Below are 57175 nucleotides of genomic sequence, written 5' to 3'. Positions count from 1 at the left end.
CCAATACCCCCGGCTTCTCCACCCGTCGCTCGCAGAGCCAGATGATCGGCGTGGTGTCGCGTGCGCTGTCGAAAAGCGGTGGCGTCGGCGTGGTCGAAGCGCCCACCGGCGTCGGCAAGAGCCTGGGCTACCTCACCGCAGGCGTACCGATCGCGCTGGCCAGCAAGAAGAAGCTGGTGATCAGCACCGGTACCGTGGCGCTGCAGTCGCAGCTGGTCGAGCGCGATATCCCGAACTTCCTCAAGGCCACAGGCCTGGAAGCGACCGTGGCGCTGGCCAAGGGCCGTACCCGTTACCTGTGCACGCGCAATGCCGCCGAGGCGCAGGGCGAGGGCTCGCAGGGCGGCATGTTCGAGGATGACGCGCCCTTGTTCGACCGGCCGCTGGCGCCGATCGAGATGGACATCGCCAAACGCCTGACCGACGCCTTCACCGGCGGCAGCTGGGATGGCGACATCGACAACGCACCGGAGACCATCAGCCCCGGCCTGCGCAGCCGCATCACCACGCCGGCTTCGGGCTGCGCGGGGCGTCGTTGTGCCTATTCGGCGCAGTGTGCGGTGCTGCGTTCGCGCAACACCGTGCGTGATGCGCAGATCGTGGTCACCAATCACGCGCTGCTTCTGTCGGCGCTGTCGATCGGCGACAGCGACAACGGCCAGCCGTTGATCGCACCGCCGTCGGATATGCTGCTGGTGCTGGACGAAGGCCATCACATCGGCAACGTGGCGATCGACCAGGGCGCGGCCAGCCTGGCGCTGGACGAGATGGCCAAGCGCACCGGCCGCCTGCAGATCCTGATCGCCGGCGCCTACCGCGCGGTCGACAAGGACCGCCTTGGCAACCTGTTGCCGAACGAGGCGATCGAGGTGGCCAGCAACGTGGCCAAGCAGCTGCGCGCGTTCCGCGACCACGTCGAGCGGGTGTGGATGCCGGCACCGGCCGACGAAGAGCCGATGTGGCGCGCGGCCAATGGCCGCCTGCCCGAGGCCTGGCGCGAGCCGATTGAAGCGCTGGCCGACGACACCCGCAGCCTCTACAACTGGGCGCATGCCGCCACCGCGCAGGTGGCCAAGGGCAAGCCGGACGATGCCGCGCGCGAGCGCCTGCAGCGCAACCTGGGCATGGCGCTGGAGATGATCGAGCAGCAGTACAACCTGTGGCAGGCCTGGCGCCGCGAGGACAAGGACGGCGCGCCGCCGATGGCGCGCTGGGTCACCGCCACCCGCGACGGCGACCTGGTGCTGCATGGCTCACCGGTGTCGGCCGCGCACGTGCTGCGCAAGCTGCTGTGGGATGAAGTGGATTCGGTGGTGATGACCTCGGCGACGCTGACCGGCGGTGGCGACTTCCAGTCGCTGGCGATCGACAACGGCATTCCGGAAGAGGCCGAGATGGTCTCGCTATCGTCGCCGTTCGACCTGCCCAACCAGGCCGAGCTGATCGTGCCGAAGTTCCCGGTCACCCCGGACGACCGCGAAGGGCACCCGCGCGAAGTGGCGCGCTACCTGGACACCGAACTGGACTGGGCCAAGGGCTCGATGGTGCTGTTCACCTCGCGCTGGAAGATGGAGAAGGTAGCCGGGCTGATGTCGGCCGCGCGCCGAAAGCAGGTGCTGGTGCAGGGCGAGATGTCCAAGACCCGGCTGATCGACGAGCATCTGCGGCGCGTGGCGGCAGGCGAAGGCTCGGTGCTGTTCGGGCTGAATTCGTTCGGCGAAGGCCTCGACCTGCCCGGTGAGGCCTGCACCACGGTGGTGATCACCCAGGTGCCGTTCGCGGTGCCGACCGATCCGCAGACCGCCACGCTCAGTGAGTGGTTCGAGGGGCGTGGCCTCAATGCCTTCAACCTGATCGCGATTCCGCACGCGCTGCGCACGCTGACCCAGTTCGCCGGCCGCCTGATCCGCACCTCCACCGACACCGGCCGCGTGGTGATCCTCGATTCGCGGCTGCTGACCCGCCGCTACGGCAAGCGCATCATCGACGCGCTGCCGCCGTTCAAGCGTGTGATCGGCTGAGACGGGGTCGGATCCCTTCCGCAGGAAGGGCTCTGACCCGACCACGCACTCTGTCGCTCAATCGCCCTCCGGATTCCGGCAGGCCTGGTTGCCCATCGCATTGTGGTAATCGCGATCAAAGCAGCGCAGGAAGCCATCGAGCACGTCCAGGTTGGGCGGCCACGGCACATCCACCTTCTGCCCGCCGGCGGTCGTGAAATGATAACGCCCATTCTTCAGCGCCTTGGCAATCTGCTCCGGCGCAGGAATCCCGATCAACCTTGCTCGCGCTTTCTCCAGCGCCCCACGATCACGCTGCAGGAAGGCGATCGTGCCGTCCACGTAGGCGTTCCAGTAACCGGGGTCGGTGGCGGTGGGCTTGTAGGTGCGCTGCATCAGCGCCACCGCCTGCGGGTACTGGCCCGCCTCCGCACGCATCTGGCCTTCATGCCAGAGAATCATGGTGTTGCCCGCAGCCTTGGGCAGCGCAGCATAGGCGGCGAGCAGATCAGCAGCTTCACGGTGGCAGCCACGGTCGGCCAGCGTGCGCCAGCCACCTGCCAGGTCCTGATCGAATCGGCCAGGTTCCATCGCCAGCATCGCGGCACGGTCGTAGCTGCAGTCGGGGGCTTTGGACGGTTCTGCTGACGTGCCCATGGCAGCGGCCAGCGCAAAGGAAAGCAACATCATCTCAACCTCCGTGTTGGTGACTTCCTGGACCACCATAACGGATCAGGAGCGGTAGCGCCGGCCGCTGGCCGGCAACCTCATTGATGTGGGGCGTCGCAGTGCAGATGCCGGCCAGCGGCCGGCACTACCGCACGGGGATCAATCGCCGAGCAGCGCGGTGTTGCGTACGGCGCCCTTGTCGGCACTGGTGGCCAGCAGCGCGTAAGCCTTCAGCGCGCTGGTGACCTTGCGCGGGCGGGGTGCGCGCGGCTTCCAGCCGCGGGCATCGGCGTCGGCGCGGCGCTGGGCCAGCGTGGCCTCATCCAGCAGCAGGTCGATGCGGCGGGCCGGGATGTCGATGCGGATGCGGTCGCCGTTTTCCACCAGGCCGATGACACCGCCGCTGGCGGCTTCCGGCGAGACGTGGCCGATCGACAGGCCCGAGGTTCCGCCGGAAAAGCGGCCATCGGTGAGCAGCGCACATTGCTTGCCCAGCCCCTTCGATTTCAGATAGCTGGTCGGGTACAGCATCTCCTGCATGCCGGGGCCGCCCTTCGGGCCTTCGTAGCGGATGACCACCACCTCGCCCGGCTGCACCTCGTCAGCGAGGATGCCGGCGACGGCGGCGTCCTGGCTTTCGTAGACGCGCGCGGGGCCTTCGAACACGTGGATCGACTCGTCCACGCCGGCGGTCTTCACCACGCAGCCATCGATGGCCAGGTTGCCGCGCAGCACGGCCAGCCCGCCTTCCAGCGAATACGCGTGCTGCAGCGAGCGGATGCAGCCCTCGGCGCGGTCCACGTCCAGCGTCGGCCAGCGCGTGGCCTGGCTGAAGGCTTCCTGGGTGGGGATGCCGGCCGGGCCAGCCTTGAAGAAGGTATGCAGGGTGTCGTTGTCACTGCGCACCACGTCCCAGCGTTCCAGTGCTTCGGCCAGGCTGGCGCTGTGCACGGTCGGCACCGTGGTTTCGAGCAGGCCGGCGCGGTCCAGTTCACCGAGGATGCCGAACACGCCGCCGGCGCGATGCACGTCCTCGATGTGGTACTTCGGCGTGTTCGGCGCCACCTTGCACAGCTGCGGTACGCGCCGCGACAGCGCGTCGATGTGGGTCAGGTCGAAGTCGACCTCCGCTTCCTGCGCGGCAGCCAGCAGATGCAGGATGGTGTTGGTGGAACCGCCCATGGCGATGTCCAGGGTCATCGCATTGGCGAACGCGGCCTGGGTGGCGATGCCACGCGGCAGCGCGCTCGGGTCTTCGCCGCCATACCAGCGGTGGCAGAGTTCGACGATCAGGCGGCCGGCGCGGCGGAACAGCGCCTCGCGGTCGGCGTGCGTGGCCAGCGTGGTGCCGTTGCCCGGCAGTGACAGGCCCAGTGCTTCGGTCAGGCAGTTCATCGAGTTGGCGGTGAACATGCCCGAGCAGGAGCCGCAGGTGGGGCAGGCGCTGCGCTCGAACGCCGCCACCTTCTCGTCGGAGGCGCTGTCATCGGCGGCCACCACCATCGCATCGACCAGGTCCAGCTTGTGCTCGGACAGCTTGGTCTTGCCCGCTTCCATCGGCCCGCCGGAAACGAACACCACCGGGATGTTGAGGCGCAGCGCGGCCATCAGCATGCCGGGGGTGATCTTGTCGCAGTTGCTGATGCACACCAGCGCGTCGGCGCAGTGCGCGTTGACCATGTACTCCACGGCGTCGGCGATGATCTCGCGGCTGGGCAGCGAATACAGCATGCCGTCGTGGCCCATCGCGATGCCGTCGTCCACGGCGATGGTGTTGAATTCCTTGGCGACGCCGCCGACCTGTTCGATCTCGCGCGCGACCAGCTGGCCGAGGTCCTTCAGGTGCACGTGGCCGGGCACGAACTGGGTGAAGGAGTTGGCGATGGCGATGATCGGCTTGTGGAAGTCGCCGTCCTTCATGCCGGTGGCACGCCACAGGGCGCGGGCGCCGGCCATGTTGCGGCCGGCAGTGGAGGTGCGGGAGCGGTATTCAGGCATGGCTGGCGGAACGGGCGGGCCGTACAACGTGGGGGTCGCCCGATCATGGCCAATTTTTTCGGTTGCTGCTGCAACCACCCGTTTTCGGTAGATGCCGACCTTGGTCGGCGCCGTGCCGTGTGTGCCAACCAAGGTTGGCACCTGCCAGAGCGGTGCGCCGCCCGGGGTCGGATCCCATCGCGGCGCGATGGGCTCTGACCCCAATGCCCGACGAAAATGAAAGTCCGTTCATCTTTCGGACTTTGCCGATTCCGGTTGCTGGTCCGGATTTGGCATCATTGGGGCATTGATCCGTCGACAGGGCATGAGGCCATGAAACGTTCCCGCACCACCGCGCTGCTGCTGATGAGCGCCGCACCGCTGCTGTTCACCGCCTGCCAGAAGGAGCCGGAGGTGAAGGTGCAGGAAGGCCTGTACACCTCGGTGGAGGCCTGCACCGAGGCCACCGGCGATCCCTCGTCGTGCCGCAATGCGTTCGCCGAAGCGCAGAAGCAGGCCGCCGATGCGGCGCCGAAGTACGCCAGCAAGGAAGCCTGCGAGAAGGACTACAAGCCGGAACAGTGCGTGCAGCAGCACACCTCGGCCGGTACCTCGTTCATCGGCCCGATGATGATGGGCTTCTTCATGTCGCAGATGCTGAGCAACCGCGGCGGCCTCGCGCCGCAGGCGCCGGCGGCGTCGCCGGCCTACCAGGACAAGAGCGCTGGTTGGGCGCGTCCGGCACCGGGCGGTACCGGTGGCCTGAACACCGCCAGCGGCATCGGCGCCGGCAAGGCGGGCCTGGCGCCGGTCACCAGCGAACCGAACCGTGCGGTCACCGCCAGCCGTGGTGGCTTCGGCAACACCAGCGCACGCCGCAGCACCAGCGGCAGCTACGGCGGCTGATCGACCCATGCAGCGTATCCGGATTGCCGAGCGTGCCCAGTGGCGGGCACGCGCGGAAGAGGCGGGTTTCCGCTTCCACACCATCGACGGCCAGCCGTACTGGGATGAAAGCGCGTATTACGCTTTCACCCTGCGCCAGATCGAGCAGGACATCGAAGATCCCAGCGCCGAGCTGCACCAGATGGCGCTGGACCTGGTCGGCGATGTCATCGGCAGCGAACGCCTGATGGACCAGCTGGCGATTCCGTCGCATTACCGCGACTGGATCGCCGACAGCTGGCGCCAGCGCCAGCCGCATCTGTACGGTCGCCTGGACCTGGCCTACGACGGTACCGGCCCGGCCAAGCTGTACGAACTGAACTACGACACGCCGACCTCGCTGTTCGAGGCCAGCTTCTTCCAGTGGCAGTGGCTGGAGGACCAGCGCAACGCCGGTCGGCTGCCGCAGCATGCCGACCAGTTCAACGCGATCCACGAAGCGCTGGTCGAACGCTTCGGCGAACTGGCCACGCAGCTGCCGCCGCCGCTGTATTTCAGCGCCGTGGGCAGTTCGGAAGAAGACCGCGGCACCGTCGACTACCTGCGCGACTGTGCGTCGCAGGTCGGCCTGCATGGCCAGGCGATCGCCGTCGAGGATATCGGTCTGTCCGAGGACGGCCGCTTCACCGCGCTGGATGATTCGGTGATCGGCACGCTGTTCAAGCTGTATCCGCTGGAAGACCTGATGGCCGAAGAGTTCGGCCGCGCGCTGCCCGGTTCGGGCGTGCAGCTGCTGGAGCCGGCGTGGAAGGCGGTGCTGAGCAACAAGGGCATCCTGCCGCTGCTGTGGCAGCGCAACGTGGGCCATCCGAACCTGCTGGAAGCGCATTTCGATGACGGCAGCACGCTGGCCTCGGGCTGGGTGCGCAAGCCGCTGTTCTCGCGCGAAGGCGCGAACATCGAGATGCACCTGGCCGATGGCAGCACCCAGCGCAGCGACGGTCCCTACGATGGCCCGGCGATCATCCAGCGCGCCCATCCGCTGACCCGCTTCGAGGGCGGCTATCCGCTGATCGGCAGCTGGGTGGTGGGCGACCATGCCTGCGGCATCGGCATCCGCGAGGACGACAGCGCGATCACCCGCGACAGTGCGCGCTTCGTGCCGCACGCAATCGTTGACGAGGCGCCGACGCGGATCTACGTCTGATGACAGTGCGGCGCCCACGGGCCGGCGTAGGCAACCATCGCCCGTCGTAGAACAACCGCTGTGGGTAGAGGCCGACCTTGGTCGGCGCCGTTGATTCCGTGCCAACCAAGGTTGGCATCTACCAGAGCGGTGCGTCGGTTGTTGCAGGGGTAGTGCCGGCCGCTGGCCGGCAACCGCCGTTGGTAGATGCCGACCCTGGTCGTCGCAGTGGGTTCGTGCCAACCAAGGTTGGCACCCACCAGAGCGATACGTTGGTTGTTGCAGGGGTAGTGCCGGCCGCTGGCCGGCAATCGCCGTTGGTAGATGCCGACCTTGGTTGGCGCTGTGGGTTCGTGCCAACCAAGGTTGGCACCCACCAGAGCGGTGCGTCGGTTGTTGCAGGGGTAATGCCGGCCGCTGGCCGGCAATCGCCGTTGGTAGATGCCGACCTTGGTCGGCGCTGTGGGTTTGTGCCAACCAAGGTTGGCACCTACCAGAGCGGTGCGTCGGTTGTTGCAGGGGTAGTGCCGGCCGCTGGCCGGCAACCGTTGTTGGCACCCACCAAAGCGATCGTTGGTATCAGAGCAGCCCTTCGCGCTTCACCGCCAGGTAGCGTTCCACCAGCGCACCGGGCAGGGCATCGGCGGTCACGTCCAGCACCATCACCTTCTCGCTGCGCAGCGCCTCATGCGCCTTGGCGCGCTGCTGCAGGTACAGCGCCGCGGCACCGGCCTGGGTGGCGTCTTCCAGTGTCTGCACTTCGCTGTCCAGCGCGCCGTCCAGCTCGCGTTCGCGCAGGCTGGCCACGCACACCAGGTGGCGCTGCTGCAGCAGGCGCACTGCCGCCAGCAGGTCTTCGATGTCCTCGTCGCGTACGTTGCTGACCAGCATCACCAGCGCGCGCCGACGCTGGCGCAGCGACACTTCGGTGGCGGCGGCCAGATAATCGGTGGCCACCGCACGTGGCTGCAGGTCGTAGCTGGCGCGCAGCAGGTGCTCGACGGTGCCCATGCCGCGCTGCGGCGCCACCCAGCGGCGTTCACCACCGGCAGAGAACAGGCCGGCGGCATCGCCCTGGCGCAACGCCAGGTAGGCCACCACCAGCGAGGCGTTCAAGGCATGGTCGAAGTGCGAGAGCCCGCCTTCGCTGGCCAGCATGCGCCGACCGCTGTCGAGCATCAGCAGCAGCTGCTGGTTCTTCTCGTCCTGGTATTCGCGCGAGATCAGCTTGCGCGCACGCGCGGTGGCCTTCCAGTCGAGCTGGCGCAGGCTGTCGCCGATGCGGTACTCGCGCATCTGGTGGAAGTCGGTGCCTTCGCCGCGGCGGCGCTTCACGTGTGCACCGACCAGCCGCGAGGCCTGGTCGGCACTGAACAATGCAAAGCGGGTGAGCGGCACGAAGTTCGGATAGACCCGCACGTCCAGTGCGGGCGGCAGCGTGCGTTGCTGCCACCACAGCCGCCACGGTGAACGCATGCGCAGGTGCACGCCTTCGAAGCGGAAATGCCCACGCTGCAACGGCTGCAGGTGGTAGTGCAACGTGGAGGCACTGCCGGCCTGCAGGCGCACGCGCTGCGGCAGCGCTTCCAGCGGCCAGCCACCGGGCACCAGGTCGAACACCTGCACCGTCATCGGTGCGTCCGCCTGCAGCCGCAGTGCAGCCTCGCGGCGCACGCCCAGTGCCAGCGCTTCGGGCAGTTCGCGCTGCACCTGCGGCGACGGACGCCGCCACTGGCGCCATAGATCCACCAGCGCCGGCACGGCAATCGCCAGCGCCGCCAGAGCCCAGCTCCAGCGCGGCAGCAGACCGCCCAGCGCCAGACCGCCCAGGGCAGCCCAGGCCAGCAGCACTGCCAGCAGCAGCGGGGCCGGCCTCATCGGCGCGGCGCTTCCACCTTGGCCAGCAGCGCGCCCAGCACGTCGTCGGCGTCCTGGCCTTCGATCTGCAGTTCCGGGGCCAGCGCGATGCGGTGGCGCAGCGCCGGGCGTGCGATGTCGCGCACATCATCCGGAGTGACGAAATCACGACCGGCCAGCACCGCCTGCGCGCGCGAGGCACGCACCAGCGCGATGCTGCCACGCGGGCCAGCGCCGACCGCGATACCCGGCCACTGCCTCGTGGCCGCCACAATCCGCACCGCGTAGTCGATCACTTCGTCGTCGACGGTGATCGCCGCAGTGGCGCGCTGCAGTTCCAGCAGCTCACCAGCACCGAGCACGCGTGGCACCTGGCTCAGGTCGAAATCGCTGGCGGCGCGGCCGCTGGTGATCGCGGTCACCATGCGCTTCTCGTCCTCCAGCTGCGGGTAGTCGATCAGCACCTTCAGCAGGAAGCGGTCCAGCTGTGCTTCCGGCAGCGGGTAGGTGCCTTCCTGCTCCAGCGGGTTCTGCGTGGCCAGCGCCATGAACGGCGGCGCCAGGGTGAAGGCCTTGCCTTCGATGGTCACCTGGCCTTCCTGCATCACTTCCAGCAGCGCCGACTGGGTCTTGGCGGGTGCACGGTTGATCTCGTCGGCCAGCAGCAGGTTGGTGAACACCGGGCCGCGGCGGATCTTGAAGCTCTCGCTCTTCGGGTCGTACACCGCGTGGCCGCTGACGTCGCTGGGCATCAGGTCGGGGGTGAACTGTACACGCCCGTAATCCAGCTCCAGGGCCTGTGCCAGTGCGCGCACCAGCAGGGTCTTGCCCAGCCCGGGCACGCCCTCGATCAGCACGTGACCACCGGCAAGCAGCGCCACCAGGATCTGGTCCAGCACATCGGCCTGGCCGATGAAGGCGTGGCCGACGGCATCGCGGATGGCATCGACGCGTTCGATCAGGCGGGCGTTGGCGGCCGCCGGCAGCTCGGGGACTTCGGTCATAGCAGGGATCTCATCTGGAGCAGCAAGCGGATGCGCTCGCGCAGGGCGGAGGAATCGTGCGGCGGTGGGGGCGTGAGCGCGCTGGCGACGCGGCCCTGCGGCCACTTCAGCAGCTCGGCGATGGCCTGATCGCGCGGCGCACCATCCAGTGCGGCGGCAATCGGTGCGCGCAGGCGCAGGCGGTGCAGGAACAGGGCGAGCACCGCCTCGTACAGGCGTATGCCGTGACCGAAGCGCAGCAGCAGTTCGCCACTGGCGCGCACGTGCTCCAGCAGTGAACGACGTTCCAGCACCGGCGACGGCAGCAGGCTACCGAAGCGCTGCGAGCGGCTCCAAAGCCAACCCAGCAGGGCCAGCAGCAACGGTGCCCACAACGGCCAGCCCTGATAGAACATGCGCGACCACAGCGACGGCGGGCGGCTGGCATAGACCAGCCAGACCGCACCCTTGCCATAGTTCGGATCGAGCAGGTAGCGGGTCAGGTCGCGATGCGACGCGTCGTGCAGGCCGTCGCTGGCCCCGCTACCTGCCGACGCCAGGCGCGCTGCCGGTGAGTCCACTTCGCTGCGCATGAACTCCATGTCGGCCAGCACGCTCACTCTGCCCTGGCCGTGGCGCAGGCGCGCGAACACCAGGTCGCGATCAGTGCCCCAGCGGCGTTCGGCCTGCGCACTGGCGGCAAAGCCCAGGGTGAAGCGGCGGCCACCACAGAATTCGACGTGGCCCGGATCGTCGTCGACATGGAAGGCCTGGCAGTCGCTGCGCTGGAACAGGCTGTCTACGCCCAGCCGGTCCAGCAGGGGGCCCTGTGTGCTGCCGGCATCGTCCTCGGCCGGCGGCGGCGTACGTACCAGCAGGTGGCCACCACCGTCGACCCAGTCCAGCAGTGCGCTGGCGACGGGCGGCGGCAGTTCGCTGCTGTCCTGCAGCAGCACCACCGTGTCGTGGCGCCCCAGCGTCATCTGCTGCAACTCCAGCCGCGGTCGCGAATGCACGTCGATGCCATCGGCGCGCAGGGCCTGACCCAGCACGTACAGCGGGTTGTAGGCGGCCTCGCCCTGTGGCGGCAGCCGGATCGTCTCGGTCACCCGTTCGTGCGTGCGCAGGTAGAGGATGGTCAGCGGCACACCGAGCAGCACCAGCAAGCCCAGCAGCAGCGACCAGAACAGGCGCGGACTCATGCCTGCCATCCGTACTGCTGGCGCAGGGTATCGGCCAATGCATCGAAATCGGCGCGGCTGGGCAGGCGGCCACCGTAGGCGGCGTACTGCCACATGCACACGATGCGCGCGAACAGGTCACGGTCGCTGGCCTGGGGCATGCGTCGCGATGCGCGCAGGCATTGCGCTTCGGTGGCACCGGGTGGAAGCGCGATACCGCTGCGCTCGCCCACCGTGCGCACGCTGGCGCGGTACAGCAGGGCCAGCGCCTGCCGCGGCCGGCCCTGGTCCCAGAGCAGGCCGGCCTGGGTGGCCACGTCCGGCGGCAGCACCACCGGTAACTCCACCTGCTCCTCCAGCACCTTCGGTGCAGCGTCGGCCTTGCGCCGGCCACTGCCACGCAGCCACGGCAGCCACAGCCGCGCGGTCAGCAGCAGCACCAGCAGCAGGATGCCGAGCAGGCCCCACAGGCCCCATTCGGCCAGCCGTGCCAGCCAGGCGATGCCGTCCTTGCGCGCCTTGCGTTCACCTTTGCTGTTGGTGTCACGCTGCAGCTGCTTGTCTTCCTTCTTTTTTTCCTCGGCCTGCTCGATCGGCTTCCAGCGGGTGACCTGGCGGGTCGGGCGCTGCAGCGGGTCTTCATAGGCGCGGTTCACTGCCTGACGAAAACCGGCGGTGTCCACCGGCGCTGTACCGAAGATCATTGCCGGCGTATTGGCGGGGTCGTTGGCCGCGGTGGCCGGTTCTTCCGCACTGTCTTCGTCCTCTTCGGCATCGCCGGCCTGCTCCGCGACCGTCTGCGCGTCCTGCGCATGCACCGGTGCGGACACCAGCGGCAGTGCCAGCCACAGCAGCAGCGCCAGCGTCGATGCTGCCGGCAGCAGCCGCTCGCGCAGGCGGCGCAGGGCGATTTCGACGTCCCAGGCTTCCATCTGCGTTCGACGGTTCAGGTACAGGCCAAAGCCCGCACCGACGAAGAACGGGCCGATCAGCACTGAGGCCAGCCAGCACGCCAGGTTGAAGCCCAGCCGTGCCCATGCCGGCGTGTCCTTGCCAATCATGTCCCACGCCGCACGCCACGATTCGGACATCAGCTCCAGTGGCATGAACATGAACACCGCACCGATCGCGCCGGATACCAACACGGCTTCGAACGCCAGGCAGGTCACCGTCAGTACCAGTGCCGCGCCCGCTGCGCCGGCTGCCACCGCACGACGGCGTGGGCCGCGCTGGCCCGGTGTGTTGCCTTCCAGCAGGTTCACCGGCAGGCACAGGCTGCGCAGCACGCTGAAGCGACGCCAGCCCAGGTAGCCCCAGAAACCGGTGTTGCCCCAGTGGCGCTGCGCGCGCAGCGCGGCCAGCGTGCCGACCGGCTCACCGAAAATGCCGCGCGACAGCACGTACAGCGGCGCGCGTTCGAACAGCGGCTTGCACCACCACATCGCCAGCCAGGCCCAGCCGAAGGCATCCAGCCACCAGCCGAGCGCGTTGAAGATCACGAACAGCGGTGCACTGGCCAGCAGCCAGCTGCCCCACAGCGCACGCGCGTGACGGCGGGACAGGGCGGTGCCCAGCTCCATCGCTTCCCAGCCACTGCGGGCGCGCAGCGCCACGTCCAGGCGGTCAATGCGCATGGCCGCCCCCACGTCCGCCGCGCCACAGCCACAGCAGCACGCCGGCCCACAACACACCGGCCACGCTGAACTTGCCCCACGCCGGTACTTCGGCAAGCGAGGACCAGAAGGCTTCGATGAAGGCGGCCACCAGCAGCATGAAGGCGACACCGAGGCACAGCCGTGCGCCGATGCGGCCGCCTTCGACCAGTGCATCCAGGCGGCTGCGCCGGCCCGGTGCCAGCAGCTTCATGCCCAGCTGCAGACCGGCACCGCCGGCGATCACGATCGCGGTCAGCTCGAAGGCACCGTGGCCGACCACGAAGCGCCAGAACGGGTCGCCATGGCCGATGTGCTGCAGGTGACCGGCCACCGAACCGATGATCACGCCGTTGAACAACAGCACCAGCAGCGTGCCCAGCCCAGCCAGCAGCCCGCTGGCGAAGGTGCGCAGGGCGATGCTGATGTTGTTCATGATGTAGTGGCCGAACATCATCCAGTCGGTGCCGCTGTCACGCCCCAGGCGCTCGGCGGCGGGATCGTACATGCGCTCCATCTCGGCGATCTGGCGGTTGTCCATCAGCATGTGGATCAGGTCCGGATAGACCTGCACCAGCACGAAGCAGGCCACCGCCGGCAGCGCGAACATCGCCAGCGCCACCCACATGCTGCGCGCCTGGCTGCGCACCAGCAGCGGGAAATCGGCCACCAGGAACTCCAGGGCACCCCGCCAGCGCGTCGGCGGCGTGCGGTACAGCACGCTGTGGCCCTGCTGCATGAGCTGCTGCAGGCGCTGCACCAGCTGCGGGCTGTAGCCGCGTTCGCGGGCCAGCGCCAGTTGCTGGCACAGCCGCCGGTAGCGCTGCGGGAAGGTGGTGTCGTCCAGTGCCAGGCCGCTGGCCTTGCGGCGCGTGCGGCGTGAGGCACCAGCACGCAGCAGCAGCCACTGCTCCAGGTCCTGCCATTCCTGCTGGTAGCGGGCGACGAACTGTTCCTGCTTCATCGCCGCCCCAGCAGCCAGTTGGCCATCGCATACAGGCGCAGCACCCCGACCTGGCCATGGGTGCCGGTCAGTGGCTCGGCAATACCGGCCAGCTCCTGCTGGCGCGCCGCCGACAACCGTGGCGCGCGCTCGGCGAAGGCCATCAACGCAGCCTGTTCCTCTGGTCGCAGCGGCTGCGGCGGGGCCAGCACGCTGTCGATGGTCGGCGGCGGTGGCAGGTACAGCGCGGGTGCGTGCACCACCACGGTGCCCGCCACCAGGTCGCCAAGGCGGCGGCCATGCGGATCGAACAGGCTGCTGATCAGGCCCAGCGCATAGCCGAACGGCAGCATGTCCACCGTGCGCAGCAGGTTGCGGGTGATCGCCGCCATCCAGCCTACCGGCGCGCCATCTCGGGACAGCACGCGCAGCCCCAGCGCACGCTTGCCCAGCGTGCGCCCCCACAACGCTTCGCAGACGATCGGGTAGGCCCAGTAGACCAGGAACATCAGCACCAGGTAGAGGCCGGAGCCGAACTTGTCCAGCAGCGCCAGCGGAATGGACACCAGCACCAGTGCCGCGATGCGCACGCCAAGATCGACCAGCCAGGCCATCGCCCGCGGTACCGGGCCGGCGGCAGGCAACTGCAGCGGCACACCCTCCGGCGTCACCACCTCGCGGTAGGTATCGAGCATCGGTGCGGCCATCAGCGCGATGGCCTTCGTTGTGGGCGCCGGAGTCCTCTCCGGCGGGCAGCCACAGGCATGGGGGTCTCGACAGGTCCTGGTCGGGCCAAGACTTTAGCAGAGCCGCATGGCAGCGTCGGGGGCTCAGCCCCGGTATTCGTCCTTCAGCCGCACGTAGTGGTCGGCCGAGTAATGCAGCGCCTCGATCTCCTTGTCACTGAGCGTGCGTGCCGGTCGTGCAGGGTTGCCGACCCACAGCTCGCCTTCGCCCACCACCTTGCCGGGACCGATCACCGCACCGGCGCCGACGAAGCCATGGCGCTCCACGCGGGCGCCATCGAGGATGCAGGCGCCCATGCCGATCAGGCTGTAATCGCCGATCGTGCAGGCATGGATGATGCAGCCGTGGCCGACGGTCACGCCTTCGCCGATCAGGGTCGGGTAGCCGGCCTTGTTGTACGGGCTGTGGTGGCTGACGTGGATGATGGTGCCGTCCTGCACGTTGGTGCGTGCACCGATACGCACATGGTTGACGTCGCCGCGGATGACCGTGCCCGGCCATACCGACACGTCATCGGCCAGCTCCACGTCGCCGATGATGGTGCAGGCCGGATCGATGTACACGCGTTCGCCGAGGACGGGCATCTTGTCGCGGAAGGGGCGCAGCGGGTTCATCGAAGTCTCCGGAAATCAGGGCGTTCACGACGATGATACCTGCGTGGTCTGCACGCCGCGCGCGCACCGCAGGGTAGTGCCGGCCGCTGGCCGGCAACCTCATGGGCGTGTCTGGAGTTCTGCGATTGCCGGCCAGCGGCCGGCACTACCCGCTACGGTTCGTAGCTGCAGCCGATGCTGTATGCGGAACAGCGGATCGCGCGCAGCATTGCAGTAGATCCACGCCATGCGTGGACGGCATCCACCGCGCTCGTGTTACGCCACGCGTCCCCGGCGTGCGCGCTCCAGGTGCACCAGCAGCAGCGAGATCGCTGCCGGGGTCATGCCCGGAATGCGCTGTGCCTGGCCGATGGTCTGCGGGCGTACGCGCTCCAGCTTCTGCAGCGCTTCGGCCGACAGCCCGCGCACCGTCGCGTAATCGAAGGCTTCAGCGATCGGCGTGGCTTCGTGCCGCTGCTGGCGCTCGATCTCCTCGCGCTGGCGGTCCAGGTAGCCGGCGTACTTCACGCCGATCTCCACCTGCTCGGCAACCTTGCCATCGGCCACCGCCGGGCCCAGCGAGGGCACCTGCATCAGCTTGGCGTAATCCAGCTCGGGGCGCTTGATCAGGTCCAGCACGTTGGTCTCGCGACTGACCGCCACGCCCAGCGTCTCGTTCACTTCGCGGCCCAGTGCATTGGCCGGGGTTGCCCACAGCGCACCCAGGCGTGCGCGCTCGGCAGCGACGGCGGCCTGCTTGGTCTCGAACGCGCTCCAGCGGCGATCATCCACCAGGCCCATTTCGCGGCCGGTCGGGGTCAGGCGCTGGTCGGCATTGTCCTCGCGCAGCTGCAGGCGGTACTCGGCGCGGCTGGTGAACATGCGGTACGGCTCGTTGGTGCCGTGGGTGATCAGGTCATCCACCAGCACGCCCAGGTAGGCCTCGTCGCGACGCGGGCACCAGCCGTCCAGCCCGCGCACCTGGCGCGCAGCGTTGAGGCCGGCCAGCAGGCCCTGCGCGGCGGCTTCTTCATAGCCGGTGGTGCCGTTGATCTGGCCGGCGAAGAACAGGCCGTTGACCAGCTTGGTCTCCAGCGAGGCCTTCAGCCCGCGCGGGTCGAAGAAGTCGTACTCGATCGCGTAGCCGGGGCGGGTGATGTGTGCGTTCTCGAAACCACGGATGCTGCGCACCATCTCCAGCTGCACGTCGAACGGCAGCGAGGTGGAGATGCCGTTGGGGTAGATCTCGACGATGCCCAGGCCTTCGGGTTCGACGAAGATCTGGTGGCTGGCCTTCTCGGCGAAGCGCACCACCTTGTCCTCGATGGATGGGCAGTAGCGCGGGCCGATGCCTTCGATCTGGCCGCTGTACAGCGGCGAGCGGTGCAGCGCGTCGCGGATGATCTGATGGGTCTGTTCGGTGGTGTGGGTGATCCAGCAGCTGACCTGCTGCGGATGCTCGTCCACCGAGCCGAGGAAGGACATCACCGGCCGCGGTGAATCACCGGGCTGCTCGTCCATCACGCTGTAGTCCAGCGAGCGGCCATCGATGCGCGGCGGCGTGCCGGTCTTCAGGCGGTCCACCTGGAACGGGCGCTCGCGCAGGCGCGCGGCCAGCGTGGTTGCCGGCGGGTCGCCCATGCGGCCGGCGGCGTACTGGGTCGGGCCGACATGGATCTTGCCGGCCAGGAAGGTGCCGGCGGTCAGCACCACGGCCTCGGCATCGAAGCGCAGCCCGGTCTGGGTGATGACCCCGCGCACGGCGTCGCCTTCGATGACCAGGTCGTCCACGGCGGCCTGGAACACGGTCAGGTTGGCCTGGCCTTCGACGATGGCGCGGATCGCCATGCGGTACAGGTTGCGGTCGGCCTGGCAGCGGGTGGCGCGCACGGCCGGGCCCTTGGAGGCATTGAGCGTGCGCCACTGGATGCCGGCGCGGTCGGCGGCATGCGCCATCGCACCGCCCAGCGCGTCGATCTCCTTGACCAGGTGGCCCTTGCCGATGCCGCCGATGGCCGGGTTGCAGCTCATCGCACCCACCGTTTCGATGTTGTGGGTCAGCAGCAGGGTGCGCACGCCGGTGCGGGCCGCAGCCAGCGCGGCTTCGGTGCCAGCGTGGCCACCGCCGATGACGATGACGTCGTAACGATGGAAGGACGGATTCATGGGGGCTGTTCAGCTGGGGGCGGGCGCGGCCGGAGGCGGCGCCGGGGTGGCGATTTTAGCGCCATTCGGGGCCGGGACGTCGCCGCCGGCCGGCCAGCGCCGAAATCAGCCCTAAAGTTGGCAGGATTTTTGCAGATAACCCAATAGCACCCACCGTGGCTGGCGCCGTAGGCGCCCGTGACCGGAATTGGAACAGGGGCCGGTACAGGCGCACGGTGGGGGAGCAGAGGGCCGGCAGTCGGGGGACTGTCCGGCCCTGTTTTTTTGCGGCTGTCGGGAAGGCGCCATCCACGCATGGCGTGGAGCTACTGACGCTGGGGCCCTCGCCGGTTGGCGACCCAACAAAACAAACGGCCCCGCATTGCGGGGCCGTCTGTTTTCAGAGGTGCCGACATCCGACAGGGCCGGAACAGGGGGGATCCAGATGTTCCTGTCGGATATCGACGTAGAGCTTTTTGCGGCGGCCCGTGTCGTTTTTGTCACTTTGTGACGCGGGCCGTCACTGTCCGCGTAGATTGCGGCTTAGACCGTGTGAAATGCAAGACAGTTCAGCGCTCAACTGTGCGCTGCGTCGCACGATCCATGTTGCGCCAGGGGGAACCGTTCATCCTCGGCGCACTCGGTGCCGGTGCCGGACGGGCCTGCGGCGGGGGCGCCGACGGCTGGGCGTTCGATTGCGGCGGGCGGCGCATGGAGTCCATGTTCCGCCACGGCGAACCCCCGTTGTACGACGGACGCGACGGCGGCGGCGGACGGTGCTCGCCGCCATTGCCCGGACGCGGCGGCGGGCGGTGGTTGTGCGGCGGACGGTAGATCGGGCGCGAGTAGTACGGGTTGCCGTAGCCGCCGTAGTAGCCGCCATAGCCACCGTAGTAGGGGCCGTAGTTGTAGGGATAGCCGGCCGGGTAGCGGTATTCCACCGACGGCGCACCGTGGTAGTAGCTGCCGCTGCGGCCGCCGCCGACATAGTCGTAGGTGGTGCAGCCGGTCAGGGCCAGCAACAGGCCACCGGCAAGCATCAGGCGCATTTTCATGGTGGGTCCCCCCAGAGGACGGGTGTGCAGTCAGCTTCGGGCGCCAGCGTTGAATCGGCCCTTAATTCCGCCGGCCAGGATGAATGGAGGCGTAGGGCTGCATGCTGGCATGACCTGTGTCCCGGTCGCCAGCGCGGGGGCATACGTTAATCTTGCGTCATGAGCGATTCACTGTTGCCCCGCGCCGACGACGTCCTGCTTGCTGCCGCGAGGATCGCCCCGCATGCCAGCGTGACCCCGGTGCTGCGCTCGCACACGCTCGATGCGCTGGCCGGGGCACAGCTGGCCTTCAAGGCCGAGCACCTGCAGCGTGGTGGTGCGTTCAAGTTCCGCGGTGCCTGCAACGCGGTGTGGTCGCTGGAGGCTGATTCCGCCAGTGCCGGCGTGGTCACCCACTCCTCCGGCAATCATGGCGCCGCGCTGGCGCTGGCCGCGCGCACCCGTGGCATTCCCTGCCATGTGGTGGTGCCGGAAGGCGCGGTGGCGGCCAAGCTGGCCAATATTGCCCGGCATGGCGCCACGCTCTGGCACTGCCCGCCGACCATCGCCGATCGTGAAGCCACCTGCGCCAAGGTGCAGGCTGATACCGGCGCGACCCTGGTCCATCCCTATACCGACCCGGCGGTGATGGCCGGGCAGGGCACCGCCGCCCTGGAACTGCTGCACAGCGACGGCCCGTTCGACGTGCTGGTGGTGCCGGTGGGCGGCGGCGGCCTCGCCAGCGGCACTGCGCTGGCCCTGCAGCACGCCAGCCCGCAGACCCGTCTGGTGCTGGCCGAACCGGCCGGTGCCGACGATACCGCGCGCTCGCTGGCCGCTGGCGAGCGCCAGGACGCGTTCACCCCGGACACGATCTGCGATGGCCTGCGTACCCTGATCGGCGCGCCCAATTTCGAACTGCTGCGCGCGGCCGGTGCCGAGGTGATCGTGGTCGATGACGCGGCGACGATGGCCGCGATGCGCCTGCTGTGGGAGGTGCTCAAGCAGATGGTCGAGCCGTCCTCGGCCACCGTGCTGGCTGCGGTGCTGGCGCAGCCGCAACGTTTCGCTGGACTGCGCGTGGGCCTGGTGCTGTCCGGCGGCAACGTCGACCTGCCAGCGCTGCGCTGGGGGGCGCCGTGAGCCGCGACCGGCAGCGGCCTCGCACCGGCCTGCTGGGCTGGCTGTGGCGGCTGTTTGTCCTGCTGGTGATCTGGCTGCTGGGCGTGACTGCCTGGATCGTCTGGGTCGGCGAGCGTGACCAGGCCGCCAAGGCCGACGCCATCATCGTGCTGGGTGCGGCCGCCTATGACGCCAAACCGTCACCGGTGTTCGAAGAGCGTATCCGGCATGGGCTGGACCTGTACGAGGCCCAGTACGCGCCGCTGCTGATCTTCACCGGCGGCTACGGTGGCACCGGTGCGCGTTTTTCCGAATCGCAGGTGGCGCGGCGTTATGCGCTGAAACATGGCGTGCCGGACGATGCGATCCTGATCGAAACCGCCTCGCGCAATACCGTGCAGAACCTGGTTGAAGCCAAGCGGCTGATGGACCAGCGCGACCTGCACCGGGTGATCATCGTCAGCGATCCGCTGCACATGGCGCGCGCGCTGCGCCTGAGCAAGGCGCTGGGCATCGATGCGCTGGCCTCGTCCACGCCCAGCACGCGCTTCCGCAGCTTCCACACCAGCTGGCGCTTCCTGGTGCAGGAAATCTATTTCTTCCACCGCGACCTGGTGCGCCCGCCGCTGAGTTCGCCGGCCAATACCTGAGGCGGAAGCCTGCATTTGGGTGGGTGCCGACCTTGGTCGGCACACTGCTGGCGGCACCGCGATCTGATGGGGTGTGCCAACCAAGGTTGGCACCTACCGGAGCGATTCGCGTGCGGTGTGGATTGCGGTAGTGCCGGCCGCTGGCCGGCAGATGCCCACCATGGAATCGCGAGGTTGCCAGCCAGTGGCTGGCACTACCGGACGATCAGGTCTGCTTGCGCCGGATCGGAATTGCCGACACCGGCACCGCGGCCACGTCATGCCCGCCTTCGCGGATCGGTGCGCCCGGGTCCGGTGCCCAGGCGTGCGCATAGATCACTTCCCAGCTGCTGGGCAGCTTGCCGTCGGCACGACGCATCGGTTCATACGCCGCTGCCGCAGCGGCGAAACGGCCACGCCCGGTCAGCGTGTGGCGACGGTCGACGCGGGCATTGGTCGCGCCCATCGCGCGCAGTTCGCGCATCAGTGACGGCAGGTCGTCGTAGGTCAGGGTGAACAGATCGCGGTCCAGCACCGGGTCGCGGAAGCCGGCCATCATCAGCGCGTCGCCGAACTGGGCGATCTGCGCGAAGCGGCTAACGTGCGGACGATCATCGGCGGCGGCGAACGCTTCGTTGAGTTCCACCAGGGTTTCCGGGCCGAAGGTCGAGCACAGCAGCAGGCCACCGGGCTTGAGCACGCGACGGAATCCGGCGAACACCGCCGGCAGGTCGTCCACCCACTGCAGGCACAGGTTGCTGAAGATCACATCCACGCTGTTGTCGGCCAGCGGCAGCGCGGCGGCATCGCCGCACAGGCGCTGGAACGGCTTCCACCAGCCGGCCTGGCGCTTGGCCTGGTCCAGCATCGGCAGCGCCACATCCAGCGCGATCACCTGCGCCTTCGGCCAGCGCTTCTTCATCAACGCGCTGGCATGGCCGGTACCCGCGCCGATGTCCAGCACCACCTCGGGCTTGCGTGCCTCCAGGTAGTCCAGCGATTCGATCAGCCGCGACTGCACCTCGCGCTGCAGGGCGGCGGCGGCGTCGTAGCTGCTGGCGGCACGCGCGAACGCGCGGCGGACGTGGCGGGCATCGAAGTGGGACGGCATTGCGAAACTCTCTTAGAACGTACCGGGGTAGGCGCCGCCGTCGATCAGCAGGTTCTGCCCGGTGAGGTAGCCGGCCTGTGCACTGCACAGGAAGGCGCAGGCGGCGCCGAACTCGTCCGGCGTGCCGAAGCGGCCGGCGGGAATCTGCTGGCGGCGGCGCTCGGCCACTTCCGCGGCGTCGCCGTCCTTGCCCGCACTGTGGGCGAAGTTGGCGCGCAGGCGGTCGGTGTCGAACTGGCCGGGCAGCAGGTTGTTGATCGTGACGTTGTGGGCCACCGTGCGGCGCGACAGGCCGGCGACGAAACCGGTCAGGCCGCTGCGCGCGCCGTTGGACAGCGCCAGGATGTCGATCGGTGCCTTCACCGCCGACGAGGTGATGTTGACGATGCGGCCGAAGCCGCGCTCGATCATCGCGTCCACGGTGGCGCGGATCAGCGCGATCGGCGCAAGCATGTTGGCATCCAGCGCGGCAATCCAATCCTCGCGCTCGAAGGTGCGGAAATCGCCCGGCGGCGGGCCACCGGCATTGTTGACCAGGATGTCCACCTGCGGGCATGCGGCCAGTGCCGCAGCACGGCCGGCCTCGGTGGTGACGTCGGCGACGACGGCGCGGACCTCAGCGGCACCGGGCAGTGCACGCAGTTCCTCGGCGGCGACCTGCAGTGCAGCCTCGCCACGCGCCACGATCACCACGTTCACGCCCTCGCGCACCAGTGCACGTGCGCAGCCCAGGCCGAGCCCCTTGCTGGCGCCGCAGACCAGTGCCCAGCGGCCGTTGATACCCAGATCCATGCGTCAGTCCTGCGGAATGTGGAAGGCGCTCATTGTCCGCCATCGGCCGGTGACAGGCCGGCAACGAAGTGTTGCAGCGCGGCGGCCACATCATCGGCATGGCCGAGGAAGGGCGCATGGCCGCCGTGGGCGATGGTCAGCGCCTGCGCGCCCGGGGTCAGCGCCGCAGCGGCCTGCATGGCGACCGGTGACACCAGGCGGTCGCGCTGGCCGGCGATCCACAGGCTTGGTTTGCCCAGCGTCGGCAGGGCACCGCGCAGGTCGGTGCTTTCGAGCAGGCGCAGGCCTTCCAGCAGGGCGCGTTCAGTGGGGGCACCGCGCTCGACCAGGCGCTGGCGCAGCGTGCGCAGCTCCTCGCGGGCGTGCGCCGAGCCCATCACGTCCAGCGCCAGGAAGCGCTCCAGGGTACCGCCGAAATCGTTGGCCAGCTCGCGCCCGAACTGCTCGAACACCTCCGGTTCCACCGCGTGCGGCCAATCCTCGCCACGCACGAAACGCGGCGTGGCAGCGATCATCGCCAGCCCGCGTACCTTCGGCAGCGTTGCCGCCGCGTGCAATGCGAACAGGCCGCCCAGCGACCAGCCGCACCACACCGCCGGCGGCGTGGCCGCAGCAATGGCACTGACCACGAACGGCAGGCGCAGCGGCGTGGTGTCCTCGCGACTGTGTCCATGGCCGGGCAGGTCGACAAGATGCAGGGTGAACTGGTCCGCAAGCCGCTGCACCAGCGGCGCGAACACGCCGCCCTGCAGGGCCCAACCGTGGATCAGCACCAGGTCCGGCCCACGGCCGGTGACGTCAATATGCATGGGCAACGACACGGAACTCAGGCAAAGACAGGCAGCGGCGGTGGCGCGGCTTCACGCACGGCCAGGGCCACGCGTTCACGCGCGCTGGCGATGGCCTCGACCAGACCCCGCACCTGTTCCGGTGCGTGCAGTGCGGACAGCGTGACGCGCAGGCGCGCCTTGCCTTCCGGCACCGTTGGCGGGCGGATCGCGCCGACCAGCCAGCCGGCCTGTTCCAGCGCCTTGGACATCGCCATGGCGCTGTGGTCATCGCCGCACAGCAGCGGCTGGATCGGTGTTTCCGAGGCCATCAGGTCCAGCCCGTGGCGGCGTGCTTCGCTGCGGAACAGCGCGATCAGGTCGGCCAGCTTGGAACGGCGCCAGTTGTCCCGGCGCGCCAGGCGTACCGCCTCGAGTGCAGCGGCGGCCATCGCCGGTGGCACGGCGGTGGTGTAGATGTACGGGCGCGCGGTCTCGGCCAGGTGCTCGACCAGATCGTCGCGGCCCAGCACCAGCGCACCGGAACCGCCCAAGGCCTTGCCCAGCGTCACCAGCTGCAGCGGCACATCGTCCACGCTCAGGCCGGCGGCAGCAACGGCGCCGCGGCCATCACCCACCACGCCGACGCCATGCGCGTCATCGACGTAGAACAGCGCCTGCTGCAGGCGTGCCACAAGCGACAATGCACGCAGCGGCGCGATGTCGCCATCCATGCTGAAGACACCGTCGGAGGCCAGCATCGCCGCGCCGTCGGGCGCGTGCTTGAGCTGGCGCATCGCGCCTTCCGCATCCAGATGCGGATAACGGCGCAGGCGTGCACCGGCCAACCGCGTGGCATCGAGCAGGCTGGCATGGTTGAGCTTGTCCTGCACGCAGACGTCGTTCTCTTCGCTCAGCAGCGCTTGCTGCACCGCCAGGTTGGCGGCGAAGCCACTGCCGAACAGCAGCGCACGCGGGTAGCCCAGCCACTCGGCCACCTCGCGTTCGAGGGCGTCGTGCATCGCGTGGTGGCCGCAGACCAGGTGCGAGGCACCGGCACCGGCACCTTCGCGCGCAGCGGCGTCCTGCAGCGCATTGACCACGCTGAACTGCTGCGCCAGGCCCAGATAATCGTTGCTGCAGAAGCCGGTCAGCCACTGGCCGTCCACCTCAAGGCGCACGCCGTCGCGACGGGTGACCGTACGTCGCGGGCGGCGACGGCCTTGGGCATCGCGCAGAGCGCGCTGGGCGTGGAGGCGGGCGGTCAGGTCGGGGCGGGCCATGGTGGCTGAATGCGTCGACGGGGCGGCTAGGGTAGCGCGTTGCCGCGGCGCCTGCTTGCGGCCTGTCTCAGGCCGCGTGAGCGCAGCCACAGCCGGGCGTATCGGCACTGATATCGGCGTGCACGGTGCCGCCGTGGTCATGGCCCTCGGCATCCACCTGCACCGCCATCGGCTGCAGCCCCAGCCGGGCGAACAAAGCCAGGTCGCGCTCGCTCTCCGGGTTGCCGGTGGTCAGCAGTTTGTCGCCGTAGAAGATCGAGTTGGCACCGGCCAGGAAACACAGTGCCTGCAGTTCGTCACTCATCGCCTCGCGCCCGGCCGACAGCCGCACCATCGAGCGCGGCATGGCGATGCGCGCCACTGCAATCATGCGCACGAACTCGAACGGGTCCAGCTCGGCACTGCCATGCAGCGGCGTGCCCGCCACCTGCACCAGCTTGTTGATCGGCACTGAATCGGGATGTGCCGGCAGCGAGGCCAGCGCCAGCAGCAGGCCGACGCGCTGCGCGCGCGTCTCGCCCATGCCGACGATGCCACCGCAGCAGGTCTTCAGACCGGCATCGCGCACGTGCTCCAACGTGTCCAGGCGGTCCTGGTACTGGCGCGTGTGGATGATCGAATCGTAGTAGTCCGGCGCGGTATCGAGGTTGTGGTTGTAGTAGTCCAGGCCGGCGTCCTTCAGCGCACGCGCCTGTTCGCCACTGAGCATGCCCAGCGTGGCACAGGTCTCCAGGCCCAGTGCCTTCACCCCGGCGATCATTGCCGCCACCTTCGGAATGTCGCGGTCCTTCGGCGAACGCCACGCGGCACCCATGCAGAAGCGCGACGCACCGGCGGCCTTGGCCTGGCGTGCCTTGGCCAGCACCGCATCGGTTTCCATCAGCTTCTGCGCGTTCACCCCGGTGCTGTAGCGCTGCGCCTGCGGGCAGTACGCGCAGTCTTCCGGGCAGCCGCCGGTCTTCACCGACAGCAGCGTGGAGACCTGCACCTGCGCTGGGTCGAAATGCTCGCGATGGACCGCTGCGGCGCGGAACAGCAGCTCGGGGAACGGCAGATCGAACAGCGCCTGCAGTTCGTCGTGTTGCCAGTCGTGGCGGATGGCAGCAGCCATGGCGGGACCTTGGGTACGAGTGGAGCGAGGGCGGCAGTGTGGGTGGGCGTGCGCAGGCTGTCAACAATATTAATGTTCACATGGTTTACAGTGTTTGCACTCCGGGCGATCCCGCCCGGAGCGCTGCTTCTGTCGTCGAGCGCGAAAAGTGATCGGCATCAAGGCGTGTGCGGTGTTTCGCTGATCAACGCGGTCACCTTGCCGAGGATGAAGGGACCGTCATCGAAGTAGCCGTGGCCCCAACCTTCGCGCTGGTCGGCATTGAGGTCATCAAGGGTCCACCAGCTCACCGCGCTTTCTCCTTTCCGGGCGAAGAACGCCTGGCAGGCCGAGATGTCTGCCCACGCCGCAGAGTTGCTATAGACGCTCTCCCGGGTGAAGAAGCGTTCCATGCCGAGCAGAGGCTCATCGGCGGCATCTTCGAAGATGTTGGACACGATGTAGAGCAGCGAACCGGGAAAGAACAGTGAACGCTCGCTGGCTTCGTCGGCATCCCTCATCGCCAATTGCCGGAACCTCCCGATGCGGTTCTCGTGCTTCGAGATGGCATGCGCGAACCGACGACACGTCACCGCAGGCGCTTCGAGAACAAGGTCGAACGTCAGATCCGGAAGGATCTGCGCTGCCTGGTCCAACAGCTCGCACAGGAAGATGCTGCCGGCGCTGTGGCCGACGAGCGTGATGCGGGGAACAGAGGCTTCGGACTGCAACTGCCTGTGCAGCTCGCGCAGGAATCTGACGCCACCCGATGCCGGGCCGTCGAATGAATCCTGTGCATCCTTCTTCATGGGATTCCACCAGCCGATGCGCCCCACGTCATCGAGATAGAACTCTCGCAGTACTTCTTCCACGATCACGGCGGAGACGGCACCTGGACGCCCCCGGCCATTGTGCTGGCGTTGCCATACGCGTATCACCAGTCTGGCCACCTTGATGGCCAGCGCGATCCAGTTCAATGCCATGGCCTTGTTGGGTGACGGAGTGCCAAACAGTTCCTTGGCCGTGCGCTCGTTGACGATGGCCGCGTGTTCGGCTGGCGGTTCGGGTGCCAGCATCTTGTTGGCGGGCGCCAGCGTCGCCTCCCTGTAATCCTCACGGGCCTCGGCAATGGCCTGGTTCACCTCGGGATCATCAGCGAATTCCTGCGCGAGATCTGCCGAAAGGCTCTCCTCGTCGGGTGGCGCGGCATTGAGGATCTTCATGCCGGGCGTGAGAACCTGCCCACCGCCTAGCTTTTCCAGGATCTTGTCGTGGACTTTCCTGAAGAGAAGTTTGGCGAGTACTGCACCCAGGATTTCGCCCAGGTTGTTCAACGGAGCTTCGATGTCACCCGTTTCCCAGACGAAGAACAAGGGGTAGGCCTGTGCCCGCACATAGGGGCCATGCAGGGCTTCTGCGATGCGCCGTCCTCGCTTCTGCGAAACGCGGCCGCCATGTACATGGATGACGATTCCGGAAGGTGACCTGGCCTGCAGCGCGCGACCGACAATCCGGCGAAGGTCTGATTCCTGCAGCGTGCCATCACGAAGATGGATGATGTGATCCAGCGGGTCGTAGGCATTCATCTCACACTCCATTGTCATTGAGGATGTCGAGAACGAAGCAATTCACGCAGATGTCGGCACGCAGGTGCTGGCAAGCGCTACCGCGATGACGAGCGGTGGCGGCCTTTCGTTGCCGGCGGAGCTGCACCCCTCCCCAGAGGGCAGCGGCTGCAATGCTACCTCCACGAGGCGCGTTGGACGAACCCGGCAGGAATCGGCCGGCCTTCACGCATGTGGGACGGCGTGCCATCGCTGCCAAAGCATGCGGTTCCCGGCGCGTGAGCGTATTCACCACATCCTGCAAGGCCTTCAGCCACAGTGGCCGCTGTCCGCCTTCCTCCGCAGCGTCCAGACTGCCCTGCATGACCGATCTCCATCGCCTCCGCGGCCGCATCACCGCGCTGGTTCTCAGCGAGGCCTGGCGCCGCCGTGCCGCGCTCTGGGGCGGCGCCGTGGCCGTGGCACTGGTGGCCATCCTGTTCGCCAAGGCCAGCGACGCGGCGTTTCACCTGTTCCAGCGCATCACCTCGCACTCGCCGTGGTGGGCCCTGCTGCTGACGCCGGGCATCTTCGCGCTGCTGGCCTGGCTGACCTCCGGCGTGCTGAAACCCACGCGGGGCAGTGGTATTCCGCAGGTCATCGCTGCGTTGGACAAGCCGGATGAGTCGTTCCGCAGGACCAATCTTTCGCCTGCGGTCTCGGCGGGCAAGCTGCTGCTGACCTCGTTGTCGCTGCTGGGCGGCGCGTCGGTCGGGCGCGAGGGCCCGACGGTGCATGTGGGTGCCAGCCTGATGTACCTGTTCGGCCGCTGGTTCGGCTTCAAGGACCCGCGCGAGCTCTCGCACTTCCTGCTGGCGGGCGGCGCGGCGGGCATCGCGGCGGCGTTCAACACGCCACTGGCCGGCATCGTCTTCGCCATCGAAGAGCTCAGCGGCCGCTTCGAACATCGTTTCTCAGGCACCTTGCTGACCGCGGTGATCGTCGGCGGCGTGGTATCGCTCGGACTGCTGGGCAATTACACCTACTTCGGCCATGTAAGCGCGCGGCTGCCGCTGGGCCAAGGCTGGCTGGCGATCCTGCTGTGCGGCGTGGTGGCGGGCTTGCTGGGAGGCCTGTTCGCGCGTGCGGTGCTGGCCAGTGCGGCGGGCCGCCCGCGCTGGCTGGGCCAGCTGCGCCAGCGGCATCCGGTTCTGTTGGCCGCAGGCTGCGGCCTGGTGGTGGTACTGCTCGCCCTGGTCTTCGGTGAAGGCGCGTTCGGCACCGGCTACGAGCAGGCGCGCAGTCTGGTGCAGGGGCAGGCGATGGTCGGTCACGAGTTCGGGTTGATGAAGCTGCTGGCGAATCTGGCGTCCTACGTGGCGGGCATCCCCGGTGGCCTGTTCTCGCCGGCGCTGGCCGTCGGTGCCGGCCTTGGGCACAACCTCGCGGTGCTGATGCCGGGTGTGGATCCGCGTGCGTTCGTGCTGTTGGGCATGTGCGCCTATCTGACCGGCGTCACCCAGGCACCACTGACTTCGGCGGTGATCTCGCTGGAGCTGACCGACAGTGGTGATCTGCTGCTGCCGATCCTGGCCACGGTGCTGATCGCGCGCGGCGTGTCCGGGTTGGTGTGCCGGGTGCCGATCTATCGTGGTCTGGCGGAGGTGTTGATGATGCCCGCCGTCGTGCCACACTCGCCTTCCAGCGGAAAGGATTTCACGAAGTGAGTTACACCATCGCCCCTGAACAGGTCATCGATTACCCGCCCGAGCGCTTGCGCGAGTTCCATGGCAGCGTGGTCGAGTACATCGACAACCGGGTGTTCATGCTGGATCCGGGGCAACTGGTCGGCGAACCTGCCGCGCAGGCCTACCGGGAGATCGCAGCCGGGATGTTCACCGCGCTGGGCTGGCAGGGAGATGGCCGCATCGAGCTGTTGTGGCTGCCCGCCTTCGTTTTCCCGCTGTCCGAGCACATGGCGGATGTCGGTGTTGGCGTCTGGCATGTCAAGCAGGACGAAGACGGCATCTCCTACCTGTTGTCGCCGGTGCCGATGCCGTTCGAGGCACTGCACAACACGCCACACTGGAAGGAGGTCCGCCAGGCGGCACACCGCAGGCGCGGTGCACTGGGCCGAGCGGTGGATGAAGTCCTGCACTATGTATGGGATCCAATAGGCATCCAGGCCAATCCGGACTGCCGTGGCGAGTACGCCGCCTACGCAGATCGCATCGAGTCCCAGCTGCTGCGCGGTGCAGGCGAACAGGAACTGTGTGCGGCCCTTGCCGGCATGGCGCGCAATGAGATGGGCGTCAATCCGGATGAGCGCAGGACCCAGCGCGCCGCCGCCGCCCTGGTGTCCTGGCGGGCATCCCTGCGTGACTGACCCGATGAGACGGCCGACAGCACTGCGTCCGCTTTCCTGACCGTCCGGTGTGGTTGCCGGTGATGGTTCCGGCATCGCTGCGCGGGCAGGTTGGGGTATGCCTCTTGCCTACCTCCCTCTACCGGCGGATTGGCCCGCAGTGCTGCTTCGCGTTCTGCTGCCACTGCGTTGCCTGGTCTGCAACGACCCGGGCCACGATGATCTTGACCTGTGCCGCGCCTGCCTTGCCGAGCTGCCGTGGGCCGGCCGCGCCTGCCTGCGCTGCGCATTGCCGCTGCCCGACAACGCCCTGATCGTCTGCGGCAGCTGCCGCGAGGAAGCGCCACCGCATGCCGCTACCCATGCCAGCCTGTTGTACCTGCCGCCGGTCGACCAGCTGCTGGTGCGCTACAAGTTCCATCAGGATCTCGCCGCCGGTCGCCTGCTGGCGCAGTTGATGCAGCGCGCACCGCCGCCGTGGTCATGCCTACCGCTGGTGCCGGTACCGCTGCACCGGCGCCGCCTGCGCCAGCGCGGCTACAACCAGGCCGCAGAACTGTGCCGCCTGCTGCCGATGCCGGTCTGGCAGGGGCTGTACCGGCGGCGGCATACCGCGCCGCAGTCTGAGCGTACGGCCGAACAGCGCAGGGAAAACCTGTTCGATGCGTTCGATGTACGTGGTCCGGTGCCGCCGCGACTGACAGTGGTGGACGATGTGATGACCACCGGCAGCACGGTGATGGAGGTTGCGGAGACGCTGCGGTGGGTGGGAGCGGACGAGGTGCGGGTATGGGTCTGCGCGCGGGCGCCGTGATCGCCCTCTTCATCACCAGGGGCTAGGATGAGCCCGGTTCCGGATCGAAGGAGTGGCCATGAATTCCCCCTTGTCTCCCCTGTTGTCGGCGGTTGGGCGCAGCTGGTGGATCCTGCTGCTGTATGGGCTGGTTGCGCTGGGTTTCGGCATCGTCGCCATCGGCTGGCCGCTCTCTGCAGCCATGGCATTGGCATGGACGCTGGGTGTGATGGCCATCGTTGAAGGTGTCATCAGCCTGTTCGCACTGGTCAGCGGCGGCAGCGGTGCCTCGCGTGGCTGGCTGGCGCTGTATGCCATCGCCTCGCTGGGTTTCGGCATCCTGGCGGTGATCAATCCGCTGGCCACCGCCAGCGTGCTGGTGCTGTTCCTGGCAGCGTGGCTGCTGGTGGCCGGCATCTATCGCATCGTGTTCGCGATCCGCGTGCGCAAGCAGATCCAGGGCGAGTGGCTGCTGATCCTCAGTGGCGTGCTGGCGGTGGTGCTGGGCGTGCTGTTCGCGGCCAACCCGTATGCGGGCGTTGCGGTGACCACGCTGTGGATCGGCATCGGCAGCCTGCTGTACGGGCTGTTGCAGGTGCTGGTGGCGTTCAAGCTGCGGAAGCTGAAGTGAGGGCTGCGCTTCCCCTGTTGCTGGGCATGGCGTTGACCCTGACCGGATGCATGCCGGGCGCTACGCCCGGTGCGTTGGCAGGCAAGGAGCATGCGCCACGCCCCGGCGTGGATGTGCGCCTGAGTGTGGTCGATGCGGCGGGCAAGGGTGCGCCGGCGCAGTGGCAGGGCGAGACCCTGGCCCTGCGCGAGCCGCCGATTGCCGGCAGTGCCGACATTGCCGATGTGCGCTATGTGCTGGATGAAGGCAAACAGCCGGGCCTGCAGATCCGCTATCGGCCGGAGGCACATCAACGCATCCACGATGGCACCGCGGCCCTGGTGGGCCAGCGCGCGGCGCTCAGCGTGGATGGCCGCGTGCTGATGGTGGCGACGTTGCAGGGGCCGTTCGGCGAATCAATGATGCTGAGCGGGTTGTCCAGCATTGCCGAAGCGCGGGAGCTGGCGAAGCACATCACTGGCGAATGACGGGCGCGCCATGAACCCGCGCTGCGCGCGGAGGTCGACCCAGGTCGACCGCTACCGGGCGAACCGTGCTTCGATCTCTTCCAGCGACTTGCCCTTGGTCTCCGGCAGCCAGAACGCGGCCACCAGGAAGAACACGAAGGTGCAGGCCGCCCAGAACACGAACATGCTGGCGTAGCCATAGTGGCCCACCGTGGGCAGGAAGATCGCGGCGATAGTGGTGGACACGAACTGGTTGATCAGCAGCGCGATGCTCATGCCGTTGGAGCGGATGCGGTTCGGCATCAGCTCGGACAGCGCGAGCCACACGCAGACGCCGGGCCCGACCGCGAAGAACGCGACGAACACCAAGATGCAGGCGGCCACTGCCCAGCCGTGTGCCGGTGGCGGCACCGGGCCGATGCGTGCCTGCTCGATGCGCAGCGGTGCCTGCGCGGCCTTGGCCGGGTCGGCGAACGGGTTCAGGTGCAGTTTGCGGAAGAACGCGCCGATCACGCTGTCCGGCTGCACGGTGCCGGCACGCTCGATGCGCAGCTCGCGGTCGGTCAGGTTGTCGCTGCGCAGGGCGCGCACATTGGTGAAGTCGCCGTAGGCATACGACACGGTCAGCTGCAGCGGCCGGCCTTCGCTGTCAATGCCAGCGCCGAGACGCTGCCATTGCGCGTCATCCAGCACCAGCTGCAGGCCATCGCCGCTGACCGCCGCCTGCAGCTGCGGCTGCACGTCGGTGCGACCGCGCTCAGCCTGGAAGAACAGCGTGGCCGCGGCCAGCAGGGCCACGCAGATGCCGCCACTGCCGAGCATCAGCAGGAACTTGCGGCCCTTGCGGTCGACCAGCAGCAGCGCGACCACGGTCATCACCGCATTGAGCAGCTTGATCGCCACGTCGGCGCCATTGGCCACCGAGCCGGACAGGCCAGCCTGGTTGAGGATGTTCACCGCGTAGGCCAGCACCGAGTTGATGCCGGTGGCCTGGGTGCAGGCCAGCACTACGCAGGCGAGCAGGAACGGCACCACGTAGCGGCGGCTGAGCAGCGGGTCGCGCTTGCCGCTGCCGCTGCTCGATTCCGGTGCCTGGATCTGTGCGAGCGTCGGCTCGACCTCCGAAGCCGGCAGCACGCGCTGCAGGCTGCGGCGCGCGTCATCGATGCGGCCGCGACGCACCAGCCAGCGCGGCGATTCGGACAGCCAGAAGATGCCAGCGCAGAACAGCAGGCCCGGCGCCAGGCAGGTCCAGAAGATGGTGCGCCAGGCGTGGTCCTTCACCGTGAACAGCTCCTGCGCCTGCTGCGCGACCGGCAGTGAGCGCACGGCTTCGGCGGCGGCATCCACGGCGTGGGCGTGGTACAGGCCGATCAGGGCAGCCAGCACCAGGCCAACGGTCAGCAGCAGCTGGAACATGGCCGCGCCGCGCCCGCGTCGCTCGGGGCTGAGCACTTCGGCCAGGTACAGCGGAATCACCACGCCGATCAGGCCGCCACTGATGCCCTGCAGCAGCCGGCCGAGCAGCAGGGGCGTGTAGCCGGATGCCAGTGCCATGATCGGGATCGAGGCAGTGAACAGCAGGCCGGCCAGCAGCATCGCACCGCGGCGGCCGATCAGGTCGGCGACCATGCCGGCGAACAGCGAGGACAGCACGCTGCCCAGCAGCACTGCCGCGACGACGAAGCCGAGCTGCTGGCTGCTGAGCTGCCAGGCGTGGCTGGCAGTCGCTTCAAGATAGGGCAGGGCGCCGGCGATGATGCCGATGTCGATGCCGTACAGCAGGCCACCCAGGCCGCCGATGAAGAGCAGGTAGCGTACGGGCCAGCGCGGAGCGGTGCTTGCAGTCATCGGCATATCCCAGGAGGCGTTTCGGTGCGGATTGCCTTCGTAGATACCGTGTCGCCCTCGCCTAGGCAAGGGCGACGTCAGGCTCAAAGGGTCGGTCACTTCTCAGTACGCCCCAAATCAGATGGATGAGCTTGCGCATCACTGCACACATGACGACCTTGAAGGGCTTGCCTTTCGCGCTGAGCCGGTCTGCAAAGGACTTCAGTGTGGGGTTGTGGGTCTTCCCGGTCAGCGCCGGCATGTACAGCTTTTTGCGGAAATTGGCGTCGCCGACGCGTGATATCCGGCATTTGCCTTCGTAGTTTCCTGATTGACGCTGGGCCGGATTCAGGCCCGCGTGGGCAACCACCTGGCGCACGTCGCTGTATTTGCTTAGATCCCCCAGAATGGCCAACAGCTGGGCACTGCTGGTGTTGCCTACACCGGGGATGCTGGTAAGCAGTTGATGACGCCGGCGCAGGTCCGGATCGTTATCGATATGGTCCTCAATCGCCTTCTGGACCTGCTTGATCTGCTCTTCCAACGTCCGGATCACATCCTTGATCCCTTGCTGGACCGAGATATCGGCAACGTCCAGGCGGTTGTGCTCCATCTGCAGCATTTCCTGGAGATCATCTCGACGCCGTACCAAGGCGCGCAGCTTCACCTCCGAGGGCGTCGGCGGAACGTAGGGATGCAGCTTTTCCGAGCGTTGTGCCTCAAAAAACCGGGCAATCAGCTTGGCGTCGCTGCGGTCAGTCTTGGTCCGCATCCCCTCCGCCTGCCCAAACGCCTTTACTCGGGCGGGATTGGCCACATGAACCACGACCCCCGCCTCCACCAGTGCTTGAGCCAAGGCCTCGTGATAGATGCCTGTAGCCTCCATACCTACCGCCGCGTTCGGCGCATGCTTGGCGCGCCAAGCCAGAAGCTCATCAAAACCCTTTGGCGTATTGGGGAGTTTGGCCTTGGTTCGATACTTGCCGTGAGATAGAGGCAGGGCGATGTCAAAAGTCGCCTTGGCTGCGTCGATGCCGATAAATTGCATGATTTCGCTCCAGCTTGAACTTACGATCGTGATCGGAAGCCGCCAGACTTGCCCTTGTGAGTACAGGCTCTCACCCGATGGCGGGCCTAAGATACCGTTCAAGTTCCATGGCGGTGTCAGGCCGCCGACGCGCTGAATCTACTTTGCAAGCTCGAAGGCTTAAGAGCCGAGGCAGCGTCATCGGAGCCTCCCGGGTCACCGGGGGATTGTGCCTGATCAGGGCACGATCCAAGACACAAGAGTCGAGCTTGCTCGACTGACCGCGCGGGGCGCGGCAGAGCAGTCGAGCAAGCTCGACTCTACAAAGGCGGTGCGTCAGGTATTTCCGGCGTTCAAATCGACCACGCGCCCACCAACCACCACCTGCTGCAGGCGCAGTTCGGCGTCCAGCACCACCAGGTCGGCGCGGGCGTCGGGCGCGATGCGGCCGCGATCGCCCAGGCCCAAGTAATCGGCCGGGAAGGTGGAAACACGTTGCGAGGCATCGGCCAGGTCCAGGCCCACACGCACCAGGTTGCGCAGCGCCTGGTCCATGGTCAGTGCACTACCTGCCAGCGAACCGGTAGCGAGGCGCACGCAGCCGCCACACTTGTGCACGCGCTGCTCGCCCAACGCGTACTCGCCGTCGGGCATGCCGGTGGCGGCAGTGGCGTCGGTCACCGCGTACAGGCGCGGAATCGCGCGCGCGGCCAGCCGGATCACGCCGGGGTGGATGTGCTGCAGGTCGGGAATGATCTCGGCGTACTGTGCATGTGCCAGCGCCGCTGCGGCGATGCCCGGGCGATAGTGATCGACGCCGGTCATGCCATTGAACAGGTGGGTGAAGCCGGAGGCGCCGGCCTGCAGCGCGGCCACGCCTTCCTCGTAGGTGCCGGCGCTGTGGCCAAGCTGCACGCGGATGCCCATCGCCGAAAGCGCAGGTATCAGCGCGGTGTGCTCGCCGATTTCCGGGGCCAGCGTCATCACCCGGATCGGAGCGAGTGCATGCAGCTGCTGCACCAATGCCAGCGTCGCCTCGATCGTGCGGTTCGGCTGCGCGCCCAGCCGTTGCGGGCTGATGAACGGGCCTTCCAGATGCACGCCGGCAATGCAGGCGGCGTCGGCATCGGGCGCCGCCATGGTAGCGGCCACACCCTGCAGCGCGCGCTCGATCTCGTCCAGCCCGGCGGTCATGGTGGTCGCCAGCAGCGTGGTGGTGCCGAAGCGCAGATGGGTGCGGGCGATGGTGCGTGCCACGTCGCCGCCCTGCATCAGGTCCACGCCGGCCGCGCCATGCACATGCAGGTCAATGAAGCCGGGCAGGATCACCGGCAACTGCAGGTCGTCGGCACCGCTGTGGTCATCCACCTGAAGCTGGCGCACCTGCGAATCGAAGTGGACGTGGCCACGCCGCCAACCCAGCGGGGTGAGGATGCGGCCATGCAGGGTGCGGGTGTCGGTCATGCGGTGGGCTCGGCGATGATCACTTCGATGCCCAGCCGCTGCAGCCCTTCGCGGGTTGCATCGTCGATGCCGGCGTCGGTGATGATGGCGTGGATCTGATCCAGCAGGGCGATGCGGTGCAGGCTGACGCGGCCGAACTTGGAGGCGTCGGTCAGCACCACGATGCGGCGCGCGCGCTCGACCATGCGGTGGTTGAGGCGGGCTTCGGCCTCGTCGTGGGTGGTCAGGCCGAACTGCAGGTCCAGGCCGTCCACGCCCAGGAACAGGGTGTCGAAGCTGTACGAATTGAGACTGGCCTCGGCCTGGCTGCCCTGCAGCGACAGCGACTGCTGGCGCAGCAGGCCGCCGGTCAGCAGCACGGTGATGCCTGCGGCATTGGCCAGTTCCCAGGCGATGTTCAGGCCGTTGGTCATCACCGTCACGTCGCGATGCGCGCGCAGGTGGCGGGCCAGGGTCATCGTGGTCGAGCCGGAGTCGATGATGATGTTATCGCCGGGTTGCACCAGGCGCGCGGCGCGCGCACCGATCGATTCCTTCAGCGGCAGGTTCAGTGCGTCCTTCTCGTGGATGTCCTGTTCCTGCGGCGGCGTGCGCACCAGGGTGGCACCGCCGTGGGTACGGGTGGCCAGGCCCTGCGACTCGAAGTGGGTCAGATCGGCACGGATGGTCACCGCCGACACGCCAAAGCGCTCGACCAGATCGGCCACCTGCACCGAGCCGTGCTCGATCAGCAGCTGCAGGATCTGTTGCCGGCGGGAGCGGGTGTTGCGCATGGCCATTCTCGGTTTCGCGGGAAAAGGTAGAGATTAGCTGTTCGCAGGAACGCCGGCAGCCGAACCTACGCTCTGCACGCGGGCTCCGGCCTCGTTGGCGCTGCAGGCGCGGGCGTATTCGCCAAGGCACAGGCCGATGCGGTGCTGCACCAGGGCGGTGGGGGTGTTGGCCAGGCTGCCCTCGCGCACGGCGCGGTACTGCTCCGGCAGGTACTGGCTGAGCAGTACCAGCGGCGGCGCGTGCTGCTCCAGGTTGGCGAACAGGGTCTGCACCGCCTGCACCAGCGCCGGCTCGCCCCAGTAGTAGCGGCAGCGGTCGCTGAAGGAATAGCTGCGCAGCAGGCGCAGCGCGGCCTCATCGCCCTGGTAGTAGGACTGCCAGTACTTCGGCTGCGCCACCATCACCTCGTCCAGCACCTGCGGCAGGCGCGAGCACTGCGCGGCCGGCAGCAGCTCGGCCTCGATCGAGGCCAGCGCGAACAGCGCCTCGCGATAGGCGAAGGTGGCGGCCGGGCCGACCTTGAGGATGGCGAAGTGATCGCGCACCAGTGCATGCAGGCCGCTTTCGCGCTGGTAGTCAGTGGAATGCGCTTCGAACACGATGCGCGGCTGCTGTTCGAGGAAGCCGGCCAGCGTGCTGGCGGCGGCCGCGTCGTACTCGTGCACGCTGCTGTGGTCGAAGTCCACGCCCGGCTGCACCACCATCGCGATCACGCGCTGCCACGCATCGCGCAGCTGCGGCGTGTCGAACGCCTGCTGGTGGATGGCCAGGGTCTGCGCGGCGGCGGCCGGCGTGGTCACCTGCAGGCCTTCGGCCAGCGAGGCTTCGCCACCGGGAATCGGCACTTCGGTACCGATCACGTAGACCGGCGGCGGCAGGCTGTGTTCGGCGGCGGTGCGTTCGGCGATCTCGGCCAGCTCGGCCGAACGCGCGGCGACGATGGCATCGGGCAGCGGCACCGGGTCATCGGCGCAGGACATGCTGCAGTCCAGGTGGATCTTGTGGAAGCCGGCGGCGACGTAGGCTTCGATCAGCACGCGCGCGTGGGTCATCGCTTCGGCGGCCGGGCGCTTCTGCCAGGCATTCGGGCCGAGGTGGTCACCGCCCAGGATCAGCCGTTCGCGCGGGAAGCCTTCCTCATCGGCCAGCGTGCCCACGTAATCGCGGTACTGCGGCGGGGTCATGCCGGTGTAGCCGCCGAACTGGTCGACCTGGTTGGAGGTGGCCTCGATCAGCAGCACGGTGCCGTGTGCCAGCGCCACGTGCATGGCCGCGCGCAGCACCTGCTCGTTGCTGCAGCAGACGCTGTACAGGCCGACGTTGGCACCGGCGCGGTGGGAGGCAAGCAGGGTCTGCAACGGGGACATGGTCAAGCTCCGGACATCAGGAAAACGAGGGTTGGCAGGCGAGCAGGGCAGCACCACGTGCGCCACCGGCATCGCCGAAGCGTGGCGGCACGATAGGCGGTACCTGCACGCCGTTGAACAGATGCGCGGCGATGGCCGCAGGCAACTGCTGGTACAGCGGCGCATACTGCGAAAGACCGCCGCCGAGCACGATCACGTGCGGGTCCAGCGCCAGCACCAGCGCGGCCAGGCTGTGGCCGAGCAGGTCGCGATGGATGTCCAGCGCCTTGCGTGCGCGGGCATCGCCGGCTTCGGCCAGCGCGATCACCGCGCTGGCGTCAGCGGCGCTGCCACCGAGATGGCGTTCGATCATCGCCACGCCACTGCCGGACACATAGCGCTCCACGCAGCCCTGCAGGCCACAGGCGCAGTCGATCAGCGGCAGGCCGTGGCGCTGCAGCAGATGACCGGGCACGCTCCAGTGGCCCCATTCGCCGGCCAGCCCGTTGAAACCGGACAGCAGGCGGCCGTGCAGGCAGAAACCACCGCCCGCGCCGGTGCCGAGGATGGCGCCGAACATGCTGGGATAGCCGTCGGCGGCACCGCCGTGTGCTTCCGACAGGGCAAAACACTGCAGGTCGTTACCGAAATGCAGCGGCCGCTGCAGGCGCGCCTGCAGGTCGGCCGCCACGCTGTGGCCGGTCAACGCCGGCACGTTCGCGCTGAGCTGGCGGCCGCTGCGGCGGTCGCGCACGCCGGGCAGGGCGATGCCGATCGCCGCATCACTGCGGCCCAGCGCGGTATCGGCCTCGGCGACCAGGGTCACCACCGCCTGCAGGAAACCGTCGTAGTCGCCCTGCGGCGTGGCCACGCGGCGGCGCCAGGTGACCTGCATCGCCGCATCGCACGCCACCAGCTCGATCTTGGTGCCGCCGATGTCGATGCCGTAGCAGGCGTGGGCGATCAGCTCAGCCATGGTGGATGGTGACGCCCTTGACCACGCGGTTGACGGTGCCATCCGGGAACGGATTGTCCGGGGTCAGGCCGAGTGCGGCCGAGCGCTGCAGCGCGAACAGCTGCGCAAAGCCCAGCCACACCGGTGCCAGCCACGGATCGTCCAGTGCCGGCACGATGAGGGTGTATTCGTCGTCGGCGCCAATGTCCGAATGCGGGCCAATCGCCAGCACCTGGCCGGCCACGCCATCGCGGCGCAGTTCTTCCAGCAGGTCCTGTTCGTAGCGGCGCGCCAGTGGCTGCACGCTGCGCAGCACCACCACCAGGGTGTTGCCGTCCAGCGTCGATTTCGGGCCATGGCGGAAGCCAAGCGGCGTGTTGGCCAGCGCCAGCACGCGGCCGGCGGTCAGTTCCAGCACCTTCAGCGCACACTCGCGTGCCAGCGCTTCCAGCGGGCCGCTGCCGAGGTAGATGATGCGGTTGAACGGGCGCTGTGCCAGCGCCGCCACCGGTGCATCCCACTGTGCCTGGCCTTCGCGGGCCAGCGCGGCGATCTGCTTCAGGCGCGCCACACGCGCATCCCACGGCGAACGATCGAACACGGTTAGCGCGGCCAGCAGCATGCAGGTCAGGCTGCTGGTCATGGCGAAGGCACGGTCGCAGCTGGCCGAGGGCATCAGCAGGGTGCAGGTATCGGCACGGCCGGCGCCACGTCGGGCCAGTTCGCCATCGGCATTGCAGGTGATGTCGAGGAAGCGCGCGTCGTCCACGTCGCTGCGCACGCGGTCGACTGCCGCCACGCTCTCCGGGCTGGAGCCGCTGCGGCCGAACGAGACCAGCAGGGTCGGGCGCTCGCGCTGCAGGTACAGCGCCGGGTGGGTCAGCAGGCTGGTGGTATGCACCACGCGCACCTCGGCCGGCCATTGCGCGTTGATGGCATCGGCCACCATTTCGGCGATGAAGCCGGAGCTGCCGGCGCCGGTGAACAGCACGCGCTGGTTGGGATCGTTGAGGCTGTCGCCGAGGAAGGCCTGCAGGCGGTCGCGGGCACGCGACAGGTCCTGCGCGAGAGCTTCCCACAGCGCAGGCTGCTGGGCGATTTCGGTAGCGGTATCGGCTCCGCCAAGGCGCTGCCAGGCGGACACATCGGAAAGCAGGGTGACGTCCATTCGGAGGTTCCAGTTGGGCCAGCGCACCATCTGTGTTTTCTTTCGAAATGTCAAATAGCGAAAGTAAAAAGAAAGAAAATGGCGTGGTGACTTTTCCCGCCGTGGAGTGCTCCGAAAAACGAAAGAACGAGCCGAATGCCGTATCGCACAATGCTTAACAGGCGCCTGCAAGCGCTTACACAAAGTATTGCGGCGCAACAACTTTCGTTTCAATGGAATATATCTTCCTTTTTCCTTTCAATTTGTTGACATCTTTCGAATCGCTGCCCTAGAGTCGGCCCAATCGCTTTCGAAACGCCCGGTGAACGGGTTGGGAGTCCGCGTGGAAATCTGCGTTCGTCGCTCGCCGCTGATGCTGGCCCTGTTGCCGGCATTGATGCTGGCGTCCATGCCGGCCCGGGCCGAGCCCGTCGGCAACCTGCGTTCGGTCAGCGCCAGCGCCAGCCGCGATGGCGTGCAGGGCTGGGATCTGCAGACCGACAAGGGCGCGCGCATCCGCATCGAACTGCCGGCTACCGACATCATCCGCGTGCAGGCCGGCCGCAACGGCACGCTGACCGGCGCCGGCGACAAGGCCGCACCGATCGTGTTGCCGCAGCCCAAGGCGAACGTACAGGCGCAGCTGGAAGAAGACGCGCAGGAAATCCGCGTGCGCACCGATGCACTGGTGCTGCATGTACAGCGGCAGCCGCTGCGCATGCGCCTGGAACGGCTGGACAACGGCCAGCCCACCGCGCTGTGGCAGGAACTGCAGCCGCTGGACCTGGATGCCACGCAGAGCGTGCAGGTGCTGTCCTCGCAGGCCGATGAAGGCTATTACGGTGGCGGCCAGCAGAACGGCCGTTACCAGTTCAAGGGCCGCGAGCTGGAAGTGTCCTACTCCGGCGGCTGGGAAGAGGGCGACCGCCCCAGCCCGGCACCGATGCTGCTGAGCAGCCGCGGCTGGGGCATGCTGCGCAATACCTGGAGCGATGGCAGCTACGACCTGCGCGAGGCTGACCAGGCCACGCTGCTGCACCGCGAAGACCGCTTCGATGCGTACTACTTCGTCGGCGCCGACCTGCCGAAACTGATCGAGCGCTACACCCAGCTGACCGGCCGCCCCAACATGGTCGCGCGCTGGGCGCTGTCCTACGGCGATGCCGATTGCTACAACGACGGCGACAACAGCAAGAAGCCCGGCACCGTGCCCGAAGGCTGGAGCGACGGCCCGACCGGCACCACCCCGGATGTGATCGACAGCGTGGCCAAGCAGTACCGCGCCCACGACATGCCCGGTGGCTGGATCCTGCCCAATGATGGTTACGGCTGCGGTTACAAGCAGTTGCCGGAAACGGTGAAGGGCTTGGCCAAGTACGGTTTCCGCACCGGTCTGTGGACCGAGAACGGCGTCGACAAGATCGCCTGGGAAGTGGGCAAGGCCGGCAGCCGCGTGCAGAAGCTGGATGTGGCCTGGACCGGCAAGGGCTACCAGTTCGCGATGGACGCCAATCGCCAGGCATTCAACGGCATCCTCGACAACTCCGATTCGCGCCCGTTCCTGTGGACGGTGATGGGCTGGGCCGGCATCCAGCGCTATGCGGTGGCATGGACCGGCGACCAGAGCAGCAGCTGGGATTACATCCGCTGGCACGTACCGACCCTGGTCGGTTCGGGCCTGTCCGGCATGGCCTACGCCAGCGGCGACGTCGATGCGATCTTCGGCGGCAGCGCCGAGACCTTCACCCGCGACCTGCAGTGGAAGGCGTTCACCCCGGTGCTGATGGGCATGAGCGGCTGGTCGTCGAATGCGCGCAAGCACCCGTGGTGGTACGACGAGCCCTACCGCAGCATCAACCGCGACTACCTGAAGTTGAAGATGCGCCTGACCCCGTACATGTACGGGCTGGTGCACGAGGCTGCGCAGACCGGCGCACCGCCGGTGCGTGGCCTGATGTGGGACAACCCGCGCGATCCGCATGCGCAGGATGAAACCTACAAGTACCAGTTCCTGCTCGGCCGCGACCTGCTGGTGGCACCGGTGTATCGCAGCCAGGCCGCAAGCCGTGGCTGGCGCCGCGACATCCACCTGCCTGCCGGCGGCTGGATCGACTACTGGGATGGCCGCCGCGTGCAGGCCGCCGCCGATGGCCGCCAGCTCGACCGCCAGGTGGACCTGGCCACGCTGCCGGTGTTCGTGCGTGCCGGTGCGATCCTGCCGATGTACCCGTCGATGCTGTTCGATGGCGAGAAGCCTCTGGATGAAGTGACGTTCGACCTGTACCCGCAGGGCGAGTCGCAGTACACGCTGTACGAGGACGACGGCAACACCCGCCGCTACCAGCATGGCGAATCGAGCACGCAGCAGATCCGCGTGCAGGCGCCGGCGCAGGGCAGCGGCCCGGTGCAGGTGCAGATTGATGCCGTGCAGGGCCAGTACAACGGCCAGCTGGCGCAGCGTCGTTATGGCCTGCGCGTGCTCAGCCGCCAGGCGCCGCGTGTGGTGCAGGCCGGTGGCCGCGCGCTGCCGGCGCTGGCCGATGCCGCTGCGTTCAACAACGCCAGTGAAGGCTGGTACTTCGATGCCAAGGAGCGTCGTGGCACCGTGCATGTGCGCACCGCCACACAGGACATCCGCCAGCCGCTGCAGCTGCAGCTGGACTTCGCAGTCGCTGCTGTCGTGGCCGACGATGCCTATCCGGCCGCGCCGGTGCTGGGCCGCGAACTGCCGGCCGACAGCCTGCTGGTGGTCAACCGCCCGGCCGAAGAACCTGGCCATGCGCTGGAAAATGCCTTCGACGACGATCCGGCCACCTGGTTCCGCAGTGTGCGCAACCAGGCCGTGCGCACCGGTGCGCATGAGTGGGTGATCGGCTTCGGCGAGCGCAGGATGATCGACGGCATCGACATCGCGCCGCGCAACGATAAGAACTGGAAGCACGGCCAGGTACGCGACTACGAGGTCTACCTCGGCGACAGCAATGGCGAGTGGGGCGAGCCGATTGCCCGCGGCCGCCTGCAGCTGAAGGAAGGCGTGCAGCGCATCGACTTCCCGGCCCATGCCGGGCGCCTGCTGCGCTTCCGCGTGCTGAGCGTGCAGAACCCCGAAGGCGACGGCGCCAGCAGCACCGACCCGATGGTCACCGCCGCACAGGGCAGCGCCCGCGCATTCGATGCACTGCAGCCACGCGACGTCGGCCCGATCGCCTTGTCCACCTTCCACATTCTTGAACACCAGGAACCGGAGCGACCGGCCCGGCAGCGCTATCTCTCCGAGCTGCCGGTGCCGGCCGCGCTGGCCAGCCAGGTGCGCACCGACCAGTCCTTCCGTGGCGACGCCGGCATGCGCATGAACGGCCTGCAGTTCCGCCGTGGCCTGGGCGTCGGCGCCAACAGCCGCATCGACCTGCGCCTGCAGGGCGGCTGGCACCTGCTGCGTGCCGACCTCGGCATCGACGACGCCTGCCGCACCGCCGGTGGCCTGCAGTTCCAGGTCTGGGGTGACAACCGCCTGTTGTATGACAGCGGCCTGGTGAAGGCACCCGGCGTGGTCAAGCCGGAGCTGGACATCCGAGGCCTTTCCACCCTGAGCCTGCGCACGCTGGGGGCGCAGGGCAGTCAACCCGCCCAGGTCTGCGCCAACTGGGCCAATGCCGTACTGATCGGCCAGGAGGGCGACTCCGCCAGCATCGTCGCCCCATGACCCCCTCGTAACACCGCTCCTCCCCCCGCCCATTCCGACTACGGCCCTCGTGGCTGTGGCCCGGGAGCGTTTTGCCCGCCGAACGCCCACGCGCTCACTTATTGCGCTGCACCCCTGCCAGGAGAGAACCCCGATGTTGCCCGCCCGCCACCACCGCCCCCCCTGTCGTTCGATCGCTCCGCTGTCGCTGGCCATCGCCGGCGTGCTGCTGTCGGTCGCCGTTCCTGCCTTCGCCCAGGAGAGCAAGGACAAGGCCACCGACCTGGCCCGCATCGAGGTCACCGGCTCCAACATCCGCCGCACCGACGTTGAAACCGCCTCGCCGGTGCAGGTGATCAGCAAGCAGGACATCCAGAACATGGGTGCACGCACGCTGCTGCAGGTGCTCGACAACCTGCCGGCCGCACGCCCGGCGCAGCAGGACGCGCGTTCGCTGTTCACCGGCTCCGACGGTGCCTCGCAGGCCAACCTGCGTGGCCTCGGTGCCCAGGGCACGCTGGTGCTGCTGAACGGTCGCCGCCTGTCGTACTACGGTGCGCCGGCCGGCTTCCAGACCCAGTTCGTCAACATCGATGCGATCCCGGCCGCGGCCATCGAGCGCATGGAAGTGCTGACCGACGGCGCCTCGGCGGTGTACGGCACCGATGCGGTGGCCGGTGTGATCAACGTGATCACCAAGCGCAACTTCCAAGGTGCCGAGGTCAGCTTCACCAACGACACCTCCTCGCGCATCGATTCCTACGGCGAGCGCCAGGCCAGCATCACCGCCGGCTTCGGTGACCTGACCGAGAACCGCTTCAACATCTACGGCGCGGTGAACATGTACCGCCGCGACGCGATCCCGCTGAGCGATTTCTACGACAAGCGGCCCGACCAGTACTACGTCAACAACCCGAACTACCTCAACAACCTGCGCCTGGGCGTGGGCAGCAAGCCGGGTGAATTCAATCCGGGCACTTACTTCGCCTTCGATCCAGTCACCGGCCGCCGTGTGCAGGAAGCTGCGCCGGGTTGCAGGAACGTGCTGACCAGTGAAGCGGCCGGTCCGCGTTGCGTCTGGGAAACCTGGATGAACAACGAGATCGATGCCGGCGCCAAGTCCGAGCGCAACACCGCCTATCTCAACGGCACCTTCCTGGTCGGTGACAGCACCGAGATCTTCGCCGAGGCGACCTACACCGACATCGACCTGCGCGCCAACGGCGGCACGCCGCGCACCTACGGCACCACCACCGGCAACCCGACCAGCTGGTTCTCGCGCAATACCGGCAACACCGTCAACCAGTTCCTGTACCCGTTCCTGGGCCCGAACAACGAATACAACCACGCCAGCCCGCAGATGAAGGCGATGATGGGCGGTGTGGTCGGCCTGAACTACCTGCTGCAGGATGCCGGCCCGAACTATTTCGGCCAGCGCAATACCGACAAGAGCTACCGCGTGCTGGCCGGTGCGCGTGGCAACCGGGGCGACTGGAACTGGGAAACCGCGTTCGCCAGCGCGGGTACCCACTCCACCACCTATCAGACGATCAACGTCAACACCAAGGGCTTCGAGAAGGCCTTCGGTCCGTACACGATCGATCCGGGTACCGGCCGCGTGATCATCTCCGACCACCCGGCGTACAAGTTCGGCGAGATCAGTGAAGCCAACGCTGCCTTGATCCGTGAAGCGTTCCCGACCTTCGACATCCAGTCGTGGACCCGCCTGCACACCCTGGACGGCAAGATCGAAGGCCCGTTGTTCCAGCTGCCGGCTGGTGAGATGCGTGCCGCGTTCGGCTTCAATGCCAGCCGTGAGACCTTCTATACCCCGGGCAACGCCGATGCGGCCAACGGCCTGATCACCCAGCAGGGCGGCTCCTGGTTCGACGGCAAGCGCAACACCTACGCGCTGTTCGCCGAGACCGTGGCGCCGATCACCGACAAGCTGGAACTGGACGCGGCGGTACGCGTGGACAAATACCCGAATTTCAGCGCCAACGTCGCGCCGAAGATCGGCTTCAAGTACCAGGCGTTCGACCAGCTGATGTTGCGCGGTACCTACTCCACCGGCTTCCGTGCACCGAGCCTGGCCGAGTCCGGCAACGGCGGCGTGTTCGCACAGCTGGGTGGCTTCCGTGACGAGCTGCGCTGCAATGAGACCAATGCCATCGCCAACCTGCTGCTGAAGTCGCAGCGCCCGGGTGACGTCGATCTCGGCAAGACCCTGCTGAACGTCGACTGCAGCCGCACCGTGGCACGCATGACCCAGCCGAACAAGGACCTGAAGCCGGAGAAGGCGAAGATCGCCACCCTCGGTTTCGTCTACGAGCCGGCGACCTGGCTGTCGGTGTCGGCCGACTACTGGTTCATCTACCGCGACAATGAAATCGTTGCGCCGGACTACCGCCGCATGGAAGACATCATCTCGATGTCGCGCTCGCCGATCACCGACAGCGACCGTGCCAACCTGGCCCAGCTGGCGGCGATGTGCGCCGACCCGGCCAGCGGCGTGAGCTGCCCGGCGAACCTGCCGGGCTACTCGGCCGGCAACGTCGCCAGCGTGGTGGGCCAGTACAAGAACCGCGGCAAGACGCTGATCGACGGCTTCGACATCGATGCGCGCAGCCGCTTCTCGATGGGCGACTGGGGCAACCTGAACATCGGCCTGGCCGCCACCATCGCCAACCGCAACCGCTTCTACATGGACGCGGAGAACGGCTGGTACTACGGCGACGTGGTCGGCTACTACAACAACCCGCGCCTGCGTGCCACGCTCAATGCCGACTGGACCTACAAGCAGGTGACCACCAGCATGTTCGTCAACTACGTGGGCGGCACCAAGTGGGCCACCGACCAGGTTGATGAGGTGAGCAACAACAAGGAAACCTGCACCGGCGGCTACCTGGCCCTGCAGAAGAGCAAGTGTGATGGTGCACCGTCGTGGTGGACCGCCAACATGAGCGTCACCTGGCGCCCGGATGATGCGTGGAACCTGAGCTTCACGGTCAAGAACCTGTTCAATCGCCTGCCGTTCTACGACCCGAACAGCTTCCTGGGTGACTCCAGTGACTACGCAACGATCTTCGGTCGTGGTTACAGTGTGACCATCGGCTACCGGTTCAAGTAATTCCGTTTGCGTGACCTGGCGTGCCGGCTTCGGTCGGCACGCTGCCAAGAGGAGAGATGTTTGCCATGAAGCGTAGGGAATTCATCGCGGCCAGCGCCGCTGTCGCCGCCAGCAGCCTGCTGCCGCAGACCCCGGTCTGGGCACGCGGGCGCAAGGTGCGCCTGGCCATGATCGGTACCGGCATGCGTGGCCTGGTGCTGCTGAAGGAACTGGTGCGCCGCGACGACGTCGAGGTGGTCGCCGTCTGCGATATCGAGCCGATCATGCTGGGCCGCGCCGTGGAGATGGTCAGCAAGGCCGGCAAGCCGGCCCCGAAGACCTACGGCCAGGACCGCGACACCAATGCCTGGAAGCGCCTGCTGGAACAGAAGGGCATCGATGGCGTGATCATCGCCACACCGTGGGAGTACCACGCGCCGATGGCGATTGCCGCGATGCAGGCCGGTGTGGCAGTGGGCTGTGAAGTAGTGGCCGGCATCACCCTGCAGGACCACTGGGACGTGTTGAAGACCCAGCTCAGCACCGGCACCCCGTACATGCTGCTGGAGAACGTCTGCTACCGCCGCGACGTGATGGCCGCGCTGCAGATGGTGCGCCAGGGCCTGTTCGGCGAACTGGTACACCTGCAGGCCGGCTACCAGCACGACCTGCGCGGCGTGAAGTTCAATTCCGGTGACCCGAACCAGCCCTACGACAGCGGCGTGGAGTTCGGTCCCAAGGGCTGGAGCGAAGCGCGCTGGCGCACCGAGCATTCGGTGGAGCGCAATGGTGAGCTCTACCCCAGCCACGGCATCGGCCCGTGCGCGATGTACACCGGCATCAACCGCGGTAATCGCTTCACCCACATCAACGCCTTTGCGACCAAGGCGCGCGGCCTGCACGAATACACCGTGGCCAAGAGTGGCGGCACCACCCATCCCAGCACCAAGGTGAAGTTCAAGCTGGGCGACATCGTGACCACCACGCTGGCCTGCGAGAACGGCGAGACCATCCTGCTGCAGCACGACACCTCGCTGCCGCGCCCGTACTCGATGGGCTTCCGCGTGCAGGGCACCAAGGGCCTGTGGATGGATGTGAACCATTCGATCCACATCGAAGGCCGCAGCCCGCCGCACCAGTGGGAAGAGTTCAAGAAGTACCAGGACGAGTACGAGCACCCGCTGTGGAAGCAGAATGCCGAGACTGCTGCCAGCGCTGGTCATGGTGGCATGGACTGGTTCGTCATCCATGCGTTCGTGGAAGCGCTGAAGGCCAAGGCACCGATGCCGATCGACATCTATGACGCAGTGACCTGGAGCGCGATCACCCCGCTGAGCGAGCAGTCGATCGCCAACAGCTTCCAGACGCTGGAGTTCCCGGACTTCACTGGCGGCGCGTGGAAGCAGCGCAAGCCGATCTTCGCGTTTGACGGCAAGTACTGATCTGCTTTTTGTGGAGTCGAGCCAGGCTCGACTGGTTTTGAACACAACGCCGGGCATCGCCCGGCGTTGCTGTTTGTGGCGCCCCCCTGCCACGCCCATGCTAGGCTCGGCTTCGTGCCCGGCAGTTGATGTCAATCGACAGAGAGGAGCTAGCCTGATGCGCCTGCTGACCTTCACCTGTCCACTTTGCGGCGCTGCCGGGCAGCGATTCCCGCTGCATTCCGCATCGAGACGGCAGGCGAAGACGGCATGCAGGGGATGTGGCGTGGTGCTGCGCTCGGATCCCCGTTTGGGCTGCATACGCTCTACCTGCTGTATACGCAGATCGTCGTGCTGCTCGCTGCATTGCCCATGATCTGGGCCTATGCCTCGGGTCGATGGTTCTGGTTGGCTGCGATCTGGGCCGTGGTGTTGGTGTTGTCCTGGTTCCCCGGCGTGATCAGGCACGCACGAAGTCCGATCGTGCGCGCCTGCCGGGATCCCGATTACAGCTACGCGCGCAGGCCGGGCGGACCATCCACCGGCGGCACCGCAGAACCGGCACCGTGCAGCCGCATTCCATGATGGCTATCGATGGATGTCCTACGGTGTTCGCGTCGGTCCCAGCTCAATCGGCAGGCCAACCCGCTGCCACCCGGTCCGCCAGCACCAGTTCGGTATCCATCTGCCGGCCATCGCGTAGATAGCGGACGCCAACGCGCGTTCCCACCGGACGCTCGCGCAGCAGCGCACGCCAGTCCCCCAGTATCCGTGCGGCAATCGGCTCTCCCGCAATCATGACGATGCAGTCATCCCTGCGCAGGCCGGCGCGTGCACCGGCGCTGGTCGGCGCTACATCGGCTACGCGCAGTGCACCTTCCTCGGCCTGCAGCCACAGTCCGCTGCGGTCGAAGGCATCGGACTGCGTGCTTTCAGCGTTGGGCACCAGATAAAGGCGCTTGGTGTCGTAGTCGATGCCCATGGAGAAGCGCCGCAGCACGCCGCCGCCCAGGATCGCGCCATAGTCGGCCAGGGCCAGCGCGCCCTTGTCGGTGCTGGACAGATCACCGACCAGACCAGTGACTTTGATGTCGCCCATGCGCAGCACACCGAGCCGGGCCGGTCGCGCGCGGCCGGGGCCACCGAGGCCCCATCCAAGTACTGCCTCCTCGCTGGCGTGGTACTTCTCCAACAAACGATGGGTGCGCACGAACGGGCTGCTCAGGCTCAGCGAGTTGCGTGAGCCGGTGTCCAGCCACAACCGCAGCGGGATGCCGTCCAGTTCGCCGTTCAATACCGGCGCGCGGTCGTCCTGCTCGAACGGCAGCACCACCGCGTTGGCGGGTGGCCGGTAGTGGCCCGGTCGGGTGAAGCTGAGCACGCGCGCGCCGTAGTCGAAGGTGGTGACGAAGCGCAGGAAGGTCTCGTAGCCAATGAAGCCATCGTGTGGCACGCCCATCGAGTTGATCTGCTGGCCGAGGTCGATGATGTGGAACACCGGGTTTGCAAGGTGCGCGTCACCGATGCGCAGGTGGCGGGCCTGCGCCAGGCCCAGGTCGCTGGCGTTGTCGCCGGCACCATGCACGCTCAGGCGGCCCGCTGTGGTCAGCCCCAGGCGCTTGGCGGCGATCGGTGTCAGCAGGTTGATGGCACCGGTATCCACCAGGAAGCGCGCTGGTTGGCCGTCCACTTGGGCCTCGATGTAGACATGGTTGTTGATCAGGTCGAACGGGACGCGGGTGGTGCCGCTGGCATCCTCGATGTAGCTGTCGTCGGCCATCGCTGGTGGTGCATACAGCCCATCCGGCACAGGGAGATCCACCCGGTAGCGCTGCACCTGCACGTGGCTGCGCAGTCGCGGATCGGCTCGGCCCTGGGAATCGAGCGTATCGGTGATGATGCGATGGGGCAGCAGCAGGCCATCGACCGCCCGGTAGTCCTCCAGCGTGGTGGCGGTGGGTGTGCGGGGGGAGGCGATGACCACCCGGCCGAGCAGGCCGCTGCGCGCGTCGAACCAGAGTTCGATCGGGTCCGCTTCCTCCGGCGTCGTCGACAGCACGTCATAGCGCTGCCCGTCGTGGACCTCGGTACGTGGGCCTGCAAAGCGCGAGGCCGGATAGGCGCTGGACCAGTAGGCGCGGGTGGCCAGCCACGCCTGCGTGCGGGCAGTGCGGCGTGGCACGGTGCCATCCAGCAGGCCTACTTCGCCGCCGTAGTCGCGGCGCCACGACAGCTTGCCGTCGAAACCCTGGGCAACAGTGAAGGCCCCCAGCTGCGCCTGTTCGGCATAGCGCCCGGCGCGCAGGTCCTGGTTGAGCTGCCAGCGGCCTTGCAAGCCACCGAGCGAGTGCTCGCCCTCAGCCTGCAGGCGCTGTACCGACAGCCACGGCTCGCCGCCACTGGCTGCACGGGCGCGGGCCAGCACACCCGCCGCATCCCCCACCGCAGCCTGCGCAGGAACCGCCAGCATCCACAGCAGGCCGAACATCATCCGTTGCCATCGCATTGCATCACCTTCTTCGTCGGGTCGAGCGCTGATGGCAACGCAGCGGCGGGCGCCGTTCGACCGGGCGTGAAGGATTGGACGTTCAGCCGGAGGTGGCGCGGCTGCGGCGGTATTCGCTGGGGGTCTGCCCGGTGGCGCGCTTGAACGCGCTGTTGAACGTGGACTTGCTGCCGAAGCCGGCGGCAAGGCCGATGTCCAGCACGCTGCGTGGGTCAGCCGGGTCGGAGAGGCAGGATTTCGCCGCCGTGATGCGGAAACCGGTCACGAACTCGGAGAAGCTCTGGCCCAGGCCCTGGTTGAGCGCCTGCGAGACCTGGTTGGGTGACCAACCGCTATGCTGGCTCAAGCCCTGGAGATCGAGTCCGGGGGCTTCATGCAGGCGTTGGTCCTGCATCAATGCGGTCAGCGCGCTGGCGATGGCCGCGCATTGCGCCGCGTCGATGCCCGAGCGCTGGTAGCGTGCGACGGCGACGTCCTCGGTGGGCGCGGGGACAAGGTTCCCCATGCCCGGTGCAGCGGCGCTCACAGGCGCGCGCAGCTGCTGCCGCACCACGCGGCAGGCCAGCAGGTACATGCCGGCGGTGGTCAGCAGGCTGAGCCCGATGCTGGCCAGCAGCGGAGCGGTGTCCGGCGGCCACCGGTTCATCGCGCTGGCAAGCCAGCAGCCCGCCATCACGATCGCCAGCCCGCGCAGTCCGCTGCGTTGGATGGCGGTTCCGCGCGAGGCCGAAGACGTGCGCAGCGAAAGCCACAGCGTGGCCAGCAGGTAGGGGGCGCCCTGCAGCAGCCAGCCATGGAAGCTGAGCGGGAACAGCACCTTGCCCAGCGGCAAGCCCTCGGAAGGCGCGAGTGCGTTCAACAGGGAAATGACGAATGCGAGGCCAGCCGGCAGCAGATGCGCGAGCGGCAGCAACGAAGTGTGGCCCGGTGCGGGCAACAGCAGCGCACGCGCATGGCCATACAGCAGCGGACCGAGCAGATAGACCAGCGGCACTTCGATGACCCGCAGCCAGCGCACCGCGTCGGCCGAGAGCCAGGCCTGGCCACCCAACAGCACCAGTCCGAACAGATTGGCGGCGGCGAAACAGGCGAAGAAGATGGTGAGCAGATGACTGCCACGCCGAGCGCGGCCGAAGCTCACTCCGGTGGACAAGGCGGCCAGGCCCAGAATCGCAGCGCCTGCCGCCAGCTGCAGCAGATCCGGTGGCGTCATGCGCGCAGTGTTGATGAAGCGCGCGGCAACGTCCAGCGCGGGCTGGCAGCGGGCAGGCAACACAGGGGGAGATGGCGCGCCCGGAGGGATTCGAACCCCCGACCAATGGCTTCGGAAGCCACTACTCTATCCGGCTGAGCTACGGGCGCGTTGTAGAACCGCCGCGCCACCGACCAGTGCCGGGGCGGGCATCGCAGCGCCATGAGGCGGTGCGGGACCGGCATTCTATCCAGTTTCGCCGAACAAATCTCCCCCCATGGGCAAAGCCCTGCCGGAGGGGCAGGAGTATCCTATCGCCATGGCTGATACCCCCCTCACTTCGCCGCAGTCGCCGGCGACGCCGCGTTGGCGGCATTACTGGAGTCTGATGCGCGCTGATCGCCCGATCGGCACGCTGCTGCTGCTGTGGCCCACCTGGTGGGCGCTGTGGCTGGCCGCCGGCGGCCTGCCGCCGCTTTGGACCCTGTTCGTGTTCACCGCCGGCGTGTGGCTGACCCGCTCGGCCGGTTGCGTCATCAACGACTATGCCGACCGCTGGCTCGATCCGCATGTGGAGCGTACCAAGGCGCGTCCGCTGGCCACCGGCGCAATCAGCGGCCGTGCCGCGCTGGCACTGTTCGCCGTGCTGATGCTGGTGGCGTTCGGCCTGGTGCTGACCCTGAACGGGCTGACCATCGGCCTGAGCTTCATCGGCGTGTTCCTGGCCGCCAGCTACCCGTACCTGAAGCGCTATACCCATCTGCCGCAGGTCTACCTGGGCATGTCGTTCGGCTGGGGCATCCCGATGGCGTTCGCCGCCGTGCAGGGCGAGGTGCCGCTGCTGGGCTGGCTGCTGTATGCCGGCAACATCCTGTGGTCCACCGCCTACGACACCTGGTACGCCATGGTCGACCGCGAGGACGACCTGAAGATGGGCTCGCACTCCACCGCGATCCTGTTTGGTGACCTCGACCTGGTCATCCAGGGCGTGTTGTACGCGCTGTTCCTGGCCACCATGGCGCTGGTCGGCGTGCGCGGCGGGCTGGGCGGCTATTACCTGGTGGGCGTGGCGGTGGCCGCTGCGCTGGTGGTGTACGAGTTCTGGATCTGCCGCAACCGCGAGCGCGGCCCGTGCTTCAAGGCGTTCCTGCACAACAACTGGGTGGGTGCCGCGCTGTTCGCCGGCATTGCCGTGGATCTGGCGCTGCGTTGACCCCAGGGTCTGGTAGAGCCGGCCGCTGGCCGGCTGCACCCGTATGCGGTCCCGAGGTTGCCGGCCAGCGGCCGGCACTACCGCCTTCCACCACCTGGGATGATGCTTGGATCTGGTAGAGCCGGCCGCTGGCCGGCTGCAGCCGTATGCGGTCCCGAGGTTGCCGGCCAGCGGCCGGCACTACCATCCTCCCACCTACGACCAATAGGTGGCTGACAGCCCGCACCCCACCGCCCAGAATCGGTCCATCGAACCTGGGAGGGTAGGCGATGGCCTCGACGGCAGCAGTACAGGACGGCTGGATGGCGCGCGCTGCGCTGCGCTCGGCCGCCTGGGCGGAAAAATGGTTCCCCGATGCGTACGTGTTCGCGGTGCTGGGCGTGGTCATCGTCGCGCTGGCCGCGATGGGCTTCGGCTCGACCCCGCAGGCCACCGCAAGCGCTTTCGGTGATGGCTTCTGGAGCCTGATTCCCTTCACCATGCAGATGGCCTTCGTGGTCATCGGTGGCTATGCCGTGGCCACTGCACCGGTGGTCGCACGCTTCATCGATTTCCTCGCCCGGGTGCCGCGCACCGGACGCGGTGCGGTGGTGTACGTGGGCCTGGTCAGCATGCTCGCCTCGCTGCTCAGCTGGGGCTTCTCGCTGGTGTTCGGCGGCCTGCTGGTGCGCGCGCTGGCGCGCCGTACCGAACTGCGCATGGACTACCGCGCGGCCGGTGCTTCGGCCTATCTCGGTCTGGGTGCGGTGTGGGCGATGGGATTGAGCTCGTCGGCCGCGCAGCTGCAGGCCAATCCGGCCAGCATGCCGCCGGGGCTGGTCGAGATCACCGGCGTTCTGCCGTTCACCGAAACCATCTTCCTGTGGCAGTCGATCGCGCTGACCTCGGTGCTGATCCTGGTTTCGCTGCTGATCGCCTGGCTGACCGCACCGGCTGCCGGCAGTGCGCGTACCGCTGAGGATTTCCCGGGCGCCGCGCAGGCCGAGCCGGAACCACTGCAGCGCCGCACGCGCCCGGGCGAGTGGCTGGAATACAGCCCGCTGCTGACCGTACTGCTCTCGTTGCTGGCGTTCGGCTGGCTGTTCAACGAGTTCGCCAACAAGCCGGTGGTCACCGCCATCGCCAACCTCAACACCTACAACTTCCTGTTCATTTCGCTGGGCCTGCTGCTGCACTGGCGGCCGCGCAGCTTCCTCAACGCGGTGGCCAAGGCGGTACCCAGCACCACCGGCGTGTTGATCCAGTTCCCGCTGTACGGTGGCATCGCGATGATCCTCACCCATGCTGCTGGCGGCGACGGGCAGACACTGGCGCACCGCCTGTCGAGCCTGTTCGTGCACGTGGCCAGCACCGATACCTTCGCGCTGGTGATGGGCGTCTATTCGGCGGTGCTGGGCTTCTTCGTGCCCTCCGGCGGTGGCAAGTGGATCATCGAGGCGCCGTACGTGATGCAGGCCGCCAACGAACTGAAGGCACACCTGGGCTGGGCGGTGCAGGTCTACAACGCGGCCGAAGCGCTGCCGAACCTGATCAATCCGTTCTGGATGCTGCCGCTGCTGGGCGTACTGGGCCTGAAGGCACGCGACATCGTGGGCTTCACCTTCATCCAGCTGCTGGTGCACATCCCTCTGGTGCTGGGCCTGCTGTGGCTGCTGGGCATGACCCTGGCCTATGTGCCGCCGGTGATGCCCTGAATGCTGGGCTGGCTTGCCTGCGTGAGTTGGGAAGCCAGCCTCCTTCCGCGCGTGTTTCCGGCTGAGAACGCCATGAATGCGCGCCATGCTGACCACTGCATGAGCACATGCCGAACCCGCATGAATTCTTCAGCCGCTTGTGCCACAAGGGCTTCTGCGCGTTCATTCACAGGCGTACACGCGGATGTAGCCGCGCACCCACGCGTGATTAACCATTCGCTGCAGACGATGGCCACGTCCACCGCATTCCGCGAGTGGCTTTGGAGATCGGACATGGCACAGCAGAACCAGAACCCGAACCAGAAGCAGCAGGGCCAGCAGAACCAGCAGGATCAGCAGCAGGGTCGTGGCCGCGACCAGCAGCAGCAACAGCAGCAGGAACAGCAGCAGCGCAACCAGCGCAACCAGCAGCAGGGTGGGCAGGACGAGGAAGAGTGACCTCGCCACCAGCTCCGGTGATGCGAAGCCCCGCCCCGTGCGGGGCTTTGCTTATTCCAGCACGCCGACACGCTGCAGCACCGGCGCCGCCGACATGTCGTTCGGATTGGTGCCGGGCTGATCCTGCGGTACGTCCATGCCCATGCCGCGGTACAGATCCACCCAGTGCTGGGCAATCTCCCCGGTCTGCGGGTTGCGGAAGTTCATCGGCTGCAATGCGAATACGTGGTGCGCACGGAAGGCGCGTTCGATGAAGTCCGAGCAGTAGTAGCTGTCCTCGTTCAACACATACGACGTGTTGTACGGCTTGCCCAGCATCGTGCGCGCGGTGGCGACCGCATCCTTGATGGCCGCCTGCTGCGGCGCGTGCAGGCGATAGACCACGATCTGCCGTTGCTTGGCGCGCGCCTCCTGGCGGAACTCGACCAGCGATTGCCGGCGCGATCCTTTCTCGTCCGCATGCAATACCTCCCAGCCCTTCGGCGTGGAAGCGACCAGGGCGACGTGATCGAAGCTGGGCGCGCCCTGCTTGCCGGTGGCATCGTCGATGGCTGCACTGAGACCGCTGCGGCCGGCGGTGACGAACAGCAGGTCGCCTTCGTGGACATCGACGGCCCTCGCCACCGCCGGCCACAGGGCGGGCAGCAGCAGGCCGATCAGGAGCAGGAGGCGATGCATGAGGACTCTCAGACAAGCGGAAAGCCTGAATTGTAGGGTGCGCGGTAGCATGGAGCGACCGGACCGGATTCAGGATGAGCCCATGTGTCGATACCGTTCTGCCGCAGTGCTGATGCTCGCCTGCGCCGTGGTGCTGGTTGCCTGCACGCCAGCGCCGCAGGCACCGCATACCGCGACCGAAGCCTCACCTACCGCAGCGGCGCCGGCGACCACCGTCGCCGAGCCCACAGCTGTGGCTGCACGCGGTGAATGCCTCTACCCGGACTTCGATACGTTCCTGAAGCATTTCGGCAACGAGATCGCGCTGCAGGAAAAGACCACCGCCGATCCGCTGCTGGACAGCTACATCGATGCAGAGGCCGAGCCGGAACCGCGCAAGGTGGAAAGCCGGCTGGCGCGGGCCGATGTCGAGTGGCCGGTGATGCCTGATCCCGCCGCACTGGCCGGGCAGGGCCGCGAAATGCAGGTCAGCCTCCTGGCCGATGGACAGCGGCAGGTGCAGATCCGCACGCCGGACAGCAGCGACCAGCAGACCTATACCTTCACGCAGGCGCCGTGCTGGACGCTGGTCAAGCGTGAGGATGAGTCGATCTGATGGCTGATCCGGCACAGGCGCGGCGGGCCAGCGGCTGCTAGGCTCGATCCCTGGTCCAGGCAGGGAGACGCCGATGCAGGCTTTCAGGAAGCGCACCACCACCGCCGCCATTGCCGCCGTATTGGCGATAGCCCCCTTCAGCGGCGCGCAGGCACAGTCGGTGCATGCCGATGACCGCACCTACTTCGCCAGCGCCGCGGCCGAACAGACCGCGCGTGATGCTCTGGGCAAGCGCGTCGAGGCCCTGCAGCACGCTTCCACCCTCGCACCGGCGGAACGATTCCAGCAGGCCGAGGCACTGGAGGCGCAGTGCCTGCGTCATCTCGGCTACCTGCATCTGCAGTCCGCCCGCAACGCGCGCGATCTTCGCCCGGCACAGGCGATGGAGCAGGCAGCGGGGCTGTGCAGCCGCATCGCTCGCAGCGGTCGCGCCGCACTGCGCGAGGCGCCCGCAGATGCGGCGTGGGCAGCACCGTATGGCTTCCTGCGCACTCGGGCGCTGAAGGAGGCTGCCACCCCGGCCAACGTCGCGCTGGATGAGGCCGTGGAGGCACTGGCCGATCCGGCGCTGGACAGCTTCGCGCGCCTGCGCGGGCAGATCCTGCGCAGCGCCGAGTATCCGCAGATCGAGCACGGCGGTCGTCACTGGGACACGGGCCGCGACAAGCAGCTGCTGGCCCAGCAGCCCGACCGCGCCCTGCGCGAGGCCGGCTGGAAGGGCTACTGGCAGGGGCTGCACTCGCGCCGTGAGCCGATGGCCTCGGTGCTGCTGGGGCTGGTGCAGGTGAATGACGCCGCCGCACGCCTGCAGGGTGACGGCTCGGCGCCGGCATATGGCTACCAGCGCATGGGCCTGGATACTGCCGCAGTGGATGCAACGCTGGTGGCGATCGAACAGCACGCCGGGGACCGCCGTGCCTACCAGGACATGCTGCTGCGCCACGCTGCGCGATCCGGCATCGACGCGCCGCAGATCTGGGATACCACCGTGCCCGATGCCGGCTATACGCCACCAGTGCTGACGTTGGCGCAGCTGCGTGACAACGCCGCCGATGCCATGCAGCACCTGGGACCGGCGTACGTCGCCGAACTGCGCGCGCTGCTCGATCCGGCCAACCAGCGCATGGATCTGGCCACCGAACGTGGTGACCGCAGCCAGGACGCGTTCCCGGTGAGCGCTCCCGGTGTGCCGGCAATGCTGTTCGTTGGCCTGCGCCGTGGTGACCTGGAAAGCGACGTCGAGATCGCCCATGAAGCCGCTCATGCCGTGCACGGCGAGTGGATGCAGCGCGGTCATGCGTCGCCGCTGCAGCGTAATGGCAGCCAGTGGCTGACCGAGGCGTTCGCGATCTACAACGAGCTGCGCTTCCGCGACCAGCTGTACCAGCAGGCAGAGGATCCGCGCGCCAAAGCCTATTACCTGAAATCGCTGCTGGACGACATGGTGCTGCAGCTGTTCACCTCTTCCGAGGAAGCGCAGCTGGAGCAGTCGATCTATCGGGGCGTGGCCGCCGGCACGCTGGGCACCGCCGATGACCTGGACGCGCTGACCGGGCAGGTGCTGGCGCGCTTCGGCCAGCAACCGGAGCGCTACCCGCAGCTGCGCAACACCTGGATCGGCAAGCGCCTGATGTATGAAGACCCGAACTATCTGGTGAACTACCTGTATGCGGGGCTGC

Annotated in this window: 47 protein-coding genes and 1 tRNA gene (2 of these 48 running past the window's edge); 19 read left to right on the top strand and 29 right to left on the bottom strand. The window is 67.6% G+C overall.

Annotated elements, in window-relative coordinates:
• Window positions 1-2021 carry the 3' portion of an ATP-dependent DNA helicase DinG gene (gene dinG, locus ACSYS9_RS23285; RefSeq protein ID WP_071228543.1) on the top strand. It extends 82 nt beyond the left edge of the window, so the window shows 2021 of its 2103 coding nt (coding positions 83-2103); the start codon falls outside the window, past its left edge; it ends in the stop codon at window positions 2019-2021.
• A 57-nt stretch (window positions 2022-2078) separates the two neighbouring features.
• Here dinG and ACSYS9_RS23280 read toward each other — a convergent pair whose 3' ends face one another.
• Window positions 2079-2690, bottom strand: coding sequence for a hypothetical protein (locus tag ACSYS9_RS23280; RefSeq protein ID WP_071228617.1), 612 nt, complete (start codon window positions 2688-2690; stop codon window positions 2079-2081).
• A 138-nt stretch (window positions 2691-2828) separates the two neighbouring features.
• Window positions 2829-4667: a dihydroxy-acid dehydratase gene (ilvD, locus tag ACSYS9_RS23275; RefSeq protein WP_049424111.1), complete on the bottom strand. Its 1839-nt coding sequence runs from the start codon at window positions 4665-4667 to the stop codon at window positions 2829-2831.
• Between the two features lie 312 nt (window positions 4668-4979).
• Between ilvD and ACSYS9_RS23270 the strand changes: the two genes are divergently transcribed.
• Window positions 4980-5552: a DUF1190 domain-containing protein gene (locus ACSYS9_RS23270; RefSeq protein WP_071228542.1), complete on the top strand. Its 573-nt coding sequence runs from the start codon at window positions 4980-4982 to the stop codon at window positions 5550-5552.
• 7 nt (window positions 5553-5559) lie between these two features.
• The gene (locus ACSYS9_RS23265; RefSeq protein WP_071228541.1) at window positions 5560-6738 is read left to right on the top strand and encodes a glutathionylspermidine synthase family protein; all 1179 of its coding nucleotides are present in this window, start codon (window positions 5560-5562) and stop codon (window positions 6736-6738) included.
• A 558-nt stretch (window positions 6739-7296) separates the two neighbouring features.
• Here ACSYS9_RS23265 and ACSYS9_RS23260 read toward each other — a convergent pair.
• From ACSYS9_RS23260 to ACSYS9_RS23220, 9 genes are all read right to left on the bottom strand, one after another.
• Window positions 7297-8595: a DUF58 domain-containing protein gene (locus ACSYS9_RS23260; RefSeq protein ID WP_071228540.1), complete on the bottom strand. Its 1299-nt coding sequence runs from the start codon at window positions 8593-8595 to the stop codon at window positions 7297-7299.
• Complete coding sequence (locus tag ACSYS9_RS23255) at window positions 8592-9578, bottom strand: AAA family ATPase (RefSeq protein ID WP_005411535.1); 987 nt, start codon at window positions 9576-9578, stop codon at window positions 8592-8594. The genes ACSYS9_RS23260 and ACSYS9_RS23255 overlap by 4 nt, the downstream gene beginning before the upstream one ends.
• On the bottom strand, window positions 9575-10759 hold the full coding sequence (locus ACSYS9_RS23250; protein ID WP_071228539.1) for a DUF4350 domain-containing protein: 1185 nt from the start codon (window positions 10757-10759) through the stop codon (window positions 9575-9577). The genes ACSYS9_RS23255 and ACSYS9_RS23250 overlap by 4 nt, the downstream gene beginning before the upstream one ends.
• Window positions 10756-12372, bottom strand: a complete 1617-nt coding sequence (locus ACSYS9_RS23245) for a DUF4129 domain-containing protein (RefSeq protein ID WP_071228616.1) — start codon at window positions 12370-12372, stop codon at window positions 10756-10758. Before ACSYS9_RS23245 ends, ACSYS9_RS23250 begins: the two co-directional genes overlap by 4 nt.
• A complete protein-coding gene (locus ACSYS9_RS23240; protein ID WP_032129115.1) occupies window positions 12362-13354 on the bottom strand; it encodes a stage II sporulation protein M in 993 nt (330 codons plus the stop codon). Before ACSYS9_RS23240 ends, ACSYS9_RS23245 begins: the two co-directional genes overlap by 11 nt.
• Window positions 13351-14040 carry an RDD family protein gene (locus ACSYS9_RS23235; RefSeq protein WP_049400866.1) on the bottom strand — a complete coding sequence of 230 codons (690 nt, stop codon included), beginning with the start codon at window positions 14038-14040 and terminating at the stop codon, window positions 13351-13353. Before ACSYS9_RS23235 ends, ACSYS9_RS23240 begins: the two co-directional genes overlap by 4 nt.
• A gap of 123 nt (window positions 14041-14163) precedes the next feature.
• Window positions 14164-14694, bottom strand: a complete 531-nt coding sequence (locus ACSYS9_RS23230) for a gamma carbonic anhydrase family protein (RefSeq protein WP_032129113.1) — start codon at window positions 14692-14694, stop codon at window positions 14164-14166.
• Between the two features lie 255 nt (window positions 14695-14949).
• The gene (mnmG, locus tag ACSYS9_RS23225; RefSeq protein ID WP_049400865.1) at window positions 14950-16839 is read right to left on the bottom strand and encodes a tRNA uridine-5-carboxymethylaminomethyl(34) synthesis enzyme MnmG; all 1890 of its coding nucleotides are present in this window, start codon (window positions 16837-16839) and stop codon (window positions 14950-14952) included.
• 548 nt (window positions 16840-17387) lie between these two features.
• The gene (locus ACSYS9_RS23220) at window positions 17388-17873 is read right to left on the bottom strand and encodes a hypothetical protein (protein ID WP_019337023.1); all 486 of its coding nucleotides are present in this window, start codon (window positions 17871-17873) and stop codon (window positions 17388-17390) included.
• A 159-nt stretch (window positions 17874-18032) separates the two neighbouring features.
• On the opposite strand from ACSYS9_RS23220, the gene ACSYS9_RS23215 reads away from it, so the two are divergent.
• A complete protein-coding gene (locus ACSYS9_RS23215) occupies window positions 18033-18995 on the top strand; it encodes a pyridoxal-phosphate dependent enzyme (protein ID WP_071228538.1) in 963 nt (320 codons plus the stop codon).
• Window positions 18980-19624, top strand: coding sequence for a YdcF family protein (locus ACSYS9_RS23210; protein ID WP_071228615.1), 645 nt, complete (start codon window positions 18980-18982; stop codon window positions 19622-19624). The genes ACSYS9_RS23215 and ACSYS9_RS23210 overlap by 16 nt, the downstream gene beginning before the upstream one ends.
• A gap of 205 nt (window positions 19625-19829) precedes the next feature.
• On the opposite strand, the gene bioC is transcribed toward ACSYS9_RS23210, so the two are convergent.
• The 7 genes from bioC to ACSYS9_RS23175 all read right to left on the bottom strand — a co-directional run bounded on the left by bioC (window position 19830) and on the right by ACSYS9_RS23175 (window position 26575).
• Window positions 19830-20714: a malonyl-ACP O-methyltransferase BioC gene (bioC, locus tag ACSYS9_RS23205; protein ID WP_071228537.1), complete on the bottom strand. Its 885-nt coding sequence runs from the start codon at window positions 20712-20714 to the stop codon at window positions 19830-19832.
• Window positions 20715-20726: 12 nt separating this feature from the next.
• A complete protein-coding gene (locus ACSYS9_RS23200; protein ID WP_071228536.1) occupies window positions 20727-21506 on the bottom strand; it encodes an SDR family oxidoreductase in 780 nt (259 codons plus the stop codon).
• Window positions 21507-21535: 29 nt separating this feature from the next.
• Window positions 21536-22315 (bottom strand): pimeloyl-ACP methyl ester esterase BioH, encoded by a 780-nt coding sequence (bioH, locus tag ACSYS9_RS23195; protein ID WP_071228535.1) that lies wholly within the window; start codon window positions 22313-22315, stop codon window positions 21536-21538.
• Between the two features lie 17 nt (window positions 22316-22332).
• A complete protein-coding gene (gene bioF / locus ACSYS9_RS23190; RefSeq protein ID WP_071228534.1) occupies window positions 22333-23556 on the bottom strand; it encodes an 8-amino-7-oxononanoate synthase in 1224 nt (407 codons plus the stop codon).
• A gap of 67 nt (window positions 23557-23623) precedes the next feature.
• A complete protein-coding gene (bioB, locus tag ACSYS9_RS23185) occupies window positions 23624-24667 on the bottom strand; it encodes a biotin synthase BioB (RefSeq protein WP_005414796.1) in 1044 nt (347 codons plus the stop codon).
• Window positions 24668-24825: 158 nt separating this feature from the next.
• Window positions 24826-26232, bottom strand: coding sequence for a hypothetical protein (locus tag ACSYS9_RS23180; RefSeq protein WP_071228533.1), 1407 nt, complete (start codon window positions 26230-26232; stop codon window positions 24826-24828).
• 1 nt (window position 26233) lies between these two features.
• Entirely contained in the window at window positions 26234-26575 is a 342-nt protein-coding gene (locus ACSYS9_RS23175; protein WP_143048224.1) for a hypothetical protein, read from the bottom strand.
• Here ACSYS9_RS23175 and ACSYS9_RS23170 point away from each other — a divergent pair.
• The 5 genes from ACSYS9_RS23170 to ACSYS9_RS23150 all read left to right on the top strand — a co-directional run bounded on the left by ACSYS9_RS23170 (window position 26574) and on the right by ACSYS9_RS23150 (window position 30446).
• Window positions 26574-27917: a chloride channel protein gene (locus tag ACSYS9_RS23170; protein WP_049422586.1), complete on the top strand. Its 1344-nt coding sequence runs from the start codon at window positions 26574-26576 to the stop codon at window positions 27915-27917. The two genes, ACSYS9_RS23175 and ACSYS9_RS23170, sit on opposite strands and share 2 nt — an antisense overlap.
• Window positions 27914-28576: a hypothetical protein gene (locus ACSYS9_RS23165; RefSeq protein ID WP_071228532.1), complete on the top strand. Its 663-nt coding sequence runs from the start codon at window positions 27914-27916 to the stop codon at window positions 28574-28576. Before ACSYS9_RS23170 ends, ACSYS9_RS23165 begins: the two co-directional genes overlap by 4 nt.
• A gap of 97 nt (window positions 28577-28673) precedes the next feature.
• Window positions 28674-29369 carry a ComF family protein gene (locus ACSYS9_RS23160; protein ID WP_071228531.1) on the top strand — a complete coding sequence of 232 codons (696 nt, stop codon included), beginning with the start codon at window positions 28674-28676 and terminating at the stop codon, window positions 29367-29369.
• Window positions 29370-29427: 58 nt separating this feature from the next.
• Window positions 29428-29979 (top strand): HdeD family acid-resistance protein, encoded by a 552-nt coding sequence (locus tag ACSYS9_RS23155; protein ID WP_049461697.1) that lies wholly within the window; start codon window positions 29428-29430, stop codon window positions 29977-29979.
• Window positions 29976-30446, top strand: coding sequence for a SecDF P1 head subdomain-containing protein (locus tag ACSYS9_RS23150; RefSeq protein WP_071228530.1), 471 nt, complete (start codon window positions 29976-29978; stop codon window positions 30444-30446). Before ACSYS9_RS23155 ends, ACSYS9_RS23150 begins: the two co-directional genes overlap by 4 nt.
• A gap of 51 nt (window positions 30447-30497) precedes the next feature.
• On the opposite strand, the gene ACSYS9_RS23145 is transcribed toward ACSYS9_RS23150, so the two are convergent.
• The 7 genes from ACSYS9_RS23145 to ACSYS9_RS23115 all read right to left on the bottom strand — a co-directional run bounded on the left by ACSYS9_RS23145 (window position 30498) and on the right by ACSYS9_RS23115 (window position 38989).
• Window positions 30498-32276 carry an MFS transporter gene (locus ACSYS9_RS23145; protein WP_032127188.1) on the bottom strand — a complete coding sequence of 593 codons (1779 nt, stop codon included), beginning with the start codon at window positions 32274-32276 and terminating at the stop codon, window positions 30498-30500.
• 61 nt (window positions 32277-32337) lie between these two features.
• The gene (locus ACSYS9_RS23140) at window positions 32338-33303 is read right to left on the bottom strand and encodes an IS110-like element ISStma4 family transposase (protein WP_440568522.1); all 966 of its coding nucleotides are present in this window, start codon (window positions 33301-33303) and stop codon (window positions 32338-32340) included.
• A gap of 315 nt (window positions 33304-33618) precedes the next feature.
• A complete protein-coding gene (gene nagA, locus ACSYS9_RS23135) occupies window positions 33619-34746 on the bottom strand; it encodes an N-acetylglucosamine-6-phosphate deacetylase (protein WP_071227661.1) in 1128 nt (375 codons plus the stop codon).
• On the bottom strand, window positions 34743-35519 hold the full coding sequence (locus tag ACSYS9_RS23130) for a DeoR family transcriptional regulator (RefSeq protein WP_071227660.1): 777 nt from the start codon (window positions 35517-35519) through the stop codon (window positions 34743-34745). Before ACSYS9_RS23130 ends, nagA begins: the two co-directional genes overlap by 4 nt.
• Window positions 35520-35552: 33 nt before the next feature.
• Window positions 35553-36887 carry a D-tagatose-bisphosphate aldolase, class II, non-catalytic subunit gene (locus ACSYS9_RS23125; RefSeq protein ID WP_071227659.1) on the bottom strand — a complete coding sequence of 445 codons (1335 nt, stop codon included), beginning with the start codon at window positions 36885-36887 and terminating at the stop codon, window positions 35553-35555.
• A gap of 16 nt (window positions 36888-36903) precedes the next feature.
• Complete coding sequence (locus tag ACSYS9_RS23120) at window positions 36904-37842, bottom strand: ROK family protein (protein WP_071227658.1); 939 nt, start codon at window positions 37840-37842, stop codon at window positions 36904-36906.
• Window positions 37835-38989 carry an SIS domain-containing protein gene (locus tag ACSYS9_RS23115; RefSeq protein ID WP_071227657.1) on the bottom strand — a complete coding sequence of 385 codons (1155 nt, stop codon included), beginning with the start codon at window positions 38987-38989 and terminating at the stop codon, window positions 37835-37837. Before ACSYS9_RS23115 ends, ACSYS9_RS23120 begins: the two co-directional genes overlap by 8 nt.
• A 322-nt stretch (window positions 38990-39311) precedes the next feature.
• On the opposite strand from ACSYS9_RS23115, the gene ACSYS9_RS23110 reads away from it, so the two are divergent.
• The 4 genes from ACSYS9_RS23110 (at window position 39312) to ACSYS9_RS23095 (ending at window position 47765) form a co-directional block, all read left to right on the top strand.
• Complete coding sequence (locus tag ACSYS9_RS23110; RefSeq protein WP_071227656.1) at window positions 39312-42671, top strand: TIM-barrel domain-containing protein; 3360 nt, start codon at window positions 39312-39314, stop codon at window positions 42669-42671.
• Between the two features lie 133 nt (window positions 42672-42804).
• On the top strand, window positions 42805-45780 hold the full coding sequence (locus tag ACSYS9_RS23105) for a TonB-dependent receptor (protein WP_071227655.1): 2976 nt from the start codon (window positions 42805-42807) through the stop codon (window positions 45778-45780).
• A 65-nt stretch (window positions 45781-45845) separates the two neighbouring features.
• On the top strand, window positions 45846-47201 hold the full coding sequence (locus tag ACSYS9_RS23100) for a Gfo/Idh/MocA family protein (protein ID WP_071227665.1): 1356 nt from the start codon (window positions 45846-45848) through the stop codon (window positions 47199-47201).
• Window positions 47202-47450: 249 nt separating this feature from the next.
• The gene (locus ACSYS9_RS23095) at window positions 47451-47765 is read left to right on the top strand and encodes a hypothetical protein (protein ID WP_223276874.1); all 315 of its coding nucleotides are present in this window, start codon (window positions 47451-47453) and stop codon (window positions 47763-47765) included.
• Between the two features lie 43 nt (window positions 47766-47808).
• On the opposite strand, the gene ACSYS9_RS23090 is transcribed toward ACSYS9_RS23095, so the two are convergent.
• From ACSYS9_RS23090 to ACSYS9_RS23080, 3 genes are all read right to left on the bottom strand, one after another.
• A complete protein-coding gene (locus ACSYS9_RS23090; protein ID WP_071227654.1) occupies window positions 47809-49686 on the bottom strand; it encodes an aspartyl protease family protein in 1878 nt (625 codons plus the stop codon).
• Between the two features lie 82 nt (window positions 49687-49768).
• Complete coding sequence (locus ACSYS9_RS23085) at window positions 49769-50962, bottom strand: helix-turn-helix transcriptional regulator (protein WP_223276873.1); 1194 nt, start codon at window positions 50960-50962, stop codon at window positions 49769-49771.
• A gap of 9 nt (window positions 50963-50971) precedes the next feature.
• Window positions 50972-51048, bottom strand: a tRNA-Arg gene (locus ACSYS9_RS23080).
• A gap of 149 nt (window positions 51049-51197) precedes the next feature.
• Here ACSYS9_RS23080 and ubiA point away from each other — a divergent pair.
• From ubiA to ACSYS9_RS23065, 3 genes are all read left to right on the top strand, one after another.
• On the top strand, window positions 51198-52091 hold the full coding sequence (gene ubiA / locus ACSYS9_RS23075) for a 4-hydroxybenzoate octaprenyltransferase (protein ID WP_071227652.1): 894 nt from the start codon (window positions 51198-51200) through the stop codon (window positions 52089-52091).
• Window positions 52092-52360: 269 nt separating this feature from the next.
• Window positions 52361-53785 carry a short-chain fatty acid transporter gene (locus tag ACSYS9_RS23070; protein WP_029379800.1) on the top strand — a complete coding sequence of 475 codons (1425 nt, stop codon included), beginning with the start codon at window positions 52361-52363 and terminating at the stop codon, window positions 53783-53785.
• A gap of 273 nt (window positions 53786-54058) precedes the next feature.
• Complete coding sequence (locus ACSYS9_RS23065) at window positions 54059-54223, top strand: hypothetical protein (RefSeq protein WP_005414774.1); 165 nt, start codon at window positions 54059-54061, stop codon at window positions 54221-54223.
• Window positions 54224-54274: 51 nt separating this feature from the next.
• Here ACSYS9_RS23065 and ACSYS9_RS23060 read toward each other — a convergent pair whose 3' ends face one another.
• Entirely contained in the window at window positions 54275-54901 is a 627-nt protein-coding gene (locus tag ACSYS9_RS23060; RefSeq protein ID WP_049421138.1) for a YiiX/YebB-like N1pC/P60 family cysteine hydrolase, read from the bottom strand.
• A gap of 82 nt (window positions 54902-54983) precedes the next feature.
• On the opposite strand from ACSYS9_RS23060, the gene ACSYS9_RS23055 reads away from it, so the two are divergent.
• Together ACSYS9_RS23055 and ACSYS9_RS23050 are read left to right on the top strand one after the other, a co-directional pair.
• Window positions 54984-55496 (top strand): hypothetical protein, encoded by a 513-nt coding sequence (locus ACSYS9_RS23055; protein WP_071227651.1) that lies wholly within the window; start codon window positions 54984-54986, stop codon window positions 55494-55496.
• 73 nt (window positions 55497-55569) lie between these two features.
• A protein-coding gene (locus tag ACSYS9_RS23050; RefSeq protein WP_071227650.1) for a M3 family metallopeptidase crosses the window boundary here: on the top strand, window positions 55570-57175 show its 5' portion. Its footprint extends 233 nt past the window's final position; only the first 1606 of its 1839 coding nucleotides appear in the window; the start codon lies at window positions 55570-55572; its stop codon lies beyond the right edge, outside the window.

The organism is Stenotrophomonas sp. STK17_22 (assembly GCF_051983905.1).
GTDB classification, from domain to species: Bacteria; Pseudomonadota; Gammaproteobacteria; order Xanthomonadales; family Xanthomonadaceae; genus Stenotrophomonas; species Stenotrophomonas maltophilia_A.
This window is presented reverse-complemented; position numbering and strand designations above follow the sequence as displayed.

Bases quoted from the DNA above. Each gene is read 5' to 3' on its own strand.
- ACSYS9_RS23280 (WP_071228617.1), bottom strand. From the start codon at position 2,690: ATGATGTTGCTTTCCTTTGCGCTGGCCGCTGCCATGGGCACGTCAGCA.
- ilvD (WP_049424111.1), bottom strand. From the start codon at position 4,667: ATGCCTGAATACCGCTCCCGCACCTCCACTGCCGGCCGCAACATGGCC.
- ACSYS9_RS23270 (WP_071228542.1), top strand. From the start codon at position 4,980: ATGAAACGTTCCCGCACCACCGCGCTGCTGCTGATGAGCGCCGCACCG.
- ACSYS9_RS23265 (WP_071228541.1), top strand. From the start codon at position 5,560: ATGCAGCGTATCCGGATTGCCGAGCGTGCCCAGTGGCGGGCACGCGCG.
- ACSYS9_RS23260 (WP_071228540.1), bottom strand. From the start codon at position 8,595: ATGAGGCCGGCCCCGCTGCTGCTGGCAGTGCTGCTGGCCTGGGCTGCC.
- ACSYS9_RS23255 (WP_005411535.1), bottom strand. From the start codon at position 9,578: ATGACCGAAGTCCCCGAGCTGCCGGCGGCCGCCAACGCCCGCCTGATC.
- ACSYS9_RS23250 (WP_071228539.1), bottom strand. From the start codon at position 10,759: ATGAGTCCGCGCCTGTTCTGGTCGCTGCTGCTGGGCTTGCTGGTGCTG.
- ACSYS9_RS23245 (WP_071228616.1), bottom strand. From the start codon at position 12,372: ATGCGCATTGACCGCCTGGACGTGGCGCTGCGCGCCCGCAGTGGCTGG.
- ACSYS9_RS23240 (WP_032129115.1), bottom strand. From the start codon at position 13,354: ATGAAGCAGGAACAGTTCGTCGCCCGCTACCAGCAGGAATGGCAGGAC.
- ACSYS9_RS23235 (WP_049400866.1), bottom strand. From the start codon at position 14,040: ATGGCCGCACCGATGCTCGATACCTACCGCGAGGTGGTGACGCCGGAG.
- ACSYS9_RS23230 (WP_032129113.1), bottom strand. From the start codon at position 14,694: ATGAACCCGCTGCGCCCCTTCCGCGACAAGATGCCCGTCCTCGGCGAA.
- mnmG (WP_049400865.1), bottom strand. From the start codon at position 16,839: ATGAATCCGTCCTTCCATCGTTACGACGTCATCGTCATCGGCGGTGGC.
- ACSYS9_RS23220 (WP_019337023.1), bottom strand. From the start codon at position 17,873: ATGAAAATGCGCCTGATGCTTGCCGGTGGCCTGTTGCTGGCCCTGACC.
- ACSYS9_RS23215 (WP_071228538.1), top strand. From the start codon at position 18,033: ATGAGCGATTCACTGTTGCCCCGCGCCGACGACGTCCTGCTTGCTGCC.
- bioC (WP_071228537.1), bottom strand. From the start codon at position 20,714: ATGCCGTCCCACTTCGATGCCCGCCACGTCCGCCGCGCGTTCGCGCGT.
- ACSYS9_RS23200 (WP_071228536.1), bottom strand. From the start codon at position 21,506: ATGGATCTGGGTATCAACGGCCGCTGGGCACTGGTCTGCGGCGCCAGC.
- bioH (WP_071228535.1), bottom strand. From the start codon at position 22,315: ATGCATATTGACGTCACCGGCCGTGGGCCGGACCTGGTGCTGATCCAC.
- bioF (WP_071228534.1), bottom strand. From the start codon at position 23,556: ATGGCCCGCCCCGACCTGACCGCCCGCCTCCACGCCCAGCGCGCTCTG.
- bioB (WP_005414796.1), bottom strand. From the start codon at position 24,667: ATGGCTGCTGCCATCCGCCACGACTGGCAACACGACGAACTGCAGGCG.
- ACSYS9_RS23180 (WP_071228533.1), bottom strand. From the start codon at position 26,232: ATGAATGCCTACGACCCGCTGGATCACATCATCCATCTTCGTGATGGC.
- ACSYS9_RS23170 (WP_049422586.1), top strand. From the start codon at position 26,574: ATGACCGATCTCCATCGCCTCCGCGGCCGCATCACCGCGCTGGTTCTC.
- ACSYS9_RS23175 (WP_143048224.1), bottom strand. From the start codon at position 26,575: ATGCAGGGCAGTCTGGACGCTGCGGAGGAAGGCGGACAGCGGCCACTG.
- ACSYS9_RS23160 (WP_071228531.1), top strand. From the start codon at position 28,674: ATGCCTCTTGCCTACCTCCCTCTACCGGCGGATTGGCCCGCAGTGCTG.
- ACSYS9_RS23155 (WP_049461697.1), top strand. From the start codon at position 29,428: ATGAATTCCCCCTTGTCTCCCCTGTTGTCGGCGGTTGGGCGCAGCTGG.
- ACSYS9_RS23145 (WP_032127188.1), bottom strand. From the start codon at position 32,276: ATGACTGCAAGCACCGCTCCGCGCTGGCCCGTACGCTACCTGCTCTTC.
- ACSYS9_RS23140 (WP_440568522.1), bottom strand. From the start codon at position 33,303: ATGCAATTTATCGGCATCGACGCAGCCAAGGCGACTTTTGACATCGCC.
- nagA (WP_071227661.1), bottom strand. From the start codon at position 34,746: ATGACCGACACCCGCACCCTGCATGGCCGCATCCTCACCCCGCTGGGT.
- ACSYS9_RS23130 (WP_071227660.1), bottom strand. From the start codon at position 35,519: ATGCGCAACACCCGCTCCCGCCGGCAACAGATCCTGCAGCTGCTGATC.
- ACSYS9_RS23125 (WP_071227659.1), bottom strand. From the start codon at position 36,887: ATGTCCCCGTTGCAGACCCTGCTTGCCTCCCACCGCGCCGGTGCCAAC.
- ACSYS9_RS23120 (WP_071227658.1), bottom strand. From the start codon at position 37,842: ATGGCTGAGCTGATCGCCCACGCCTGCTACGGCATCGACATCGGCGGC.
- ACSYS9_RS23115 (WP_071227657.1), bottom strand. From the start codon at position 38,989: ATGGACGTCACCCTGCTTTCCGATGTGTCCGCCTGGCAGCGCCTTGGC.
- ACSYS9_RS23105 (WP_071227655.1), top strand. From the start codon at position 42,805: ATGTTGCCCGCCCGCCACCACCGCCCCCCCTGTCGTTCGATCGCTCCG.
- ACSYS9_RS23100 (WP_071227665.1), top strand. From the start codon at position 45,846: ATGAAGCGTAGGGAATTCATCGCGGCCAGCGCCGCTGTCGCCGCCAGC.
- ACSYS9_RS23095 (WP_223276874.1), top strand. From the start codon at position 47,451: ATGCAGGGGATGTGGCGTGGTGCTGCGCTCGGATCCCCGTTTGGGCTG.
- ACSYS9_RS23090 (WP_071227654.1), bottom strand. From the start codon at position 49,686: ATGCGATGGCAACGGATGATGTTCGGCCTGCTGTGGATGCTGGCGGTT.
- ubiA (WP_071227652.1), top strand. From the start codon at position 51,198: ATGGCTGATACCCCCCTCACTTCGCCGCAGTCGCCGGCGACGCCGCGT.
- ACSYS9_RS23070 (WP_029379800.1), top strand. From the start codon at position 52,361: ATGGCCTCGACGGCAGCAGTACAGGACGGCTGGATGGCGCGCGCTGCG.
- ACSYS9_RS23065 (WP_005414774.1), top strand. From the start codon at position 54,059: ATGGCACAGCAGAACCAGAACCCGAACCAGAAGCAGCAGGGCCAGCAG.
- ACSYS9_RS23060 (WP_049421138.1), bottom strand. From the start codon at position 54,901: ATGCATCGCCTCCTGCTCCTGATCGGCCTGCTGCTGCCCGCCCTGTGG.
- ACSYS9_RS23055 (WP_071227651.1), top strand. From the start codon at position 54,984: ATGTGTCGATACCGTTCTGCCGCAGTGCTGATGCTCGCCTGCGCCGTG.